The 57,671-nt window shown below is 39.5% G+C and carries 46 protein-coding genes and 1 riboswitch (1 of these 47 running past the window's edge); of the genes, 12 read left to right on the top strand and 34 right to left on the bottom strand.

Features of this window, described 5'->3' with window-relative positions; genetic code table 11:
* Window positions 1-212: 212 nt before the first annotated feature.
* On the bottom strand, window positions 213-1,502 hold the full coding sequence (locus ACXAG7_RS16470) for a sensor histidine kinase (RefSeq protein WP_476667491.1): 1,290 nt from the start codon (window positions 1,500-1,502) through the stop codon (window positions 213-215).
* Window positions 1,503-1,659: 157 nt separating this feature from the next.
* On the opposite strand from ACXAG7_RS16470, the gene ACXAG7_RS16475 reads away from it, so the two are divergent.
* From ACXAG7_RS16475 to ACXAG7_RS16515, 9 genes are all read left to right on the top strand, one after another.
* Window positions 1,660-3,126 (top strand): cobyric acid synthase, encoded by a 1,467-nt coding sequence (locus ACXAG7_RS16475; protein WP_408044648.1) that lies wholly within the window; start codon window positions 1,660-1,662, stop codon window positions 3,124-3,126.
* Between the two features lie 13 nt (window positions 3,127-3,139).
* Window positions 3,140-4,165 carry a pyridoxal phosphate-dependent aminotransferase gene (locus ACXAG7_RS16480; RefSeq protein WP_476667492.1) on the top strand — a complete coding sequence of 342 codons (1,026 nt, stop codon included), beginning with the start codon at window positions 3,140-3,142 and terminating at the stop codon, window positions 4,163-4,165.
* Window positions 4,153-5,088 carry an adenosylcobinamide-phosphate synthase CbiB gene (gene cbiB, locus ACXAG7_RS16485; protein WP_476667493.1) on the top strand — a complete coding sequence of 312 codons (936 nt, stop codon included), beginning with the start codon at window positions 4,153-4,155 and terminating at the stop codon, window positions 5,086-5,088. The genes ACXAG7_RS16480 and cbiB overlap by 13 nt, the downstream gene beginning before the upstream one ends.
* A complete protein-coding gene (locus tag ACXAG7_RS16490; protein ID WP_408044651.1) occupies window positions 5,085-5,618 on the top strand; it encodes an AAA family ATPase in 534 nt (177 codons plus the stop codon). The genes cbiB and ACXAG7_RS16490 overlap by 4 nt, the downstream gene beginning before the upstream one ends.
* Before the next feature lie 57 nt (window positions 5,619-5,675).
* Window positions 5,676-5,860: riboswitch (cobalamin riboswitch) on the top strand.
* 186 nt (window positions 5,861-6,046) lie between these two features.
* Window positions 6,047-6,886: a (2Fe-2S) ferredoxin domain-containing protein gene (locus tag ACXAG7_RS16495; protein WP_476667494.1), complete on the top strand. Its 840-nt coding sequence runs from the start codon at window positions 6,047-6,049 to the stop codon at window positions 6,884-6,886.
* Entirely contained in the window at window positions 6,867-7,685 is an 819-nt protein-coding gene (locus ACXAG7_RS16500; protein WP_476667495.1) for a Rossmann-fold NAD(P)-binding domain-containing protein, read from the top strand. Before ACXAG7_RS16495 ends, ACXAG7_RS16500 begins: the two co-directional genes overlap by 20 nt.
* Window positions 7,686-7,687: 2 nt before the next feature.
* A complete protein-coding gene (gene cobA / locus ACXAG7_RS16505) occupies window positions 7,688-8,425 on the top strand; it encodes a uroporphyrinogen-III C-methyltransferase (RefSeq protein ID WP_476667496.1) in 738 nt (245 codons plus the stop codon).
* Window positions 8,426-8,431: 6 nt separating this feature from the next.
* The gene (locus ACXAG7_RS16510; protein WP_408044655.1) at window positions 8,432-9,370 is read left to right on the top strand and encodes a sirohydrochlorin chelatase; all 939 of its coding nucleotides are present in this window, start codon (window positions 8,432-8,434) and stop codon (window positions 9,368-9,370) included.
* A complete protein-coding gene (locus ACXAG7_RS16515) occupies window positions 9,370-9,873 on the top strand; it encodes a hypothetical protein (RefSeq protein ID WP_476667497.1) in 504 nt (167 codons plus the stop codon). The genes ACXAG7_RS16510 and ACXAG7_RS16515 overlap by 1 nt, the downstream gene beginning before the upstream one ends.
* A 5-nt stretch (window positions 9,874-9,878) precedes the next feature.
* Here the strand turns inward: ACXAG7_RS16515 and cobN are convergent, their stop codons facing one another.
* From cobN to ACXAG7_RS16585, 14 genes are all read right to left on the bottom strand, one after another.
* A complete protein-coding gene (cobN, locus tag ACXAG7_RS16520; protein ID WP_476667498.1) occupies window positions 9,879-13,622 on the bottom strand; it encodes a cobaltochelatase subunit CobN in 3,744 nt (1,247 codons plus the stop codon).
* Window positions 13,623-13,628: 6 nt separating this feature from the next.
* Window positions 13,629-14,927, bottom strand: coding sequence for a cobyrinate a,c-diamide synthase (locus ACXAG7_RS16525; RefSeq protein ID WP_476667499.1), 1,299 nt, complete (start codon window positions 14,925-14,927; stop codon window positions 13,629-13,631).
* On the bottom strand, window positions 14,924-16,591 hold the full coding sequence (locus ACXAG7_RS16530) for a VWA domain-containing protein (protein WP_476667500.1): 1,668 nt from the start codon (window positions 16,589-16,591) through the stop codon (window positions 14,924-14,926). The genes ACXAG7_RS16525 and ACXAG7_RS16530 overlap by 4 nt, the downstream gene beginning before the upstream one ends.
* 1 nt (window position 16,592) lies before the next feature.
* On the bottom strand, window positions 16,593-17,306 hold the full coding sequence (locus ACXAG7_RS16535) for a hypothetical protein (RefSeq protein ID WP_476667501.1): 714 nt from the start codon (window positions 17,304-17,306) through the stop codon (window positions 16,593-16,595).
* A complete protein-coding gene (locus ACXAG7_RS16540) occupies window positions 17,303-18,403 on the bottom strand; it encodes a cobalt-precorrin-5B (C(1))-methyltransferase (RefSeq protein ID WP_476667502.1) in 1,101 nt (366 codons plus the stop codon). Before ACXAG7_RS16540 ends, ACXAG7_RS16535 begins: the two co-directional genes overlap by 4 nt.
* Complete coding sequence (locus tag ACXAG7_RS16545; protein ID WP_476667503.1) at window positions 18,404-19,144, bottom strand: precorrin-6A/cobalt-precorrin-6A reductase; 741 nt, start codon at window positions 19,142-19,144, stop codon at window positions 18,404-18,406.
* On the bottom strand, window positions 19,145-21,001 hold the full coding sequence (cobM, locus tag ACXAG7_RS16550; protein ID WP_476667504.1) for a precorrin-4 C(11)-methyltransferase: 1,857 nt from the start codon (window positions 20,999-21,001) through the stop codon (window positions 19,145-19,147). It lies immediately after the preceding gene.
* A gap of 6 nt (window positions 21,002-21,007) precedes the next feature.
* Window positions 21,008-22,186, bottom strand: coding sequence for a precorrin-6y C5,15-methyltransferase (decarboxylating) subunit CbiE (cbiE, locus tag ACXAG7_RS16555; RefSeq protein ID WP_476667505.1), 1,179 nt, complete (start codon window positions 22,184-22,186; stop codon window positions 21,008-21,010).
* Window positions 22,183-22,842 (bottom strand): 5,6-dimethylbenzimidazole synthase, encoded by a 660-nt coding sequence (gene bluB, locus ACXAG7_RS16560; protein WP_408044665.1) that lies wholly within the window; start codon window positions 22,840-22,842, stop codon window positions 22,183-22,185. Before bluB ends, cbiE begins: the two co-directional genes overlap by 4 nt.
* Entirely contained in the window at window positions 22,829-24,205 is a 1,377-nt protein-coding gene (gene cobJ, locus ACXAG7_RS16565; RefSeq protein ID WP_476667506.1) for a precorrin-3B C(17)-methyltransferase, read from the bottom strand. Before cobJ ends, bluB begins: the two co-directional genes overlap by 14 nt.
* A gap of 1 nt (window position 24,206) precedes the next feature.
* Entirely contained in the window at window positions 24,207-24,893 is a 687-nt protein-coding gene (gene cobI, locus ACXAG7_RS16570) for a precorrin-2 C(20)-methyltransferase (RefSeq protein ID WP_476667507.1), read from the bottom strand.
* A gap of 4 nt (window positions 24,894-24,897) precedes the next feature.
* Window positions 24,898-25,485, bottom strand: a complete 588-nt coding sequence (locus tag ACXAG7_RS16575) for a cob(I)yrinic acid a,c-diamide adenosyltransferase (protein WP_408044668.1) — start codon at window positions 25,483-25,485, stop codon at window positions 24,898-24,900.
* Between the two features lie 48 nt (window positions 25,486-25,533).
* The gene (cobW, locus tag ACXAG7_RS16580) at window positions 25,534-26,616 is read right to left on the bottom strand and encodes a cobalamin biosynthesis protein CobW (protein ID WP_476667508.1); all 1,083 of its coding nucleotides are present in this window, start codon (window positions 26,614-26,616) and stop codon (window positions 25,534-25,536) included.
* Between the two features lie 64 nt (window positions 26,617-26,680).
* Window positions 26,681-27,232, bottom strand: a complete 552-nt coding sequence (locus tag ACXAG7_RS16585) for a hypothetical protein (RefSeq protein WP_476667509.1) — start codon at window positions 27,230-27,232, stop codon at window positions 26,681-26,683.
* 1,038 nt (window positions 27,233-28,270) lie between these two features.
* Here ACXAG7_RS16585 and ACXAG7_RS16590 point away from each other — a divergent pair.
* Window positions 28,271-28,477 (top strand): hypothetical protein, encoded by a 207-nt coding sequence (locus tag ACXAG7_RS16590; protein WP_408044671.1) that lies wholly within the window; start codon window positions 28,271-28,273, stop codon window positions 28,475-28,477.
* Between the two features lie 1,342 nt (window positions 28,478-29,819).
* Here the strand turns inward: ACXAG7_RS16590 and ACXAG7_RS16595 are convergent.
* The 5 genes from ACXAG7_RS16595 to ACXAG7_RS16615 all read right to left on the bottom strand — a co-directional run bounded on the left by ACXAG7_RS16595 (window position 29,820) and on the right by ACXAG7_RS16615 (window position 35,195).
* Window positions 29,820-30,320, bottom strand: coding sequence for a hypothetical protein (locus ACXAG7_RS16595; RefSeq protein WP_476667510.1), 501 nt, complete (start codon window positions 30,318-30,320; stop codon window positions 29,820-29,822).
* Window positions 30,320-31,303, bottom strand: coding sequence for a hypothetical protein (locus tag ACXAG7_RS16600; RefSeq protein ID WP_476667511.1), 984 nt, complete (start codon window positions 31,301-31,303; stop codon window positions 30,320-30,322). Before ACXAG7_RS16600 ends, ACXAG7_RS16595 begins: the two co-directional genes overlap by 1 nt.
* A gap of 135 nt (window positions 31,304-31,438) precedes the next feature.
* Entirely contained in the window at window positions 31,439-32,794 is a 1,356-nt protein-coding gene (locus ACXAG7_RS16605) for a di-heme oxidoreductase family protein (protein WP_476667512.1), read from the bottom strand.
* Between the two features lie 28 nt (window positions 32,795-32,822).
* Window positions 32,823-33,869: an imelysin family protein gene (locus ACXAG7_RS16610; protein WP_476667513.1), complete on the bottom strand. Its 1,047-nt coding sequence runs from the start codon at window positions 33,867-33,869 to the stop codon at window positions 32,823-32,825.
* Between the two features lie 27 nt (window positions 33,870-33,896).
* A complete protein-coding gene (locus ACXAG7_RS16615) occupies window positions 33,897-35,195 on the bottom strand; it encodes an autotransporter outer membrane beta-barrel domain-containing protein (RefSeq protein WP_476667514.1) in 1,299 nt (432 codons plus the stop codon).
* Window positions 35,196-35,408: 213 nt separating this feature from the next.
* On the opposite strand from ACXAG7_RS16615, the gene ACXAG7_RS16620 reads away from it, so the two are divergent.
* Window positions 35,409-36,428, top strand: a complete 1,020-nt coding sequence (locus ACXAG7_RS16620; RefSeq protein ID WP_476667515.1) for a sensor histidine kinase — start codon at window positions 35,409-35,411, stop codon at window positions 36,426-36,428.
* Window positions 36,418-37,125, top strand: coding sequence for a LytR/AlgR family response regulator transcription factor (locus ACXAG7_RS16625; RefSeq protein WP_408044678.1), 708 nt, complete (start codon window positions 36,418-36,420; stop codon window positions 37,123-37,125). The genes ACXAG7_RS16620 and ACXAG7_RS16625 overlap by 11 nt, the downstream gene beginning before the upstream one ends.
* 177 nt (window positions 37,126-37,302) lie before the next feature.
* Here ACXAG7_RS16625 and ACXAG7_RS16630 read toward each other — a convergent pair whose 3' ends face one another.
* The 14 genes from ACXAG7_RS16630 to ACXAG7_RS16695 all read right to left on the bottom strand — a co-directional run.
* Complete coding sequence (locus ACXAG7_RS16630; RefSeq protein WP_408044679.1) at window positions 37,303-38,064, bottom strand: LytR/AlgR family response regulator transcription factor; 762 nt, start codon at window positions 38,062-38,064, stop codon at window positions 37,303-37,305.
* Between the two features lie 387 nt (window positions 38,065-38,451).
* Window positions 38,452-39,561 carry a cytochrome-c peroxidase gene (locus ACXAG7_RS16635; RefSeq protein ID WP_408044680.1) on the bottom strand — a complete coding sequence of 370 codons (1,110 nt, stop codon included), beginning with the start codon at window positions 39,559-39,561 and terminating at the stop codon, window positions 38,452-38,454.
* Window positions 39,562-39,579: 18 nt separating this feature from the next.
* Window positions 39,580-41,106, bottom strand: coding sequence for a DUF6850 family outer membrane beta-barrel protein (locus ACXAG7_RS16640; RefSeq protein ID WP_476667516.1), 1,527 nt, complete (start codon window positions 41,104-41,106; stop codon window positions 39,580-39,582).
* 49 nt (window positions 41,107-41,155) lie between these two features.
* Window positions 41,156-42,481: a DUF4876 domain-containing protein gene (locus ACXAG7_RS16645; protein ID WP_476667517.1), complete on the bottom strand. Its 1,326-nt coding sequence runs from the start codon at window positions 42,479-42,481 to the stop codon at window positions 41,156-41,158.
* 22 nt (window positions 42,482-42,503) lie between these two features.
* Window positions 42,504-45,212 (bottom strand): TonB-dependent receptor, encoded by a 2,709-nt coding sequence (locus tag ACXAG7_RS16650; RefSeq protein WP_476667518.1) that lies wholly within the window; start codon window positions 45,210-45,212, stop codon window positions 42,504-42,506.
* Between the two features lie 298 nt (window positions 45,213-45,510).
* Window positions 45,511-45,939, bottom strand: a complete 429-nt coding sequence (locus ACXAG7_RS16655; protein WP_476667519.1) for a heavy-metal-associated domain-containing protein — start codon at window positions 45,937-45,939, stop codon at window positions 45,511-45,513.
* 10 nt (window positions 45,940-45,949) lie between these two features.
* Window positions 45,950-47,656, bottom strand: a complete 1,707-nt coding sequence (locus tag ACXAG7_RS16660; protein ID WP_476667520.1) for an efflux RND transporter periplasmic adaptor subunit — start codon at window positions 47,654-47,656, stop codon at window positions 45,950-45,952.
* Complete coding sequence (locus tag ACXAG7_RS16665) at window positions 47,653-48,375, bottom strand: heavy-metal-associated domain-containing protein (RefSeq protein ID WP_476667521.1); 723 nt, start codon at window positions 48,373-48,375, stop codon at window positions 47,653-47,655. Before ACXAG7_RS16665 ends, ACXAG7_RS16660 begins: the two co-directional genes overlap by 4 nt.
* Window positions 48,376-48,377: 2 nt before the next feature.
* A complete protein-coding gene (locus ACXAG7_RS16670; protein WP_476667522.1) occupies window positions 48,378-49,607 on the bottom strand; it encodes a TolC family protein in 1,230 nt (409 codons plus the stop codon).
* Entirely contained in the window at window positions 49,591-53,331 is a 3,741-nt protein-coding gene (locus tag ACXAG7_RS16675; RefSeq protein WP_476667523.1) for an efflux RND transporter permease subunit, read from the bottom strand. The genes ACXAG7_RS16670 and ACXAG7_RS16675 overlap by 17 nt, the downstream gene beginning before the upstream one ends.
* Before the next feature lie 86 nt (window positions 53,332-53,417).
* Entirely contained in the window at window positions 53,418-53,840 is a 423-nt protein-coding gene (locus tag ACXAG7_RS16680) for an HYC_CC_PP family protein (protein ID WP_408044689.1), read from the bottom strand.
* A gap of 442 nt (window positions 53,841-54,282) precedes the next feature.
* A complete protein-coding gene (locus ACXAG7_RS16685) occupies window positions 54,283-55,623 on the bottom strand; it encodes a LytR/AlgR family response regulator transcription factor (RefSeq protein WP_476667524.1) in 1,341 nt (446 codons plus the stop codon).
* Window positions 55,624-55,801: 178 nt separating this feature from the next.
* The gene (locus tag ACXAG7_RS16690; RefSeq protein WP_408044691.1) at window positions 55,802-56,335 is read right to left on the bottom strand and encodes a hypothetical protein; all 534 of its coding nucleotides are present in this window, start codon (window positions 56,333-56,335) and stop codon (window positions 55,802-55,804) included.
* Window positions 56,336-56,354: 19 nt separating this feature from the next.
* A protein-coding gene (locus ACXAG7_RS16695) for a hypothetical protein (RefSeq protein WP_476667525.1) crosses the window boundary here: on the bottom strand, window positions 56,355-57,671 show its 3' portion. Its footprint extends 147 nt past the window's final position; the window shows 1,317 of its 1,464 coding nt (coding positions 148-1,464); the start codon falls outside the window, past its right edge; it ends in the stop codon at window positions 56,355-56,357.

A 57,671-nucleotide genomic window follows, 5' to 3' on the forward strand; every position in this document is an offset into this window, starting at 1 on the left:
ATATTTTAATGAACTTTGCTACTTTTTAAACTTGCGTTTTTCCGTTAGCGGGTGCAAATATAGAAGCTCTTTTTGAATTGACAATGGGTTTTTGCTAATAATTTTAGCTCAAAACCTCCGGTAATCGCTCAATTATTTAGCCAACAACCACTTACCTCAAAACTATTAGCACGTATTAAAAATATGAACTCGTAGCTTTCGGGAGTATGTGCTTATTTTTGGAGGATTGTAAAGTAGAATTTCGTTCCCCTCTCCAGATCACTAGAGACCCAAATTCGACCTCCATGACGCTCCACAATCTTTTTTACCAAGGCCAAACCTATCCCTATAGACTCGGAAGAAGCGTCTAATTCCAACTTTTGAAAAAGCTGAAAGATTTTATCGTGATACTTCTCTTCAATTCCCGGGCCGTTATCTGAAACAACAAAAACATGTTCTTCTCCTTCCTTGTAGTAATCTATAGCTACTTTAGCTACCGCCTTGTCATTATGCTTTATGGCATTATCTATCAAGTTTTGAAAAATCTGGGTAAACTGTGCTTGGTTATAGTAAATTTCAGGAAACTTATTTAAAAATTTAATGATCACAACGTCACTCCCCCATTTTTCAACGAGGTCCATTAACTCCTCTGTGACATTCAATAACTTAACCGCGTGCTCTTTGTTTGCTTGTAAAGAATAATTTAAAATCCCATTTATCAACAGATCCATAATATCAACTTGTTCTTTTAAAGTTTTCAAATTGTGCGCCATTTCTTCTTTGCTAACTTCTTCTTCATCTATATCTGGTAAGGTTACCCATTCTGCCAAGGTATGTATATTTCTCAAGTGTCTTTTTAAATCATGAGAAACTACATAAGCAAACTCTTCCAAATCTTTATTACGCAATTCTAATTCTCTCGCTCGGGTTTCTAAATCTCTCGTCCGCTGTTCAATATTTTTCTCTAGAGATCTATTTACTGCTTCTAAGCCTTTTCTGTACCTCATAATCCCATTGATAATAATGAAAGAATAAATAAAAATGGTGGCTATCGAAATCAGTATTGCTCCTTCCGTCAGGATATCCACTTCGGAATAGACCACTCTATAGGTCATATGTAATAACTGTATGGCACTAAAAATTATGACGAGCGTTCTATTTGTCAACATTAAGATTCCTCCGAACATTACAATATAACTTCCCAAGAGGTAATCTATTGAAAATTTATTCAGTGCGACTGTATAGGTCAAATAAAATTGGAATGTAAACAGCAAGGTAAATACAAATAACCCGTAATACTTATATATCCATTTCCTTTTAAACCTAGGCAAAAGCCCTACCGCTAAAAATACTATAGAAAACAGCTCCCTCATATAGGGAAGCTCAACAGCATTTACATTGAATTCAAAAATGAGTACTGAGTACAGGTACAATCCTGGAGAAATTAAACAGAGTACAATACTGCTGTTTCTAATTTCAAAGGACTCTAACTTCCCCAATCTTTTTAAGTATTGTTTTAACATCAGGATTCCTTATCAAAATAATTCGAACTTAAATATACAAAAACACACAGGTAATTTACTGAAAACATTCAATTTAGGACAATTCTTTAAAAAAGCCAATCTGCGAACTCTTGATATCACCAATATATAAGTATTTTTAGGCTCTAAATTTTTGACCATGAAACCACAAATACGACCGATTATGTTTGTAGGAACGGGATCGGATGTCGGAAAGAGTTTAATTGTCACTGGAATGTGCAGGTTACTTAAACTCAGAGGATATCACCCTGCCCCTTTTAAGGCTCAAAACATGTCGTTAAACAGCTTTGCTACTCCAGAGGGATTAGAGATCGGGCGTGCTCAGGCAGTTCAGGCAGAAGCTGCAGGCATCGCTTGCTCTACTGCGATGAATCCTATATTACTCAAACCGTCTAGTAAACACTCTTCGCAAGTAATTTTGCACGGAAAACCGATTGGTGACCAAAGTGCAAAAGCGTATTTTTTAGGCAACAATAAAATGGAGTTGTTCAAGGAAGCCACACAGGCATTTCAGACTCTTGCTAGTCAATACGCACCGGTAGTCATGGAAGGTGCCGGTAGTATTAGCGAGTTAAACTTGAAACACCGCGACATCGTTAATATGCGTATGGCAAAAGCGGCCAATGCCGATGTTTACTTAGTTGCTGATATTGATAGAGGCGGAGTATTTGCCAGCGTATACGGGAGTATTGCTCTTCTGGACGATGATGAACGCGCATTGGTTAAAGGAATTATTATCAATAAATTTAGAGGAGATATAAGTTTGTTTGAAGCGGGCAAAAAAATCATCGAAGATCTCACTAAGATTCCCGTTCTCGGAGTAGTGCCTTTTGCTCCTGATATTTATATAGAAGACGAGGATTCACTTGGACTCGAAACCAAAAACAAAACTACAGGTCAAAACACCGTAAATATTGCAGTTATCCTACTCCCCTACCTTTCTAATTTTACCGATTTCAATGCTTTAGAAATGGACGAGCGAGTTCATTTGTTTTATACACGGTCGAGTGATGATTTAGAAAAAGCGGATATCATTATCATTCCCGGAAGTAAAAACACCATGGCCGATTTACAGTTTTTAAGAACTACGGGACTTGCAAAAACGATCATGCAGGCATCCAAAAAAGGAAAACTACTCATCGGGATATGTGGTGGATATCAGATGTTAGGTAATTCTATTGAAGATCCTCACGGAATTGAAAACGAAATCAACACCTTACCTGGTTTGGGAATCATCCCCGCAAAAACAATTATGGCAAAGGAGAAGATCACGGTACAAACCAGTTTTACCTTCAATAAAATTTCTTCGGTATGCACGGGCTATGAAATTCATATGGGACACACTACATTTGAAGAGTCTTCTCCGATGAACAGTATTGACGGCAAGCCGGAGGGCTATCAAACTGCTACGGTTTGGGGTACCTATATTCATGGTTTGTTTGACAATGCAGAAATCGTAGATACTCTTTTGGCAGGTTTTACTACAGAACAAGGAGAAAAATTTGATTACGAAGCGTATAAAAATGAAAACTACGATCGTCTTGCAGAGCATTTGGCTACTCATTTAGACATTGAATTTATTATAAAAGAAATGCAACGACACTAAAAACGTAAATCTTATGGCTATTCAATACGGTCATGGTGACGATAAACACCTCTACAGTCATATTAATTTCAAGGCTAATTTCAGCTCTAATGTTTGGTTTACAGGAAGTGCACCAGATCTTAAAGAGCATTTACGCACACAAATTAATACGATTGATCAATACCCAGCTCCAAGTGGTGAATTTCTGAAAAAACAAATCGCAGCTAAACACGAAGTTTCTGAGCAAAACATCCTAGTTAGCAATGGCGCTACTGAAGCCTTCTATCTCATTGCCCAACACTTCAGTAAGAAACGAGTGAGTATTTGTTATCCCAGTTTTTCGGAATATGAATTGGCCTCTAGAGTTCACGGCCTACAAATAGAATACTTACACAGACACGACTGTACTACCCATCAATTTAATTCTGATATTGCTTTTATCTGTAATCCGAACAATCCGGATGGATTTGAAAATAGTAGCGAAGAAATAGCGCTGCTTTTAAAAAAATACCCCGATACTTATTTCGTTATTGATGAAGCTTATATTGAATTTACGAGTAGTGCTATTTCGGTAGTCCCATTATTAGCGGAACACAACAACCTCATCATCGTAAAATCACTGACCAAAGTCTTTGGCATTCCCGGCTTACGCCTTGGCTACCTTATGGGAGCTACTGCCATTATCGATGCTATTGCTGCACACAAAATGCCTTGGAATGTCAATGCTTTAGCGCTTAGTGCTGGACGGTATATTTTCCAAAACTATGCATCGTTATATCCTGACTTTTCCACATATTTGCAACGTTGTTACGAACTTCAAACTGCTATCTCAGAGATTCCTGGTTTTCATAGTATCCCTTCTCGAACTTCGTATTTCTTGGTAAAGATGCAAGACTACGTATCTCAACGCCTAAAAAACTACTTGGCTGAAGAACACCAGCTGTTGATTAGAGATGCTTCTAATTTCAAAGGTTTAAACCAGCGTTATTTTAGAATTTCGGGGCAAAGTGACTCTGAAAACAACCTACTCTTAAAAGCCTTAAAAGCATGGAAGCACTGATAAGCATCTCACCTTTATTACTTGGATATGTACTAGACCTTCTTATGGGTGATCCGCGAATGTTACCACACCCTATTCGACTCTTTGGAAATGCGATTTCCCTAGGTACTCGATTATTAAACCATGGAACTCATCGATTTTTAAAAGGACTTTTGCTAACTGCTCTCCTTTGCGTTGCTACTTTTCTCTTTTTTTGGTTTCTCATGCAATGGACTGCTCAATACCTCTATGTATCACTGAGCATCGGAAGTATTTTTTTGTTTTACGCACTGGCCAACAAAAGTCTGCTTGAAGAAGGCAATGCCGTATTTACTGCTCTCGAAAAAGGCATCGAAGAGGGACGCTCAAGACTGTCATGGATTGTAGGTCGAGATACCCGATCACTAGATACTCAACAAATTACCAAAGCGGTATTTGAAACTGTTTCTGAAAATCTCAGTGACGGTGTAATTGCCCCTTTGTTTTACTATGCTTTTTTGGGAATTCCCGGTGCGATGCTCTACAAAATGATTAACACCTTAGACTCCATGATTGGATACAAAAATGACCGTTATTATTATTTTGGGAAGTTTGCTGCCAAGCTAGATGATGTTTTTAATTTTATTCCTGCCCGATTAACGGCAGTGCTCATGTTACTCGTCAGTGGAAAGTTACATAAGCTCCCTACAGTCATGAGGCAAGCAAAAAATCACACAAGCCCGAATGCGGGATATCCGGAAGCAGCATTAGCTATTATTTTGGATTGTCAGTTTGGGGGCCCGAATGTTTACCATGGAAAACTGGTAAACAAACCCTATATAGGGACTAACTCACGTCAAGTACTCCCCACTGAATTCAAAGCCGTATCCAAGATCAACCAACGAAGTACTTTTTGTTTTGTAGTTCTTATCGCTATTTTACAATACCTTTATTACACACTATGAATCGAATTATCATAACAGGAGGTCCGGGTTCTGGAAAAACTAGCTTGTTGAAAGCTCTCAGAAACAAAGGTATGCAATGCTTTGATGAAATTGCTCGTGCGGTTATTGAGGAACAGCAAGCTAAGAAAGGTCAAAAAACCCCTTGGCAAGATGTTACCGGATTTACGGAGCTCGTCTATGAGAACACTTTAGCTAAATTTGATGAACCCATTTCAAATTTTGCTTTTGTAGACCGTGGATTACCAGATAACATCGCCTACTTAAAACATTATGGAGGCCTTATCAGTACCCAATGGAAAACTTTTAATTACTTCGATTTTTACTATCCGACTGTCTTTTTACTACCTGCATGGGAGGCGATCTACGAGCAAGATCCACAACGACTACAATCGTACACAGAAGCCCAGGCCCTGCATAAAGAGTTAGTAAAGACCTACAAAGACTTGGGGTTTGAAATTATTCAACTTCAAAAAACAACTGTAAGCAAACGCGTTACTGCCGTGATTCAATATACAAACCACCTTCATTAGGAATGATTCCTTCTGTTTCTCGACATCATCACATTGATTTAAAATAATATCATTTATATTCGCAGGTAACAAATTGGTTTTTTAGCACACTAAAAATTAAAAGGGAATTTGGTGCAAACCCAAAGCTGTTCCCGCAACTGTAAGCTCTCACCAATTTTTGTACGACAACCACTGTAATTCGTTATGGGAAGGTGTACAAAATAGAGCGAAGCCAGGAGACCTGCCTCTTTGTGTATATTTATTAACTCTCGGGTAAAGAGTTCGAAAATAGTTACATATTTTCTTCCCTTACCTGCTATTATCAACACAATTATGACAAATTCAATGATTTTAAGCAGGGTATGGTCTGGAATACTGTTCCAAAAGACCTACTCTTCGGCATTTCTGCTTTTTTCTTGTAACACTACAATCTATTCAAAACGCTAGGTATGGGAAAAGACTTATCAAAAGTAACCACCACCTTTCAGTTTTGTGATGGCGGATCGTGCAGGAAGGCACATAGTGAATTGAGTGTTAGAGAAGCTAGAGCCCATTTGAGAAATGCCGACTTATGGCACAGCACTCATACCATAAAAACTCGTTGTAACGGTCGTTGTGAAGATGCTCCTACGCTCATAGTTCAGCCTGGAAATTTTTGGTACAAACAACTAGACCAACAAAAAGTAATTGAAATAGTAGAGGCCCACACTACTGCGCAATCACCAGTAGAGGCCTATTTATTATTTAAAGAAGGCGGTGAAAGCGTTTTATCTAACCGAGAACGCAAGGTTACTCCTGTGGTATTTAAACCCAAAGTTCATGAGGAATACGGGACTGTACTCGTTGCCAGAGCCTCAGCCTCTGACCAGTTTTTATATCCCGTACTAAAAACCATGTTTGAAAAGTTTCCAAACTTCGAACTGCTCCACCCTATCCAAAACACGCGAATTACCACTGAGCATCAGGTAAAATACACAGATGCTTTTGACCTTATGATTAAGGGACCTGAAGCGGAACTCGCTATAGCCATCGGTCCAATTACCAAAGCTATGGAGAAAGAGGTAGCCCCAGAAATTCTAAGTCGAAAAGTAGGTGTTTCTGAGGTATACTGGTTCGATAATCATGAGCGCTATCAGGGGGCTATACATTTAAAAAACAGAAAAGGAAAACCGATTGTGAATTTTTTAATTCCAAAAGAAAATCAAGACCTTTGGACTTATCTAATGACAATATATTTAGAAATGACTATTAACTCACCTAGAATTGCCGATGAAGTTACCACAAATTAGTATAGTTGGTTCAGGTTGGCTCGGTGGTGCTTTAGCTACCGTACTAGCAGAAGACTATACTATTCATATTTCAACTACGAGCGTCTCTAAAGTGGAAATGCTAAAAGCTCAAGGATTTACTCCTTTTGTTTTTTCCTTAGGATCGACGACGAATACTCATGAGATTCCATCTTTTTTGGAGGGCAGTGATATTATCATTATCAACTTTCCACCGAAGCGACGTATCGATGCTATTGAAACCGTTTACCCACAGCAGGTATCGGCTTTACTCCCGTTTATAAAAGAACATCAAAAGGTTCTCTTTATCAGCTCAACCTCTGTGTATCAAAACACCAATGATTGGGTTACGGAGTCTTTACCCCTTCATCCTGAAAAAGCATCTGGCTTAGCGGTGCGAGTTGCAGAGCAAGCTCTTCAAGAGGCTTTACAAGAACGATTAACCATCCTTAGATTTTCGGGGTTGATTGGGTACGATCGTTTGCCAGGACGATTTTTGGCTAACAAAAAAGAGCTCAGAAATGGAAAATCACCCGTCAATGTCATACATCGCGATGACTGTATAGGACTCATTCAACGCATCATTGAAACAGAAAGTTGGGGTGAAATTTTCAATGGTTGTTCTGACGAGCATCCTACACGTGAGCACTTTTATACCCTAGCAGCAGCGCGCCTTGGATTAACGGCTCCAGAATTTGTACAGGAACAAACACCTACAAATTTCAAACTGATTTCAAATCGTAAGAGTAAAGAAAAACTAGCATACGTATATAAATTCCCCGATCCTTTAAAACTAATTTAAGCATGGCCAAAATTTCTATTATTGGAGCAGGACCCGGTGACCCAGAATTACTGACGGTAAAAGCATCGCGATTAGTTACGGAAGCCGATGTTATTTTACATGATAATTTAGTATCGGAAGCCATACTCAGCTTAAACGGGCATGCTGAGAAAATATACGTCGGCAGAAAATTTGGAGATAGCAGCAATCAAATGGATCGTCAGCTTCGTATTAATGAATTGCTACACGAACACTATTCACAAGGAAAAAACGTCGTTCGATTAAAATCTGGTGACCCCTATATCTACGGACGAGCCGCTGAGGAAGCTCGCTATCTAAGTGAACGCTCTGTAGACTTTGAGGTAATTCCGGGAATTTCAGCAGCTTTAGCCGCAGCAAACATCTATAATATTCCAATTACGGAGCGCAACAAATCAAACGCCGTACTTATCTGTACTGCACATACTGCTGACTATTCTTTTGAGCAACTCAACGGCATTGCACATATGCTGAAAGCTGGAAATACCATCAGCATCTATATGGGACTCAAAAGTCTACATCGCATTATTCCTAAATTGATGGAAGTTTGTAAAGACCCAAACATTCCCGTCAATGCCATCTCGAATGCCTCGCGAAGCAACCAACAAATTTTAAGTGGGACTCTAGGTACTATTGAAACACTGGTAGCCGAACGAGATTTACCCATGCCCGTCGTTTTTATTATTGGAGCGGAACCCATATTAACAACTAACAACAATTAATATTTGATGAAAGAAGGAATATTACTTTGCGGGCACGGCAGTAGACGCCCCAATGCAGTTACTTCATTTAAAAAACTCGTAAGCATATTACGAGCACGATACGAGAACAGTTATGAGGTAGATTACGGTTTCTTAGAATTTAACCATCCTACTTACGAAGCTGCTGTAGAGCGTATGTACCTTAATGGTGTTCGCAAAATTTACGCCTTACCGGTCATTCTTTTTGCGGGTTCTCACGCTAAGAATGATATCCCGTATGAACTTAACACCCTGCAGTCGTATCACGACGATTTGAGCATCCACATGGGAAAACACATTGGGGTCAGTTCCTTTTTACTCGATTTAGCAAAAAAGCGAATCGAAGAAACGGAAGCTAAGTTTGGAGCAATAGACAGAAAAGACACTTGTTTAGTAGTTGTAGGAAGAGGTACCACAGATTCCGATGCCAACAGTGACGTAGCAAAATTGACCAGCATGCTTTGGGATGGTATGGGATTTGGTTTTGCCACTACCGGATATAGCGGAACGGCATATCCAAAGGTAGACGAATGTCTTAGTATGGTTAATAAACTCGGATTTAAACGTACCATCGTCATTCCTTTCTTCTTTTTTACAGGAGTACTCTTAGAGCGTATCTACAGCAGTGTTACACAACAACAGGCTAAATCTGAAAATGAATTCATTTATACGGACCCTTTTGGCACTGACGAACTCATTTTACAGGCTTTTGATGAACGTTTGGAAGAAGCCAAAAATGGTACAGCTCATATGAACTGTCAGCTCTGCAAATACAGAAAACAAATCATTGGATTTGAACAAGATCAAGGACAAGAACAAATTGGACACCACTTAAATGTCAAAGGAATACTTTTTGAAGAAGACGAAAAGCCAGGAAAAGATGCCAATAGTATTAGCGCTAAACTCAAGAACATTTTAGGAATCTAATGCTAGTAAAAGAACAGGACAAGTCAACAAGTAAAATCAAACAGGTAGTGGGTGCCCCTATAAGCATTCAACATCGCAAGGGAAGTACAAACTTTTTTTTACGTTACTTCCATTACAAAATTAATGGTAGCCCTAAGGTTGAATGGCATAAAAACGGCAAGATAAATCTCCAAGTATTTGAAAAGGGCATCGCCCTGCATTACGCCAAAGAAACTACTCGGGAAACACTCTTTTTACCATACCACGATATAACAGATCTCTCTTTTACACCGGGTCCTGAAAACATCCGATTTTGTAAAATTTCCATTTTCAAACTCGCCGTAAAACTGGGAATTCCTATTCGGTATGCACGATATTTAGCTACTTTTCAGGAGTATCAAATTGCTCCATGCCGATTGAGTATCAATACTAAAGAATATCAGTTAACTATGGAAGCCAATGGTTACCAATACCATAGACACGCTGCTTTTTTCGAGGGCATTCGCGAGAAAAGCAGCGGTTAGATCGTTTACTCAACTCGCCCTTCACCTTCTAAAAACAACTGTTGTAACTTTTCTACGAGTTCATCAGAAGGGTTTTCCCACATTCCTCTCTGAACGGCCTCTAGTAGTCGTTCACTCATATCTTTCAACGCCCAAGGATTGTGTTCTTCGATAAAGTTCTTCGTTTCTTCATCCAAAAGATAGGCTTCAGTAATTCCTTCATACATAAAATCATCAACTGAATTGGTGGTCGCATCATAGGCAAATAGGTAGTCTAAGGTAGCCGCCATTTCAAATACGCCTTTATAACCATGTCGTTTTACACCAGCTATCCATTTCGGATTGACCACTCTAGAGCGATATACTTTTAACAGTTCTTCTTTCAAAGTTTTCACCTTCGGATTTTCAGGACGTGAATGATCGCCGAAATAAATTGAAGGTTGTTCTCCGCGTTCCGTTTGCACTGCATTGGCTAGTCCACCGTGGAATTGATAGTAATCATCACTGTCGAGTATATCGTGTTCTCTGTTGTCTTGATTCTGCATGACTACCTGCATGGATTGCAAACGATGTTTAAATGACTCGTGTGCTGACACTCCCTGTTTAGAAGTACCATATGCATAGCCACTCCAATTGATATACACCTTTGCGAGATCTTCAGGACTGTTCCAGTTTTTTTCATCGATTAGTCCTTGGAGGCCTGCTCCATAAGAACCGGGCTTTGAACCAAACACTCGAAACTGGGCTCTCTGTTCACTTTGCTGTCTTTCTAAGCCTTGCTCTAACCAATACTCCGTTTCTGCTAGCACGCGTTTTTTAATCGGGTTATCTTCCAGAGGTTCCTCTAACTGCGCTACCTTTTGAACCGCTGCATTGAACAAGTTGATCACATCGGGGAAAGCATCTCTAAAAAATCCAGAAATACGCAAGGTCACATCAATCCTTGGCCTCCCTAAGGTAACTAGAGGAATGATTTCAAAATCCGTTACTCTTCTGTTTAAATTTTTCCAAATTGGTCGTACCCCTAAAAGTGCCATGGCTTGCGCTATGTCATCACCACCGGTTCGCATCGTAGCGGTTCCCCAAACAGAAATCCCAATGGTTTCAGGGTACTCTCCGTGTTCTTGTAAGTAACGATCAATAATTAATTGAGCACTGCGCTCTCCTAAACGATAGGCCGTTTCTGTAGGTATGGTTCGAACATCTACTGAATAAAAGTTTCGTCCTGTAGGTAATAAATCGACTCGTCCACGAGTAGGGGCTCCCGAAGGTCCGGAAGGGACGTATTTCCCGTCTAGTCCTGCCAACAAAAACTCGATTTCATCGCTGGTATGTTCCACTGCAGGCAAGGTTACCGCTTCGAGGTAGCTAAGAACTTTGTTAAAATTGGGTAATTGCGTGTCCCGAACTTTTTTAACTTGATACGACTGAAGTAATTTTTTTCCATACTCTTCTAAAAATGCTACCCATTGCCCTACCGTCCTATAATTTTGATCTCCGTATTGATAATTTAATGGCGTATCATAATCGGTTTGATAAATTGGTAGTTCAACACCTAAGTCTTTACTAAGTGCCTGTGTAATTCCCTGTGCACTTTGACTAGAGGGACGGTGCAGTGCCATGAGCAAATCTGTCAACTGTTCTCCTGTAGGAGCTTGACCAAAAATATGCAATCCATCGCGGATTTGAGCTTCTTTTAACTCACACAAATATCCATCTAATTTTACCAAGAGTTCATCCACATCATCACTGGTGATATTCAAATCGACATTTAACTGCGACTGCTTTACCAATTTGGCGATTTCTTGTTCTAACACTTTTGAACGTTTGGTATCGAGTGAAGAAGCTTCGTAATATTCATCTACCAAATGCTCTAATTTCACCAAACTACCATACGTTTCTGCCCGTGTCATCGGTGGAATCAAATGATCAATAATCACCGCTTGGTTTCTTCTTTTTGCCTGCGTCCCCTCTCCTGGATCATTGATTATAAAAGGATAAAAATGGGGTAAGGTTCCAAATATGGCCGACGGAAAACAAGTTTCGTCGTTAAGAGACACACTTTTTCCCGGTAACCATTCAAGGTTTCCATGTTTCCCTAAATGAATGACTGCCGATGCGTCAAAATTATCGCGTAACCAAAAATAATAGGATAAATACTGATAGGTAGGCGGTAAATCGGGAGAGTGATAAATTGATTGCGGATCTTGATTATAACCTCTTGAAGGCTGGATGCTCAAGAAAACATTGCCCAGTAACATTCCAGGCACCACAAAACCACTTTCCGTAAAGTACGGATCTTCTTCCATGTTCCCCCACTGCTCTCTTACCTTAGCTTTTAACGCTGCTGATAATTTATCAAACCTCGACTTAAAATCGCTCAGCGAATACAGGATACTGTGAGGACGAGTTTCGGTAGTGTTTGGGTCATTCGTCGTTAATTGGGTCAACCAGTGAATCACCTCCGTCCCAGAAGACGGCAACTGCTTTCCTACCTCATACCCAGCCTCCTTTAGCGCTGCAAGTACTTGTACACAACTTTCAGGCGTATCTAACCCAACTCCGTTCGCTAAACGACTATCTTTATTTGGATAATTGGGTAGAATTAACGCTATTTTCTTCTCATTATTCGACAGATTTCGCAAAATACTCCATTGCTTCGCCATTGCAGCCATAAAATTACAGGCTGGCAGGTAGACTTCGTACTTCACAAGCGCACTGTCAGTTAACGGATCTTTCTCTTGTTCTTTTTTAAACGAGATCGCTTTCCCTATTATTCGACCATCTATTTCTGGTAAAGCAATATTCATCGCAATGTCTGTAGGTGGTAGTCCAAACAATCCTTCTTTCCACACTTCTTTGTTAGTGGTGGAGAAAATTGTTTGCAATACAGGAACCTTTAAATTCTCAAAAATAAAGCTATCGTGATCTGTAGATTTTACTGTAAATCCAGAAGTATTTAAAATTACTTGTAGGCTCCCTACTTCAAAACGCAATTCAGCCTCGAGTTCTTCTAGAATTTCCCGATCTCTAAAACTTTGGGCAAAAGCTACAACAGGCGTTAGTCCTTCCTTAGCCAAACTATCCGTTAAAGCTTTGATTGGCTCCAGGTTATTAGACAAATAATGAGCTCTATACGCTATAACAACTGCCACTTTCGTGTCTGCATCCCATGTCGATTCCAATTCCGATTTGCTTACAATTCCATCCTGGACAGTATACAAAAACAAGGGAGCAACCACTGTTACCTCTGGCAGTTGCATTTCTATAGAAAAGTACTGTTGGCACACGTATTTTAAAAGCGTGCTCGCATTGGCCTCTCCTCCTTGTTGTAGGTAATTTCTGCATTGATGTACCTCTTCCAAAGGTACCGATGACTGCTGCATCAATTCATAATCTGGTTCATGAGCTGGAATGAACAGCAACTTACACCCCGTTTGCTCTTGCATTTCTTTCAGCGCCTCAACGAGATAACGATAATAACTCATTCCACCGAGTAAACTACATACAATTACCTCTGCATGGGTCAATACTTCTTCTATATAAGTATCAATAGTTAATTCTTGCTTGAGATACACCAAATTGGTCATTCTCAAGCTAGGTAATTGAGTTCCTAGCTCTCCGTACAACTTTCTATACGCCTCGTTCATGGCGTGGATATCAGTATCTGAAGCACTTAAAAAAACCACATTTCCTGGTTTCTGATCGATATAAAATACTCCGTCATCGTCTGGATTCCAACCTCCAGGAATGGTTGCTATTAAATGCATATTATTTTAGTTCTTAATTGAATGTAACCAACCAAAGGTTCCTTCTCCCCAATAGAGGTGCATATAACTGGCCAGCACATTTTTATAGGTATAATATTTCGTTGTGACTTTTTTATTTCTAGCCGTGTATATTTCCCCCACGGTCTCGGTATGTTCATCGTTGTAAATAGAAGAATAATGGAACTCATGTCCCCAGAGTTCATCGTTTTCAAATACGACCCTACGGTATCCTAAATGCAGCTTTTTACCTTCCATACTGGTCCCAAAACCGAATACTCCAACCATAGGATGCCTAGTCCCCTCTTCGGTAACGATCTCCTTTCCTAAGTACATCATTCCACCACATTCCGCCAAGATGGCGACTCCTTTATCCGCTCTGGATTTTACCTGACTTAACATCTTGGTATTTTTTGACAGTTCCGCCACGTACAATTCAGGGTATCCCCCAGCAAAATACAGAAGGTCCGCTTCTGGGAGCACCGTATCGCGCAAAGGACTAAAATAAGTTATGTCACCAATTTGTTCGAGGTATGCGAGGTTTTGTCGATAGGTAAAATTGAAAGCTTCATCTTTCGCCACGGCAATTTTTAATTTCTTGCTATTTTTTGAAACATTAGTAGCTTTCGGAACTGTAACCTTGTATTGAGTTGCCGCCAAAAGCGCATCCATGTCCAAGTGCTCTCCTACATGCTTAGCGGCACTGTCCAGAAGTTCCTCGTAATCTTCGTGAACATGCAAACCTAGATGTCGTGAGGGAATTGCTATTTTCTCCTCGGGGGGTAAGTAACCGAAACAAGGTACACCGACATCTTCACAGGCTTCTTTTAAGAATGAAAAATGAGACGCTGTCTTTACAAAATTGAATATCACGCCCGCAATTTTCACCTCTGGATCAAAGTTTTTTAATCCGAATAACAAAGGTGCTGCGCTATAGGCCATCGCTTTGGCATTCAACACCAACACTACTGGCAATTTTAATTTCTTTGCAATCTCGGCCGAGCTCCCTTTGTCTTTAACAGCTCCATCAAACAACCCCATTACTCCTTCGACAATACTGATGGTTGCTTCTTGGCTAAAGTTGCTAAATACCGTTTTCATATGGGAGTCCGACATCATTACCGTGTCTAAATTGATGCTTTGGTTTTTTGCCGCATTGGAATGATGCAACGTATCGATATAATCAGGACCGCATTTAAAAGGTTGAATTTTCACACCTCGCTTGCTAAAGTATCGCAAGAGTCCTAAGGTAACTGTTGTTTTACCTGAATTACTCGCTGGAGCAGCAATTAAAAAAGCATTTTTCATGAGGATACTTTCAAATGTGTTAAAGGTAGATACGTGACCCGCAGGGCTTCTGCTAGTTTTTTAGCCAATCCTAGTTTTACAAACCCCGTTTCTGTATCGACCACGGTAGTATTTTTTAATTGCCCTAAGAACTTTTTATAGCTCGATATGGCCGCTTGAAAAGGGTGTTTCCCTCCAGTATTAGCACGACCATCGGTCAAAACAAACAACTGCACTGTTTTTAGATTTACAGCTTTAATCAGTTGAGCAACCGTAACAAAAGCTGCTTTCAAATTGGTTTTTCCTCCCGCCTTTAACGCTTTGCTCTTCTCTGACAACAGTGTCAAATTAGTGGTAAATGGCTGAGAGATTACCGCGGTCGTTTCTCGTAAAGAAACGATTGCATATTTTATTTTTCGCCTGGGATTCGCTGCTAGGGTTTTCAACAACAAGCCTTTCAGGTATCCCAATTGCTTATCCACTGCCATGGAGGCACTGGTATCAACCATAAAAACTACGTGTAAATCCGATTCTTCACGTTTAAATTTATACGAGAGATAGTCTGCTTCTCGAGCACAGTATTTTTTTACCGTTTGGAAAACATCAATCTTTCGTTCTTCTGTAGGTTGTTGCGCATGGGTAAATAATTTTTTATCTATCGTAGCACTCATTTCGCTTTTCAACGTGCTCTTAGGCTTGGTTTTTAAAGCCGCTTTCACATTCTCAGGCAACTGAAATTTCGTCGCTGTTCCTGAAGTATTTTGAGAACTAGGATCTGAAGTATCCGACTTCGATGTGTCTGGATTTGAATTGGACTGCGGTGACTCGTCTGAATTTTTAGAACGGTGATGGAGTACGAATGGTGCTACTTTATCAAGGGTCTCTTTTGTCAGTTCAGTAGCTCCAATAAATGCAGCATAAGCTCTGGCTGCCTTCAAAATTAAAATATCGGCTCTCATCCCTTCTACCTTGTGCTGCAAACAAAGTTCAGCACTGTATAGTAATAGTTCGTCAGGAATATCGTAAGCTTCTATCCTTGTTCGAGCTTCTATTAGCTTGCCTTTCAACAAGGCTTCTTCTTGAGCAAAACGCTGAATGAAAGCCTTGGGGTTACTATCAAATTGCAATCTCCTTTTTACAATTTCTTTCCTTAAAGTTACCTCTTCCGGCGTACGAATTTCAACGGACAACCCAAATCGATCAAGGAGTTGCGGGCGTAAACTTCCTTCTTCAGGATTCATTGTTCCTACCAGACAGAACCTGCTAGACATCCATTCTGAAAGTCCTTCTCGTTCCAAGTGATATCCTCCCGAAGCACTGGCATCTAATAGCACATCCATCAAATAGTCATTCAGCAGATTGACCTCATCAATGTACAGAAAACCACCATCTGCCTTGTTTAACAATCCTCGGTGAATTGATGTTTGGGATTCTTTTAGTAAGGTTTCTAATTGGATACTTCCCAATACACGATCTTCCGTGGCACCGATTGGAAGATTAACAAAAGGCGCTTCTTCCCCCAATAATTGACTCAAAGCTCTTACGGTGGTTGTTTTTCCGGTTCCTTTGTCACCTGTGGCAAGTATACCTCCTAGTAAGGGATCAATGGCATTTAAGAGTAGGCACAATTTAAAATCTTCTTGTCCAACAATAGCCGTGAACGGATATGTAAATTGTTCTTTCATATTAATGGGCTAAAGTTTTGTACAACCACAATACTCCTATGAGTATAGAAATTATTCCAATCATCGCATTTAACCATTTGAAAATAGCTATATTTCTCTCAATAAATCGGCTCATGGTAAAGATGAGCACATAACTGTACACTGCCATGGCTACAATCACACCTACTGATTCGATTACTAGAATCCAAATAGCTTCCGAAATAGTGCTCGCACTTAATATCAATGCAGAAGTCAAGGCTCCTCCCGTTCCCGCTAGTCCGTGTAACATTCCGATCCAAAATGATCGATTAATTGGATTCATCGCGATTTCTTCACCAGATTTACCGTGTAGGTGAATCAAGTTACCAGGGTCGTGCTCGTGTTCTTCAATTTTTTTATGGTCCGTCATAAGCGCTTTTAACTTATGATTTCGTTTAATTGCCACGAGTCCGAGCCATATCATAATCGGACCGACCATAATTTCAGCAAAATACGAGATGTTTTCTATGAACGATAACAGTACGCTGCGGAATAAAAGGGCGATTCCTCCAAAGAGCAACAAGGTCACTGAGTGACCAAAAGCCCATTGGGAAGCAGTGAATACTGTTTTTAGTGTTACCTTCTTCTTTTGGATGGCATTATCCGCGGCTAATACTGATACTGCAGAAATATGATCTGGTTCAAAGGAGTGCAGAATTCCAGCAATTAAGGGTCTTGTTAGGTTTAAAAAGTTCATCGTTTTTTATATAGTATTGTTTGATTGTTATTGTTAATTAGATAAAGTTCGAGCTCTGTATCAGGAGCTAGCATCACACAATTTTGAAAACACTTTTCCAAGAGCTTTTGATAGAAAGGTTCTTCCGGTTCAAATGTAAATAATTCCCGCAATCTACCCGCCATATTAAGGTCTAATACTTTGGTCGCTAGCTCAGTTGAATACCCCGCTTCCACCGCGAGTTGATAAATGAATTCCTTATCCCAACTAGCCTTCGCACTGTGCGTATCGAGCATCCCTTTGGCCAACTTTGCCGCTTTACCCAACATGATCCCCATGAGTACTTTACGCACTTGGGGGTTTTTATTTATTTTTTCGAACGTAGCTCCAATCCAATTACCGTAATGTATACATGCCGTTTCATGGATGGTTGGAAACAGTTGTTTGAGTGCCTTTTCACTTCGTCCTCCAGAATTGATCATTAATAGGTCTTGTCCATTTGCTACGGCCACGTCAATACCTTGATGGATACTCGCAATATATGAGGCTGCCGAAAATGGGGTTACGATTCCGGTAGTTCCAAGTATAGAAATTCCACCGATTATTCCCAGTCGACTATTTAACGTCCGTTTTGCTAGTTTTTCGCCATCTTTGACCGAAATCTTGACAGTAATTCCTCGTTTTTCGTACTGAAAATCGGATTGTATTTTTTGACAAACACCTCGAATCATTTTTCTTGGTACAGGGTTGATAGCAGGCTCTCCGACTGCTATTTCCAAGCCAGGTAAGGTTACCAATCCAACACCTTCACCACGTTCAAAAATGATATCCCCTTGACCATTCCAAGATACTTCAGCGCTAATTGCAGCCTTGTTCGTAACATCTGGGTCATCACCAGCATCTTTAATTACCGTGACTTTTACCGAAGTTGCCAAGCGCTCCACCTTGTGTAAAGTAAAGGAAGCCACCTGCCCTTTGGGCAATACTATGCTTACCTCTGTAAGGTTTTTACCAGTGGCCAGCATCCACAAGGCAGCTTTGGTCGCTGCTGTTGCACAAGCTCCGGTTGTGTATCCAGATCGCAAGGGTCTGTTTGGTATGTCTTGTAATTCGCTCATTTAGTATTCACGCTCGAGTACTTTATCCAACGTAGCTATATCAGTAATTCGGTGTAAGTTTTCGGGTAGCGATGGTTTTTTCAGAATATACATCGGGATTTCTGTCGCAATTGCAGCCTGGATTTTCTGGTCCAAACCGGCATTGATTCCACTCTCTTTGATCAGAATTACGGCCGGGTTAATTTTCCGATATAGTGCAACCTCAGACCTAAAACTCTCAAACCTTCCTAAAATCAGCCGTTCTTTTTGAAAACCAACCTTTACCGCACCATTTAAAGAAGCTGTTCTATTTAATATTCTGAACCAACAAGGAGTGTGTAACCAAAAAGGTTTCAATCTTTTAATGGATTGTACTCCTGTTAGTGCAAGCACACTCGTATATTGTTTTTCGTTAAACAATACTAATGCTTCTTCATAAGAATCAACATACCGTATCAACGGATGCGCTACCCTACTCGAAAACTGTCGTTCAAATCTGATTTTCGGAATTCCTAGCGGTAATTTTGCAAGCATCGTATGCAAGGTCATCGCAAAAGGATGTGCCGCATCAATAATGGTGGTTATCTGCTGTTTCTTACAGAAATCTACCAATTCGATAGCACTAAAAGCACCAGAGCGATAGTTGCCCCTCCCTTGAAAGTCGATCGCTGTTTTCGTACTGTACCAATAGTCCCAACCTCTTTCTTCAAGGTAAGCAGCTACTTGTTTACCTTCTGTCGTTCCTCCGAAAACCAGTATCACTTATTCCGATTTTACTACTTTTTGTTTTTTTCTAAATATATGGTGCCATTGATCGTCGTATAACCACGATCTGTTTTTTCGCGCACCAATAGCCTCTCCTACGACGATTAATACCGTTCTCGTTAACTTATTTTCTTTAATTATCGTTGTTAGCTCCGTTAAATTCCCTGTCCACACCTGTTCATCTTTCCAACTCACTCTGTACAAAACGGCCAAGGGAGTTTCAGGAGGATAGTGTTCTAACAATTCTGCCTGTACTTTTTTCGCTATTCCTGCACTCAAGAAAATACACATCGTCGCACGCAATTTTGCCATATCAACAATCTTTTCATGCTCTGGTGTCGGTGTGTTTCCTTCTCCTCTGGTGAGTACTATTGTTTGTGCCACTTCAGGAATGGTAAATTCGGATTTTAAATACGCCGCTGCCGCTTGGAATGAGGAAATCCCAGGTACTATGAAATAGTCATAGCCTTTAGCATCAAAAAGCGTCATCTGTTCCTGGATGGCTCCATAGATAGATGGATCTCCTGAATGCAAACGAACAATTTTCAACCCTTTTGAATAATAGCTATCCATGATTTCCATTTGTTCTTCCAAGGTCATCGAAGCAGAGTTTCGTACCAAGGCTCCTGGCTTTGCCATGTGGGTAAGTTCTTCGGGCACTAAACTACCGGCATACAATATGCAATCTGCCGCTTCGAGTAGCTTTTGTCCTTTCAGCGTAAGTAGTTCTGGATCTCCCGATCCTGCTCCAACAATGGCTATCGCAGGTTTGCGCATAAAAGCTTCCCCTATGGTCAATGCATAGGTAAATTTTTTACCAGAGGCTGTCAATACCTTTGTTTTTTCGACTAGCCAATCTTCTTGTCCTCCCATTAAGGCAGCTGATGCTTCTGATACGCCCGGAACACCAACTTTTGCCAATACTGTTTCCGATGGGTTGGCAACTGCTACTGTTGTGAGTTCATCTCCTGTATACGTAATAAATGGCAAGTCTCTTTTTTCTGCCCATTCTAAATACGCTTGTTCTTCTGCCTTAATCGCTGCACTTCCAATGGCAAAAATACTCGCTTCTGCTAGCCCTTCTTGCTTGAGTGCTTTGCTGAGTTCCAACTCTAATAACTCGGGTTCTAAATCTTTTGCACAGCCGCTACCTAAGGCCAAACACGGCGGGTAATAAGACCATACGGGAATGTCCGTAGTAATCAACTCATACCCCACGTAGAGCAACAATTCATACTCCGCTGTATTTACGGCATCTACCGTATAGAATACGTCGACAAATTCAGGTACTGATTGCTCCAAAAACGTCGTTCCCTTATCGGTTACCTTTAGTACTAAGGCTGTTTTTTTACGATTTACAAAAGTTGAAATCGCTTGATTTTTAGCTACCGAGCAATGCTCTTTCCATCCAAATTTCGACGCCAGCACATCCAGACTCCACACTCCTTGTAAATCACTCGAAGTTGAAATTACAGGTTGCGCTTGCAGTATACGACTCAATTGTAAGGTCAACTCATTCGCCCCACCAATATGACCACTCAATACCGATTGCACAAACTGCGATTGATCATCAATATTAATCACGGCAGGATCTACTTGTTTATTCTCAAGATACGGTGCAATGCTTCGAACACAAATTCCTAATGCACCGATAAAAATCCATGCATCGAATTTATGAAATTGCTGTGCTAACAGTTCATCCAGACTGTCTATGCGTTTACTATTCTTTGTTTCTTCAATGGCTCTCGTCGAAAACACTTTGCTTCGATACAGCTCTGACTGTAAGGTAAAAGCCAATTCACTTCCTTTGTCTGTAAAGTTTACAATGGCTATTTTACTATTTTTTTCTACCATGTCACATTATTTTTCTGCACTGAGAATACGTATAGTATTGTGAGCATCTACAGTGAGTTCGGTACTTCCTTTTTGAGTTAACCCCAGGAAATTACACGATTTTATAAATTGTTTTTTACTTTCTTCTTTTACTGCATTGATCACGAAGGTAGTTCCGCTGGGAACCAAACGTTCTAATGCAGTCATCAATTCGTTCAATCTTCCGCCGTGTCCTCCGATAAAAATGGTATCTGGAACAGGGAGTTCTGCTATATTGGCTAAAAAGAAATCTCCCATTATCATTTCGATGTCAGGCACGCCAAACTTCTTCATATTCTCCATCATAATTTCTTCGCACTCCATACGCTTTTCAAAAGCTATCACTTTTAGGTGTGGATTCTTTAATTTTGCCTCTATACTTACCGATCCTGTACAAAATCCGATATCCCATAAAACTGTTTTGTTGCATACGTCTAAAAAGTGCAGGCTAGTTAAGCGCACAGGCATTTTGCTAATCATATTCGGTCGACCAGGAAGGCCTTTAAATTCGGATTCTCGAATACCGAAAAACTGCTTTCTTTTAGTCAACTGCCTCAATAGTATACAATTCAGAGTACTCGCCTTGTAGTTACAGAGATCCTCTAGCGAAAATTCCGTTATTTTTTCCTGTTCACTTTCCAAGTCCTCGCCTAGGATTGCTCGGTAATTATCATAGCCATAGGCTAGCATTCGTTTGGCCAACATTGCTGGCGTATTTTTTTGATCGGTCAGTACTCCAAAGAGTTCTTTTTGTTGTAGTAAAGCTACATCAAGTTCTTTCCACGGTCTGCCATGAACGCTTACGACCTCCAAATTATTACAAGTCGTATTGGTTTTATGAGCCAGGACCTGAACAGCGCTGAAATGAGGGAATACCTCCATGACTGCATTGGGATATTTTTTTAGCAGGGTACTTGCCATTCCGTAGAACAGCGGATTTCCTGAGGCAAATACTACTATGGGCTCCTCACAATGTTCATAGGCCCGATACAGTGACTCCATAGGAGCTTGCACGGTAATCCAACGGTGTTTTTCAGGTAAGAATTGGCGGACCAAGCCCAGGTGGCGTTTTCCTCCACTAAAGATCGTATTGGCAGCAATGATACTTTTTATCCTATTGGAAAAAGTCGGTATATTATTGGGAATTCCAACGACTATAAACTTCATGAATACTGGTTGTAAATCACTACCTCTTCAAGTTCTTTTTTGGTATCCCATTTTTTGATTTCCAGTTCGGGCTTCGAATAAAATAGATCGGTATACCCCAAACACAGATACCCAATTAACTCATGATTTTCAGGAGCTTTAAGTACCTTTTTAACCTTGTTAGGATCGAGGATACTCACCCAACCTAAACCGACATTTAAAGAACGTGCCATCAGCCACATATTCTGAATTGCACAAACTACACTAAACCTTCCCATATCGGGCATACTCGTTTGTCCGAGTACTGGTTCGTTTTTAGGGGTATAGAAAACGGCAATATTCAATGGAGCTTCCTCAATACCTTCAAGTTTCAACTGCTGATACGCTTGTTGCTTTTGATCCTTGAACTCCGCAGCTCCTTTTTGGTTTTCTTCCTCAAAGGAAGCCTTAATTGCAGTTTTGACGTGAACATCTTGTATAACAACAAATTCCCAAGGTTGAGAAAATCCCACAGAAGGGGCTGATAATCCTGCTCGTATGATTCGATCAATTGTTTCTTTCTCCAAAGGTTTTGGTAAAAAGCGATTGCCTCGCACATCGCGTCTACTCGTCAAAATTTCTTCGAGTAGTGCTTGCTCTTGCTCAGAAAACAATCGGTCATTTTTAAACTCTTTCATAATTCTCTACCGCTTCAAATTCGTTAATAGTAAAGGCTGCATTTACCAATGCTGCAGCAAAATTGCTTCCTCCACGCTTCTCTTTAATCAACGCAAAAGGAGTATTTTTTAGCATTTTCAATCGCTCTTTTGATTCAATTACATTGATAAAACCAACGGGAGCACCTATAATTCCGACGGGATTGATGGTTCCTTCGTAAGTTTGGTCTACAATTTCAATCAGTGCTGTAGGTGCATTTCCGATTACAAACAATGCTCCTGGATATTGTTCGGCTGCTCGTTTAATTCCGGCTTGCGAACGCGTTAAATTTTCTTCTTTCGCCAAGGCTGTCGTTTCCTCATCATTGAGCAGACAGATCACCTGATTTTTATATTTTCCGGAATATGCCTTTGTGATTCCCGATTGTACCATAGTGACATCCGTAACTATCACGCCTCCATTTTTTAAATATTCGTGCCAAATATCAAAAGCGTCTTTTGAAGCCTCCAAGTACTTGATATACTCAAAGTCACCAGAGGTATGGATACAGCGGATGGCTGCCCAAAGTGTACTTGGCTGTAAATTGTGTGCTGGCAATTGTGATAGTATCTCCTCAAAGCTCGCTTTTTGAATTTCAGCGCCTGTATGTGGTTTTCTATTCAAATAACCACGTGGCGTAAACAAATGATTGCGGTATCTTTGGGTTTGACTATTTCCAATGAGTACTACACTAAACATATCCACCTCCTCTACATTTAATTCTCCCAAGGTTGTGAGTTTGATCGCTTCTTCCGATCGTCCTAGTTGCTTACAAATGGCCACAGGTGTATCGGCAGCGCGGTATTGCAGGTAAATTAACTTTAAGGTTTGCAATTGCCAATAGCGCTTTTTACTTTTAGGATTGTATAAGCCCGTTACAAAATCGCCCATGGCTGCTGCGTGAATTCGCTTTTCAATCACCGTCCAAGGCGTCATCAAATCGGATAGGGAAATACAACAGAAATCATGTCCTAATATGGCCCCCAATTTGCTTCCAGCGGTAATAAATGCAGAAATTCCAGGAACCGTTTCCAAGGGAATATCCAATTCCTGTTCTGCCACTTTTTGATAAACAATAGAAGCCATCGCATAGATACTAGCATCACCAGAACCAATGACCACTACTCGTTCACCGCGAAGTGCATACTCTATAGCAATATCTGCTCTTTTTTCTTCCTCGCTTAACTCTTTTCCGATAGTCAGGGCATCCGGACTTATCAAATGCTCGATAAACTGAAAATAATAATGGTACCCTATGATTACCGTTGCTTCCTCAATAGCTTTGGTTGCCATCGGGATTATATACTCCTTATGTCCAGGACCTAGTCCTACTACTTTTATCATGTTATTTCTTTAAAATTAACAGCGAAAAATACGGTATTTCTCTATCCATCAAATCTCGTATGTCCGTTGTTATAAACTCTTCTGCTGTTCCCAAGCGTTCGGCATAAAACAATTGCCACTGTTGGTGCACCAGCGCTTCATAAAATTCATTCCAATTGGTTTTGACCTTCATCAAAATTAAGGTGTCAAATTTTTCAAAATACTCCTTAATGACCTCTAATGACTTCACTCTCGGGAGCACTCCCACCGTATCGTTTAACAGACTCAAAGGAATTTGATGTTGCGAAGCTGCAAGACTGAATGAATTGACTCCCGGAATCAACTCAATTTCTGTATTTTCGGCCTGTAAATGTGCCAAAATGTAGGAAAACGATGCGTATAAACTCAGATCTCCTTCACAGACGATGACAATTTGCTTGCCTGCCTTTGCCTGAAGTACAATTTCTTGTGCTACCGTTTCGTACACTTTCTTTACCTGCGTACGATCGTCATCCATGTTTAAAAAAAAGCCTCGTAGTACTTCCTCTTTAATTCCGTGATATGTAAGTATCGGCAGCACATAACTTTTACGAACGCCTTTACTTATGGACCCAGGATAATACACTATATCGGCTTCTAGTAGGGCTTTCAGCCCTTTTAATGTCAATAATTCAGGATCACCTGGTCCCAAAGACACGCCTTTCACCATGAACCTATTCCGTTTTTTTCTTTTTTCTTTTGTACAAGAACAACTGCCATTTTTCTTCAGCGACTCCTTCCTTATCCATTTCAGCTCTCGACATGGTAAAAAATAAATCTGACAGGCGATTCACATAGGCCATAATATACTCTTCAACACATTCAGGATCTTCTTCCCAGAGGCTTACCAAATTGCGTTCCCCTCTTCGTATTTGTGTACGACATACATGACAGAGTGCTGAAATTTCATTTCCTCCTGGTAAGATAAAATAATCTGATGGAGAGCTAATTCCCGCCTCCAATTCATCTAACCACGCTTCGCAAAAGCTCGCTCCATCAATAGGTTTAGGATTTGGATTCACTTTTTTAGAATCAGACGGACGCGCCAGATGCGACATCATATCCATCATGTCTTTTTGAATGCGATGTAGATTCGCTTGCCACTCATGAGTTTCTCCGAGTTTTGCTCGGAGTAAGCCTATGGTTGAATTTACTTCATCTAAGGTACCTATACATTCAATTCTCGCCGAATTTTTAGCTGTTCTCTTCCCGCCAAAAACACCGGTTTTACCAGTATCTCCCTTTCTTGTATATATTTTCATCTCACTCTATATTATTTAAAAGACAGCTATTTACACAGCTGTCTTTATCTATACTTCAATACTTAATTTACTTTCTATAGCTTTACTGAGTTCTTCTTCGTGCAAATGCTGCCCGATAATAACTAACTGGGTAGCTTGCTTCTCACCGTCTTTCCACTTTCTATCGAAATAATTTTCGAATCGATGAGCAACGCCTTGTACGATCATTCGCATCGGCTTATTTGCAACCTTAATGATTCCTTTAACTCTATAGATTTGATACTCTTTTACCAAGTCTTCTAATACTGATATGATTTGTTTTGGTGTATGAGGCACCTTTACCTCAATCACTACAGAATTGATATCATCATCGTGGTCATGGTCGTGGTCGTGGTCGTGGTCATGATCATGGTGATGATGGTGGTGATGGTCCTCATGATGAGAGTGTTTCTCTTCGATAAAATCTTCAGCTTTGGCATCCAAACCTAACAACACATCTACCGGAATTGCACCTTTTACTGCTTCCACTACTTTTACAGAAGCTGCAACTTTTCCTGTAATAATTGCTTTCACTTCGTCAAAAGCCTCACGTTCAATCAAATCTGACTTGGTCATTAAAATAAGATCTGCACAAGACAACTGATCCTCGAATAATTCTTCGATTGACGATTCGTGATCCAAACTATCATCTTCAAGGCGTTGCGCTTGCACTTTTGCTCGATCGCAAATTTCACCAGTAGCTTGTCCTACACTGTCAACAACAGTAACCACAGCATCTACGGTAATTTGCGGCTTTAAATCTGGCCAATTAAATGCTCTTACCAAGGGTTTGGGCAGGGCTAATCCTGAAGTTTCAATAATAATGTGATCAATTTGATCTTTTCGTTCCATTAACTGGAGCATGGTAGGAAGAAATTCTTCTTGAACCGTGCAACACAAACATCCGTTGCTCAGTTCTAAAATATTCTCTTCTTCACAACCACAATCATTACCTTTCAAAATTTCTCCATCCATTCCGAGTTCACCAAACTCATTTACGATAATAGCCAATCGTCTTCCATTGGCATTTTTGGCAATTTGATGAATCAACGTGGTTTTTCCCGATCCTAAGAAACCTGTAATAATCGTTACAGGTATTTTTTTTGTTTGCATTTTATAATGTTGTATGTAGGTCTTCATTCCCTCTCGTAAAATGAAACCTGATTGTTATCTCAAATTATTTTTTCGCTTCCGTAAAGGTATCAAATAACAAAAACGCCTTCAATTTGTAATAGTCATGATCGAAATCACTCGGTTCAAAAACCGTTAACATTCTAGAAGCTACCCATTGCGGTGACAGATCCACTTGTTGGGTCATCTCCTTTCGTATGGCTTGTAATTTCTTTAAGGTACTCTTATCGTACAAGGCTTCGTCTTGATAAGCAACCTGCTCACATAGCTGTAAGCCTTTTAAATTTTTCTTTACTCCCATTTCTTTAACATAGGTCAAAAATGACTTTGATGGGTAGTTGATAAAATCTTCTCCTCGTCCTATAATTTTATAAAGCGCTAAGTAACTAGCCCCTTCTTTCGACAGTAATACATTTTCACGAATCAACTGATTTTCATAATCCTCAATTAACTGTTTCATTGCATTCCCTTTATCCTCAAAAGAGTTATAGGTACACTCCATTAATTTGTCTTCAAAAATTTCTTCTTTCTTCGCGTTACTTTTGCAGGCTCCGAAAGCGAGCAATGCGACTAGGGAATACTTAAAAACATTTTTCATGTGAATCATTTTTCTTGGTTAACTATTTATTTACAATTTCAAATATAACCACATATCTAATTCCAAAAAATAAATGCCGTCAAAAATTACCTATAGTACCTCAGTAATGCTTTTCAAATATACCTTACCCTACCTCAGAACACCTGAAGGGAAATTACACTTATTCCTTACCATAAATTAAAATTCACCTAACACCTCATCTTATATCCTACAGTACCTTTAAGCTAACAGTGTTACTGTTTCATTATTAAAAAGGACTTTCCTTTACCACGTGAAAACGTGGTTTTTTTATTCAGGGATTATAGGTAGTACTTCAGGGAAATCAAGTAGCCTCGACATAGGAAATCACGGTATTTGATTTCAAGAAATTCTAAATTACCTTGCTGTTGTTGTAATACTAAGCGTAATTCAAAATCATTTATTATGACAACTGAAAGGTCCTTGTAGGGGAGGACCTTTTTTTTATTCCATTCATCGATAAATACTTGCCTTATAACGATGTTCGGTGTCCGCCGGACTAAAACAATCGAATCCTCCGCACTAAAACTTTACCTTTACCATGCGTTAATGTTTGAAAACAAGCCTTTTGGCTTGTCGAAGAGAGGTGTTGGTAACTACACCTCTTTTCTTTTAAAAAAATTTCCCCTAAAAGGAGTATCAACTACAACTATTGAACTCTTACAAGTATACATCATTAAGAAAGTAGTATAAAATGTTTGGTTTAGCTAAAGAACTTATTCATCCGAATAAGTTCTTTCTTTTTTTCACTCATTACATTAAAACTACCGTTCATCCGTTGATTTCCACCACTCAGCTAATATTATTCGGTTCTTCTCCGAATGACTTCTATATTTGTACACGTATCAGAACAACTTGATACATTTTAAAGAAGTATTCATTTTTTGAAGGGTGTTTGAATACTTCTTTTTTTATTTCTACTCCACAATTCTCCTAAGTCACTATTGGTATAATTCCTTATTGTTTTGTTAACGAATCGTTATTATATTTGTTTACTATACTAAAGAACTCACCTGTCTTATGATTGCCTTTACTGTATTCGAAATACTACACCTCGAAACCATACAGCAGTTAATTCAAGACTTTCCTTATTACAGGAAAGAACTTTTCGAGTTTCATATCACCAAAATAGAATTGGACAGAGTTGAAAAAATCCGAGTTTCTCTTTCGGGTGAAGAGCGCGATGTACTCAATGTACTGAAAGCTATTGAACAAAAACTTGGCTAGTCATATGGCGGGCAGTAAGTATCCCTCCAACTACAATAGTAATTCGCTTATCGACAAAAACCTTCCTCTCAACCACATTTAACCCTAATAAACAAAGAGTTACCTTAATTTCGTAGTGTAATTCTTTACTAAGGAATCGGCTACCTAAGAAAGAATTTTTTGTGTAACTCAAAAATTAATTATCATGAAGGCAATTACTTTAAACCCCAAAAACTTAAATGTAGAACAGTGTCAATACGTAGCTTCTGAATACGCACATCTTTTGACTGAAGAAAATAACTGTGTATATATCTATATGTCGAAAAACGTTCAAAACTCCGTTTTATGTCCAGTTTTCAATTTTCTAAGCATTTCTCCTTCATTGATAAAACTGAGTAAATTTCATTCATTTACCCATATTTTAAAATTCAGTACCTCTTCAATTTTTGACAAAAAGTTACTGTTTATGAAACTAAACCATCTCATGTGCAGTTCCCCAAAGCAGGGTATCTTACTTTGTGACGAATTCCATTTTGTAGAGTGTTAATCCCAAAACCCCTAATAAACACACCCCTATTTTACCCTACCCAACTAATGGTTAACCCTGAGTTTTTTTTCAGGGTTTTTGCGTATTGGATAATTAGACAATTGCTTATACATTTGAAATGAGTTATTATTTGATTTCTTATTATTATAAATTAATTAAATTATTAACACCCTTCTAACAAGAAAAACCTCTGTTTACAGAGGTTTTTTTTATTTTTTTAATAAAATCACTAACAATATTTCAAAGCCACTCAACTTCAAAAACTGACGTTTCAACTAATACTACCTCCTTTTTCCCTGTAGTATCCGTACCTTGCTATCACAGAAAACTACTACTGACAACACTACTTACTCCCCCCTAGTTTTACCAATTAAATTTCAGCGGAGTGAACGTACAACCACAACATAGAAACATACTTCTCAAACATACCTCTAGAGAAGACCATAAAATTCGTTACAAATGGGTAAGTAAGGAAATTGCTTCACTTTTAGTTGCCTCAAGCAGACTAACAGGAGAGTTTTGTTATGCCCCACGATATATTTTTTATTGGTACAAACTACTACAGTTCATCAATAGAAACTAAAAAAAACACTTCCATTAGAGAAGTATTTGCTCGATTTTTTAAAACATTTTGTAAGTACTTTTACTACATTTCGTCTATAGATAATATACCATTCAACTATTTTTCGCGACATGTTTCGCAAATTGGTTGTATTTTTGGTATGATTTTAAAAAATAGAGTTTATCATTTTTTAGAAGTTTGGTTAGTTTTTGAAGAGTAGTTGGCAACAACTACTCTTCTCTTTTTGCCACAGATCACGGTTTTGTACGTATTGGAGAAACCCTCCTTGTAGGAATTTGTACGGTAAACGTCGGGACGCGTTCTGCTTGATGACAATTGTTACAATTGATTCTCATCATTTGGAAATTGGACATAAACAATTGCTTATCACCTTTTTTTACTGCTTTCTTAACCTCCGGAACCACATAGTTAAGAAAGTTATCGGCCGAAGTCCTGCGCTTTGGACGACGTTGCAATCCGAGTACTATGGCTTTCTTTATTTTAGACAGTTGATAATTTGCGTACTCCCAGTTTTCATCCTGGCCTGCCCAATACAATTCCTGGTAACGATATCCTACCTCTACCATTGTTTTATCAAACCCTCTAAATTGACTTTCTATTGTTTTTAACTTTTCCTTTGCCGACCCTTGGATCCACTTACCTTGCACTGGCTGATAGCTAACCTGTTGTTTGCAAGCAAGTAGTACACTCCCTAAAAAACAAACACACACTATCTTAATCATCCTTTTCATCATTACAAACTATTGATATAGGTTTTTACTATCTGAAGTCCTTCCTGATCTACTACTGTAGTTCCTATCCAGGGCATTTCACCACTACTGATTACATTGATTATTTTTGATTTCTTATCCAGGATTCTCGTAGTACCTATTGGTGTGGTATATCTGAAATCGTAACGTTTTCTTGCCGCTTTGGGAAAACCTGCTGGATTGTGGCAATGTGCACAATTCATTTCTAAATACGCTCTACCTCGTTCTTGTATGCTACGTTGCTGGTCGAGATAATTGGGTAAACTCGGAACGCTATGGTGATCGAAATTTGAAAGCAAGCCTTTATTTTGAAAATACAGGAGTTGATTAATGGTTTGACCATTGCGCTGAACTTCCTTATTCATATTAGTTAAGGTTGGTCCTAAGGGCATAACGGATGCCGCAGTTTGATGGCACGTGGTACAGTCTCGTTCAGAAGGCACTTTATAACTCACCGTTCGAGCTTGACCGTTGGCTGTGGTCCAACTAACGGACTTTGTTAGCCCATCTAATTTCAAATGAGCTTCCGTTTGTACATCATTCCACACATAAGTCGCTACATTCCATTGATCTGCAGCTTTTATCAACAAACGTGTTTCAATTAATTGTTTTCCTAGGTTGGGGTCTCGATCGTCTTTGAAGTAGTAAAATGTTTTGACCAAAATAGTTCCATTTGGAAAACTAGGAACCCCATTGTCCAGTTTCGTAATTTCTCCTCCCGGAGGAAGTTTTACCAGTCGCTGCTTTTGAGCGTAATTCACAAACAATGAAGAGGACAGTTCTATGCGTTCGAACCCACTGGTCGGGATCAGGTCTGTGGGATTTCCTCGATAAATATTATAGGCCGCTAGTACCGGTTCAAAATTCACTGTACTGGGTGCTTTTATATAGCCAGGGTCATTAGAACAGCTTATGCTAAACCCTATTAAAAGAGCACAATAGCTCCCTATTTTTCTGATTATTTTCATCTTGTCGTTTTTTGTTCGTACGAAGAACCTATAAACGACGAGCAAACTCAAAAAAAATCTGTCGGCAGCTCTAGATTTTCTGTAAAAAAAAGAGGAGATGTACACATCTCCTCTATCAAAACTAAATAAAAACGGTTATAGTGAATTTACAAATGCTAATAACTCGTCTCTTTCCGTCTTGGAAAGCTTTTTAAAATTTTCTTTTGCCAATCGTCCTTCTCCACCATGCCATAAGATCGCTTCCGTAATATTTCTCGCTCGTCCGTCATGTAAAAAATTCGTATGTCCATTCACTACTTTTGTCAAACCAATCCCCCACAAGGGACGCGTTTTCCATTCTTGACCATCGGCCAAAAAATCAGCTCTGCCATCAGCCAGCCCGGGCCCCATATCGTGAACCAATAAATCGGTATACGGCCAAATAGTTTGATTAGCCAAAGCGCTAATACTCGCTGTCTTGGTTTCTTGCTTTGGCGTGTGACAGGCAGCGCATTGTAATTGATTGAACAAGGTAGCTCCTCGCTGTACCTTCGGATCGGTAAGATTTCTGGCGGCAGGTACTCCTAAAGTCTGACTGTATAAGGTTACCTGTTTTAGAACGAGCGGAGAAATTTCTGGATCATCGGCAAATCCATCCAAAGGACTGTCTTTCGTAAACAATTCATTGGTTACTCCCATATCTTCATGATAGGCTGTTGCTGTTTGCACCCGTAAAGTACTGGTATTGGCCTTCCATCCAAACCTACCGAGCTCTAGGTTGCCAGACTCTGGATTTACCACGTAGTTAGCCTTTCCTGAGATACCATCACCATCACTATCTGACTCATCAACTCTACTCAGAATTGCGGCCTCTGGTATGGCTTCTAACAAGCCCAACCCGAAGACAGGAGGAGCTATTCTAGGTGAAATCTCGATCTGTTGAATGGGTGCGTATTCATTGCGATACGAGAATACAGGTTTTCTCAAAACGACCACAGTACCATCGGCAAAGCGCTCTTCTACAGGTGACCATTGCACCGTATATTCCATTTCTGGCTGAAAACCAATCACAGCTTGATTTTGAGCCTGTGTTCCATAGCCAGGAACAGGCAAAGGTCCTTGGCTTGTCGAATTACCGGCAGAAATACGGTATAAAAGTCCACTCGGCGCCTTTAAACTTGTCGGGAAGGCCGGTCTACCATCTCGAGGATGACAGGCCACACAATTACTATTGTTGAACAAAGGACCCAGTCCAGGGTTTGTAGGTGACCCTGCTGTTACAAAGGTATTCTCAAATTCAGCATCTCCTGCCAGGTGCATTTCTAGATTCACTCCTACCAAATTCGGAGCAGGTGTTTCAAAAGCAAACGACGTCACCGAAAATACGGTTGTTGCTCCTCCCGCCAGTTCGCGCTCACGAATATCCGTAAGTGGTGTATAACTAGTGTCATCAGTTTCGGATGAACAGCTCCAAAAAGTTCCTAAAAGAACTAGGTATATATATTTTTTCACTTCTTGTATTCTTGCGTTTTTAGTTTGCTTATAACTTGTTCACTACGGGCTTCAACTGATTTTCAATAGTATTGAACAAGGTATTTACCTTTGCCTGCGCTGCTTTTACAGATTCTCGATTCGATATAATTGCTTGAGTAAAGGTTCCTGGAATTCGATCTATACTTTGAATAGCCTCTTCTATTTGTTGTTTTATCAGACGATCTAGATTGGTATGGTCACTGCCAATGGCCTCAGAAATTCCTCCGAGGTAAATATTTTTAATACTGATAATGTTATTTACAAAATCGGCCTTAGAGTTATGAGCAAATCTCGATTCTTCCTGATCTGGAGCTGCCTGCCCATTAGCTCCATTCAGAGGTGTTTCAATCTTCGCATTCGCCACCTCATCTGCTATTACTGCAATACCATCAGTAATCTCTTGTAAAACGTTGCGCTGAGAAGCGTAATTAGCAGAAGGTAATTGTAAAAACTGATTGGCAAAATTACCGCTACCTGCTGTCCAGCCGTGGTACAATTTAGCTGTATTTGCTTGTAAATTCTTGGTCGCCGCGTTGAGATATTCAATTTCTCTGGTGGTGAGTTCGGAGGCTTTTTTTGTTCCATCAATCCCCCAAAGTAGGTATTCAATTGTATGGAACCCTTTGGCATTGTTGTTCTGTCCGGCCAAAAAGGTCGCTGTAATCGGCGTGTTTCCGGACAATACTGTATTTAGGAACGTCAAATCTAAGGGCCATGAATCTATTGCTGGATCAATCCCTTCTGTATCTACTGGGCCATACAAAAATCCTTCTGATTGCTCCCAAGGTGAGCGAGTTTCTCTCCAAGCTGTTCTTACGGCTTCTAATGCCGTTGTATTTCCAACCGTTAAAAGGGCTCCTTTTGCAATCAAATTTTGTGCTTTTGTATCCAATTCTTTATACTTTGAAATTATCACAGTATTCGTAATACTCTTAATTGACGTGGAATAATCCTTCTGATTCTCTAATGCTTTACTCGGTGTATCACTGGTACACGCCGTTCCTACAAAAAGACTAAGTAGCGCGACACCTGCGCTTTTTAAAAAAAATTTCATGCTAGTATTCATTTTATCATTCATTTATTAAAAGGTAAATCCTATTCCCATAGAAAATACCTTATCAGTTTGATTTCGATTCATATCCACACTGGTTACTGGATCAATATGTTTAGAGCCAAGAGTTTTGTGAGCGTAATGCGCTTTGAGAATAATGCCTTTATGCACAAACCAATTTACACCACCAGTAACTACGCTTCGCTGCCAACGAGGATTATCAACTACGCCATCACTAACACTGAACATGGTATCGTAAAAATCATAGCGTACAAAAGGATAGACGCTCATAAGTGTTTTTTTCTTCAAAAAATACGGCAGTATGTCATAGCCAACTTCTGCAGCAATTCCGACGGCGCTGCGCGCTACTGGAGTCCTTTTCACACCGAGTTTATTTGATAAACTCGCATTGAAATACGATACTGCATTGGCATTTCCTAAACCGCCCCAAAGAGCCGTTGTAGCTAAGCGCCAATTCCCTTCATTATAGGATAGGTGAACTTCCCATAGCTCCACAAAAGCATCTACATCCATATCATTTTTCGGGCGATTTCCTCTAGAATTCCCAAAATAGCTACTGAAACCGACGAAAGTATTCTTATGCGTACCGAAGAGGTAATCCCATCGTGTAGCGAAGGCAAAATTCTCAGCGTTTACCAACTCAAATCGGGTTTGATGCCCATCTCTGATAAAATGTTGACTGTTAAATCCGGTAGCATCCAAACCGTTCACAAAAGCGAGGTGATAACGAATGCGTTTGTTCCATAGGAATCCGTAAATATCTATCCCCGTTTCATACCATCCTAAGGGGAGTAATTGATTTTCCATCTCAGGTCGATAAGTAGTAAAATACTCATCAGGAGTATCCAAATTTTGAGCGAGCCCAAACTGTAACTTTAAGCGACCTAATTTGACATTGAAATATTCTTTTAAGGCAAAATTTATATATACTTGTTCGAGCTTTACCTCACCACCAGTAGCTATTTCCTGTTCAAACTCTCCTCCTTCTTCAAAAGTTTCCAATTCCAACGAAGCTCCGGTACCTCCATGCTCAAACTCGAACTCTGTTTTTAACGAGATCATCGGAGAAAATTGATAATCTAAATACAAATTCAGGCGCTCTGGATCTATAGTGTTTTTCTGATTCGGATTGGTATCGAAATCATTGTTATAATAGTGTATGGCCCCATATCCTCTCAGCTTAAAACTACTCCATCTAAGTAGGTTCGGCGCCAGCTCGGTAGGTAAGACGTTCGATTGTGATTGTTGGGCTCTCAAGGAACTAGCTAACAACACTAGCGCTACTCCCCAGATAAACTTTTGCTTCATTATTTTTATTTAGATTTGATTTGCTTTTTGTTTTCGAAGGCAAAAGACCGAGCATCTTTTCAAAAAGTAAAAAACAATCAATGAATCCCCTCCCTTTATCTGTGAAACTAGGCGGTAGTAGTTCATTGAAAAAATAAGCGTTTACACTGAAGAATTGGAGGTTTCAACTGAACTACAACGAAATACCTTACTAAATCTCGTATTTTTGTTAGCATGAAAATTTGGAAACAACAATTAGCTATATGGCTAGCCTACAGCATTTCTTTATATAGTTTTTTTGAATATCTCACAGATACGATTACTGCAATTGTCCATGTAGCCAGCTTTGTAGGTACTCAACTCATCGCCTACTACAGCAATACGCGTATAGTACTGCCTCATTTTTTTGAACAAAAACGGTTTGGGTTGTACGTACTACTCAATATGATACTACTCATTTTCGGTTCCATAGTCACCACCATTTCAGAACAATTTACTCCTGAAGCTCTAACTAATATCAACGGTGATTCTGCGCTTATTCATTATGAATCTCCGTTTGCTCTTGAACCCTTAATAGCGCATGCCATGCCCAGTTTTATCGCTATTTTTATCGCTTTTGTGATTTTTCAGCACCGCAAAAAAGCCATTAGAGACCAGCGCGACTTGGCCCTTATCAAAGCTGAGAAAAACTTTCTCGTACAACAATTAAATCCTCATTTTTTATTCAATACACTCAATAATATTTATTCCTTGACTTCTAGTAATAACCCAAAAGGAGCAGCTGCCGTCATGACCTTATCAAAATTGTTGGACTATTCCTTATACGGTACAAAAAAAGAATTCGTTCCAATAGCAAAAGAAATTCAGGCAATTGAAAATTTCATCAATCTCTTCAAACTAAAGGACGATAATATTCAACGGATTTACCTGGAAGTTACTAAAGTAGATCGCAATTTTTCTGTAGCACCACTATTAATGCTTCCCATCGTTGAAAATGCCCTAAAACACGGTGATTTGGAACAGACCTCTACTGGATACGTTGCTATTACAATTACTTCTGATGAAAAACACCTATACTTTACCTGTGAAAACAGTTATGCTCTTCCTAAAAAAGTAGATCAAACAGGGGGTATCGGTATCAAAAACATTCAGCGAAGACTCGCTATTATATACCCAGGCAAGCACGCATTTAAGATAACAAGTGCTTCCAATAAATTTTCAGTATCCCTAACTATAGATACCTATGGAGCTTAAATGCATTATCATTGACGACGAGCAACCGGCTCGTGAACTCTTAGAAAATTACTGTGCTCGACTGGAGCATATCAAGGTGTTGGGAAGTTATAAATCGGCCATAGAAGCCCATAGTGTTTTAAAAGCTACCGACATCGATTTATTACTTTTAGACATACAAATGCCTGACATCTCTGGAATTGATTTTTTACGGTTACTGCAACCTCAGCATACGAAGGTAATCTTTACCACTGCGTATCGTGATTACGCCTTGGACGGATACGAACTGGATGTCGTTGACTACTTGCTTAAACCCATAGAGTTCCATCGGTTTTTCAAAGCTATCGAAAAAGTAAAAATTTTACAGCGCCGTCAGGATGCACCTGAAATTGGAAGTGGGGACCCTAGGTATTTATCTATCAAATCGGGGAAGCGGATGTATCGAGTTCCTACTAAGGACATCAGCTATATAAAATCGGAAAACGAATATGTAAAGTACGTAACCAAGACTATGGGAAGTATTCTTGAACACGGAGCGTTAAAGGATCTCGAATGTCAATTATCACCTATTGAGGGCTTTATAAGGGTTCACAGGTCTTATATCATTAATACTGCCTTTATTGCCTATGTAGAGGGAAATCGGATTATGATTGAAGGCGAATTCATTCCGATAAGTGAGCGTTATAAATCAAGTTTTTTTAAATTATGGCAAGGTTAGTCTTCAAATATACATTTCAATAAAAAGAGGCCTCTAACCCTGTTAGAGACCTCTAAACCCCTAAAATAATAATTAGCCCAAAACCTAGACTGACTATGGGCGCAATGTATATCGAAATCTTCCAATCAAGAAAGACAACGTCAAAAGTGGTCTACGCTGTGTAACAAACGTATTGATTTAAAAGCGTAATCGTTTTTTGAGTTCATCTTTTCTACGTTTTGCCAAAGGCATTAGACTCCCGTTACTCATGAGGCAATAACTATCCTTTTTCTTATCAATTTTAATTAGAAAATTGAGATTAATAATATGAGAGTTGTGAATTCTAAAAAAGGTTTGACTGCCCAAGAGCTTCTCGTATTCTCCCAAATTTTTACACGAAACAATTTCTTCTCCATTTTTAAGACAAATAATAGTATACCTACCCAACGAAGAGCAACTTATGATATCCATCTCTTTTACAAGGGCGATTTCATTCTGAGATGAAATAGCTATGCTCTTTTTAAAATAATACCCATAGGCAATCATCTTTCTAAAATAATCGTGTAAATCATAAACAAACAACTCGTGTTTTTTGTAATACTGGTGAACCTTTTGCATGGTTTGTCCAACAACCTTAACATTAAAAGGCCTGAGAAGGTAGCCCAGGGTATCGAAATTCAAGGCTTCAAAGGCATGTGTCTTATCTTCCGCCATAAATACGATTTGAAAATCGTACTCCGTTAGCGAACTCAGAAAATCAAAAACCAAATGTTCCTTCCATACAACATCTATAAAAATGAGTTTGGGTCGCTCTTTGTTAATTCGGTTAGACGCTTCTTCTAAATTTGTAACCACTTCAATTACCTGTAGGAATGGGCAATATCGAAGCAACAAATTTTCTATCGACTTCTCGCTGTTTTCCGGACTTTCCACTACGATTGTTTTGACATACTCAGTCATGCTTAGCTATGTTTTGTTATTAATACTAAAAGTCATGTATAATTACTGTGCTCAGTCGGTATCTCATCGACAGAACTTCTGAAGAAAATAGTTAGCTAGTACAGAAAAATTTCAAAGCAATTTACACGTACCACAAAAGTAGACTCCTTTGAGGGCTAGTGCGTTTTAAATGTAATCTAAGTGTAATCTGATGTAATTTACGAAAAATAATCCTAACAACCTCTTGCTCTTACAACTCTTTACTGCTAGAACTTCAGAACCGTACCAACGGCTGTTCATCTCAACATAGACTGCCCCAAAGCACCGAATATCCAAAAAGAAAAACGGAATAGCCAATTGGCTACTCCGTTTTTCTTTTCTGTTATAAATAATTCAATTAAATTTTAGCTATTCGGGTAATTCTGGTTTTTGAATTCGGAATGCTGGAGCTGATATGCTTTCTAAAAAAGCGGTAATATTTTCAATATCCTCTTTTGTCAATTCCGTTTTTACCAACAAACGAGATGTAGTCGGAAAGAGTGAATCGTTCTTTTGATGCGCTCTTCGTCTCGGTCTTGGCATCCCGTTGCTATACATGGTCAAAATCCCTTCCATTTTATCAAACAGCCCATTGTGCATCCAAGGTCTGGTTCGCATCACATCGCGTAAACTCGGGGTTTTAAACCTTCCGATATCTTCCGCCTTTTTAGTCACATTATACCTTCCTAGGTCTTCGTATTTTCTTCCGTAGTAGGTAAGTCCTACATTGTGAAAAGATTCATCAGAAAATAACGGTCCGTTATGGCAATTCATGCACCTCGCCTTGGTTCTGAATAAATGCAGTCCTTTAAGTTCTTTTGCATTGAGCTTTTCTCTCCCTAGTAAAAAACGATCGAACTTCGATTTTCTGCTGATCAATGATCGTTCAAAAGTTGCAATGGCATAAGCGATATCATCGATGGAGATAGCATCTTTTTGCAAGAGCTCTCGAAACGATTTTTTATATCCTTCTATGCTGTTTACTCTGGCCACCACAGTATCTAGAGAGGTATTCATCTCTACAGGGTTTTGCATAGGACCGAGTACCTGCTCTTCGATAGAGTTGGCTCGTCCATCCCAAAAAAGCGATTTCTTATACGATAAGTTAAGTACTGTGGGTGCATTTCTTCTACCTTCTTTTAAAAATGCTCCCATAGAAACTCTTCGGTTATCCGTATAATTTTGATCTGGATGATGACACGAGGCACAGGCTATCTGTTTCGACTGTGACAATCGTGCATCAAAAAACAATTGTTTCCCCAATTGAATCAGTGCCTTGCTCGGGGTATTCCCATTGGGATACTTCGGACTCGGTAGTACTCCTAATTCGCGATGTGCTACCGTACTATCGAGAGTCGGTTTAGGCCACTGATCGGTTGGTTTTTGATAAGTGTTCAGTAGTAATTCGTATTCTGTTGGTTTTGCCTTACAGCTCATCAATACTAGCCCTATAAATAAGCTATAGATTATTTTTTTCACTTAATGGTTACTTGAATATTAATAAGTTATTGTTACGTATGCTTGTGTTAGTTGCTGAATTCTGCCTGTTTGTAATGGTAAGTTAAGAGCCGACAGAAACCCTTTCCCTTTTACTTTTACTCCAAAATCGACATAAGTGGCATGTTTAAATTGGTATTGATATCCCAGTTGAAGTTCTCCTTGCACTTGCTTCGCAGTTTCCAAGGCAACAAATGGTGCAATCTCCTGGTCTACTAGGGTATTCCTCAGGCTAAACAACTGTTGTTTTGACAGGTTAGTTCGTCCTCCTAAAGAGGCACGCCCGTATAATTTCGCTGATTTGTTAACCGCTATATCGCTACTGTAAAAAACAGTAAGTGCTGCATTGGTATACTTAAAGCTATTTAACACCTGGTAATCTTTTTTTTGCAACTGGTGCAAACCTAGCTGAACTCCGTAATTTGCCGAAACTGAACTTGCAGAACGCGTTACTTTTTGATATCCTGCTTTGGCCTCCCAAAACCTAGCATCGTAATTTTTACCTTGGGTACTTACCTTATAATTGTTTCCGGTAGAAAAAACTCCTGACAGGTCGAATTGCTGGCCATTGCCAAAGTCGTAATACTGAAACTTTGCTCTGGTAGTATTATAGGTATAAGTTCCTAGTAAATAACGATCATTGGCCGTAGTTAGCGAATTGTAAAACTTATTGGTTCCTCTTTTAAATTCCGCTTTTGCATGCCAACGAACCTCCTTGTCGGTTTTCATTACGGAAGCCCCAAAACCCGCTCTCGATTCGTAGCTCGTATGATCGAGGCCAATGGCCGTTTCTATACTTCCTAGCCCAAAGGCACTTCGCAAAAACAGGTCTACGTTTACGGGGATATTAAAGTAACTAGCTTCTCCGTCATAAATAATATCACTTTCTTCAGTGATAACACCATAGGTGCCGTGGACTCCCACAGTAAAGCTGGGTAACTTCCAAAAAAGCCCTAGTTCTCCTTCAATAAACATGCTTAAAATCCTCGGTTTGGGTTGGATGGTTTTGTAAAACTGACTTGTTTGATACTTTCCTCCTAGCTTTGCAAAGAATGTATCAGAACTAACAGGAAACACCAAGGCTCCATTGAGTTTAAACAATTGATTATTCCAGTCTCCTAAAGCATAGGCTAGCTTTTTAAACGGTGTGCTCTCCGCCTGGTTCCAAAAATTTGTACGATTGGTCAGGTTAAATCCATGCCCTTTTTCAAAGTTCTTAACATAACTCATATCTCCTACCAACAGAGCACTTTTCAACCTATAAATCCCGGTAGCTTCTAAGTTAAGATCTGTTACCTTTTCTGCATTCGCGGCGCTGCGGACAAAACGATGTTCTTTTGCTACCGTAAATCGTGCGAGGGTATATTCCGCAATTGGTGAATTGCGATATAACTCAGGATTTTCATGAAAATTCTGTTGTATGGTTTGATAAAAATAATGCGGATAATCTCTTTGAATTCGCAAACTATCTTGCGCTTGGACCACACTTACCACACCTAATAAAAGAAGTAAAATTCGTTGTTTCATACGGTTGTAAAAAACGCAGTCAATTCAAAAAATTGACTGCGTAGTAGTTTTATTTCCACCCTCCAGGAACTGGAACGTCGATTACTGAAAAATCGTTATCTGAATTATTTGTGTCTTGTAACACTTTTCTTCCACCAAAAGTTTGAGCAACCTTTCTGATCACTGCTTGTGATGAATAATGTCCTTTTGCTACAGAAGCCACTCCGGCATCCAATGAAGTATCTAATCTTCTAGGAGAACGTCGTGCTGGGTCAGGTCTATTCGTTTCAACAGCATCGATAATATCACTGTTTGGAATCTGTAAATATTTTCTAGTAGTTGCTGTAACCGTAGTTGTTTGTGGATTTGGTAACCTTTCTAAGCTCGCAAAGTCTTTTGTTCTAAAAATCACAAATGAATCTCTACCTAATGGATCTAAAATCATTTCTCTCGCATTTAAGTGATACGCTACTTCCACGTTAGGTACTGACGGATTATCGATATCTGTATCTAATGGCGTTTTTCCTATAGAGTTTAAGTGTGCAATCAAATTCACCTCAAACTGCGCTCCACTGAGGTCAACAGTCAATGCTGGATTGTTTACACTGTAGGTTTTTCCTCCAACTACTAAAGGTTGTTTGTGGTTGATTGCTGTAGCGGCAATGACAATGCTCTCACCTGCTTTAATAGGATGTTGCTTTCCAGTCCCAGGAATTTTATACACGTGATCTGCATACACATAGTCAGTATTTGACTTGGCTCCTTTGGTTTGTCCAATAGATTTAGTCCAGTCGTATTGTCCATTAGCTAAGGTATACGCCTTAACAGAAGTTGTTGTTCTACCGTACAACTGTCCAAAATACAATCCGTCAGCATAAATGGTTTCGTTTGAATTGTTGTAAATTTCTACAAACATATCTCTAAATCCAGCTCCCTCTCTTAAATCAGAACCTGCGTAATAAATTTGCTTGAATAACAAATCACCAATTCGAGAAGTCTTTAACTCCACACTGTGGTTTGGTGAATTTTTTTGAATACTAATATTGTCTTTTGCTCCACTAAAGTTTACTTTGTCTTGCGCAGCTGCCGTACCAAAAAATGTCAAATACTGGGCTTTGGTAAATTCAATTGTAGCAGAAATATTATACACTCCTGGGTTTACCGATCCGAACTTTACTTCACCAGCGGCATCTGTTTGTGCCATATAGGTACTACCATTGCTCACTCCTGATATCTTTACCGTTACTCCTTCAATTGCCTTGTTAGCAAAAGCCTCTCCGAAGTTGGCAGTAATAGTAGCACTAACGGGCTCGATAACTGGGGTGTCTTCACTACATGAAATAAACCCAATACTGGTTAGCAATACTAAGATTACTAATTTACTTACGTTTCTCATTGTTTATCTATTTTTGATTGATCTAAAATTTATACGACACACTCCCTCCAAAGGAAATCGGTCTGTTTAATTCGCTATAGGTTAACTCTCCATCACTGTTTATCCTTTCCAGTATCGGTCGGTGGTTTAAAAAGTTGATAGCGTAAAAAGAAAAGCGCAAACCGCTTTCAAATTCCTTAGCTACTCGTAGGTGATAGTTTCCGTAAAAGGTTTCTAAACGAGAACTGCTGGCACCTAGATTGTTGTTCGTACTGCGAATTGGAATGTACTTGTCCAAGCCTCTGTCTTGTTCAGGAATGTTGTGATACTGCATATTCCTGTCGTAGTAAGCATAGGCATAGCGATCTCTTTCCGGGATACTGGTATCAGCATTGAAAAACTGTTCGGCAGTCAAGGTTATTACCAAGCCAATCGAAGGTACGTGATGCGTGGCGGTGATAGTACTATTGAATGTTTTGTAGGTTTGAGGAACGGGACGTAACAAACCTATAAAGGGTTCCGAACTGCTATCTTTCGATTTAGTATACCCTGGTAAATCCGAAAATGTTCGGGTATATCTGTACGCTGCATTAATATTAAAACTCGTATTAATACTGCGAATCTTGCGAATTGCCAATAAGACTTCTAATCCGTAATTAGTGGCCTCCAAACTATTCGTTGCTCTGCGGTAATCCAACAAGGTTGGGGTAGTTCCTATCTGTACATAATCAGGAGCTCTGTCAGGGTGAAACGTATAACTAAACTCAGGCAGTTGCGCTATCTCAAAATAGCGCTGATTGGTGAAACCATCGTATTGCTTATTAAAATATCCCGTCAAGGAAGCCGAATAGCTTTTGGTAGTATAATCCAATCCCGTTTCAAATTTCAAGGTTTTTGACGGCTTGATATTAGGTGTTTCGTACTTTCTGACAAAGGTATGTCCCAAGGCAAATGAATAGTTATTGGTTCGGAAATCTGCGATCACAAAATCGTAGTATAAATTACCCGGGAATAAGGATTGTAAAGAAGGTGATTTAGCAAATAACCCAGCACCGAAACGCGCTTTGAGTTTTCTACTCAAACTCAATTTCGTATTTAAACGCGGGCTCAACATAGAAATCCCATTGTACAAATCGTAGCGCAGACCTAAATCGGTAACCCAAATTTTCCCAAATAATTTTGTACTAATCTTCGATGTTACATAACTGCTGAACTTGACATCGGCAGGTACCAAACTATTGAAATTTACATTCCGATACCCTACTCGATCAGGGGTTGACAACAACTTTAAATCGTTTTCACTGTAATTTCCCCTTCCGAAATTTTTATCTATCCCCAAGTTTGTCCCCAAGTTAAATGCATATCGCGCCGAAGCTGTTTTAAAAGATTTTGAGAGCTCTATACGATTGAAGAATGAAAATGGTTTGTTTTCGATAACTTCACTTGCGAAAAAACTCACAGGAGTATAACTCAACTCAAAGGTCCCTTCGTCAAGACTATTTATGATAGGGGTTCCCCCTGTATTTTTCTCCGATATAGATCGAGAAACATTTTTACCATAAGACAATAACGAACTTACTTCTAGCTTATCAACCCATGACACATTTGTAAACCAAGTACTAGCATTAGAAACACGAATCGACTTATTATCAAAACCTTTGGTTCTATTGGTAATCGCATTTTCTAGGGTATTATAGGAATTGATATTTTGCCCGTATTGGACAGTTAATCTATTTTCGAATTTCTTTTTTCGTCTATAGCTCCATGACAAGCTCGTATTGATACGCTCAAAAGCGCTCAATACAGATCTGGGGTCGCTGTTAGAATTTAAATAATCGACACCAAAATTTAAAAAGCCTTGGTTGTTTTTTAACTCGAACCCTTGTGTGAGGTTAATTCCGTACGAGCCGCCTCTCAAATTGGCATTTACGCGTAACGGCGTATAACCGTGCGCTTTTTTAATTTTTATCAGCCCTGTATTATGATCACCATAACGCGCAGAAGATATTCCTTGCACTACCTCAATCGATTCTATATTTTCTAAGGATAAGTTTTTTAAATCAACTCCTACTCCAACACTTGAATTCTCTTCCAAATTAGCAAACACCCCTGACTTTAAGGTAACTCCCCTTCCTCCGGTCATGTTTACATTATTATTCAAAGGCATGTCGTCAACTAAGTAACCTACCCCAAAAGAATTGTTCAATAAATACTCATTGTTATTATATCCTAGGCCTTGATTCTTATTAAACTTCGTAGTTTCGTTAAAAATAGCTGAACGCAACGTCAAGAGTTGTCGCTCGTGAAGATCTGATTCCGAAAGAGGTTTTCCCGGAATCAACTGCATGACATCGGCCACACTTTGTGCTTGAACGAGTTCAATGGCTTGCTTTTGGAGTACTAGGTTTGACCCTGTGCTCTGCTTTTTACGCTTTGCCACTACCTGTACCTCGTCAATACTCAGATTGTCATCTTTGAGAAGTATGCGCACCTGTTGTTGTGCTTTGGTGTAACTATGAGTTTGATCAACCTTACCAAGGAGGTGGTATTGTAACTTTACAGGGAATGATTTGACAGAAATTTCAAATACTCCATTTCGGTCTGACAGTGTCCACCTGCCCGTATTCAAATTTCTAACCAATACGTTCATTAAAGGTTGCTGACTTTCAGCATCCAATAATTTCCCTCCAATTTGTGCTTGGAGTGGTATGCTTAGTAGTAAGCATATAATAATAAGTAATCTAGCCTTCATGACAATATAAATTGCAGAGGCAAAATTATATAGATTTATTCCAAATAAAATACTTATTTAGAATAAATAAAAATAAAATATTTTGTACTCAATTTTTTTGCTAAAAAAATCGAATCCGAATTCTAAGGAGCTTAATTTTTTGAATTATTCGTAAAAAAACTCTTATTTTTTTAAGTTACAGAATGTATTATAGCGAGCGTTTACGGCAATTTTTCATTAACATACATCAATAAATTTATTCTTCGATGCAATTAAAAGGAAATAGAGCTACTTGGTTGCAGCTCTATTTTACTTTCTTTTAGTGGGTATTTTCGGTGGTCTCTCCTTCCTTTAAACTCATCTTCATAGTTCTGTCATACTGACAACATCCTGCTAGGTTACTATAGGCCTCTTCTCCTGCAACCATTTTATCCGTATCATAGCCAGATGCAGCCACTGCTTTGTGCAATGCTGCTAAGTCAGTTTTGGCTCCATCGAACGAGACCTGTAACTCTTTTTTCGCCTTATCCCAAGTGGCCTCTGCTACACCATCTATTGACTTGGCCGCGGTTTCAATAGTATTTTTACACATACCACAGTTTCCGCGGACACCAAAATTAGCTTTTGTCATACTTGAAGCTACTACCTCTTTTTTAACATCCTTACTGTCCTCTTTTTTTGCTTCTTGCTTACAAGAAGTCCATGCTAGTGCGGCCATTAAAGTTACCGCCATCATTGCTTTTCTCATGTTATATAATTTAATGATTACTAATTATTTCCTTTACTTCACCACATTTCAGCATTTGATCACCGAAATACGGGTTTCTAATTTCCTTTTGATCACTCAACCAATACGCGCCTTTATCTCTGGCTGCCATGGGACAATACTGTTTATACACCGTAGTGAGTATTCCAAACGACTTCACTAATGAGATCATTTGAAGTGACAAGGATTCAAAAGCTACACGTTGTTGATCGATTGCTTTTGCTTGCTGTACTTCTGCTATTGCGGCGTTCAATGCAACCGATGCGTTTTTCCAATGTTTCTTTGCCATCTTATCAAAGAGTAATGCTGCATCCACCTCTTCCAAACTCACTTGGAATTTACCTGCATTTTGGGTCGCTGCCTTTAGGTTTGTATTGACTAATGCATCTTTAATAGCGCTGTACGCCGAAAATACATGTTGTAATTCTCCTTTAAATTCTTTAGAGACCTCGAAAGTCATCGCCTGCATGACTTTTTTATTCATCATCGACTTTTTTCCTTTTAACTGGGCCGCTGCATCGACAGTAAATACTCCGTTTGTTACGAGTATTTCTCCTTCTTTTACTCCGGAAAGTACCTGGTAAAAGGCTCCTTGTTGTTGTCCTAGTAATACTTCTCGCAATTCGAAAATAGGCTCGGAAGGATTCGTTTTAACGTACACTACCGATCGTTTACCTGTCCATAGTACTGCAGAAACTGGAATGCTAAGTAGGGAGTCCTCTACTTTTTGCTGTCCGTCCATTTGTCCACGTAAAAACATTCCTGGTTTTAACTGGCCAGTAGGATTAGGAATTTCAACTCTAATTTTTGCCGTTCGTGTTTTTTGGTCAACGAGAGGATCGATAAAACTAACGGTTCCTTTTAAAACTTTAGCCGGGTATGCCTCCGTTTTAATCGCTACCTGTTGTCCTAGTTTTACCGAAGCAAGTTGGCGCTCATACAAGTCAAACACCCCCCAAACACTGCGCAAATCTGCAATGGTAAACAGTAATTGCCCTTGATTCACATAATCTCCTTGGAGTACTTTTTTTTCTACAACGGTACCTGAAACTGGAGCATGTATTGGAAAATTTTCGATAATCTTTTTTGAATTGAGTACGCGTTGGATGGTAGCCTCGGAGATTTTCCAGTACTTTAACTTGTTCTTTACCGCCTTTAGCAATTGCGGTTGCGTGGCTCTCAACTCATAAGCCGTGAGTAATTCTTGCTGAGCCTTCACAAGTTCTGGAGCGTAGATATACGCCAGTAATTGACCTTTCTTTACCTGCTCTCCCTCCGTGTTTATCAATAAGCGTTCTATGCGCCCTTTAAAATAACTCGCTATAGTTTTGTTGGTTTTATCATTTTCAACCAGCATTCCATTCAAGGCCATGGCAAAACCGCCATTTGCATTAGCTTGCACCTTCGATACCGCAATATTAGCTAGTGCCATCGCGTTTTTAGAAAGTTTAAATTCTCCTGCTGCCAAGCCCTCATGTCCTGCTGCCGCAGGAATTAAATCCATCCCGCAAATAGGACAATCTCCCGGTTCATTTTTCATGATTTGCGGATGCATTGAACAGGTCCACTTTTGATTTTTATGCTGCGAATGAGCGGCAACGGTCTGCTTTTCAGATCGTTCGTTTGTTGAAGGTTTTAGCAGGTAACCTACTGATATCCCTACAACTAATAAGGCTATATAAATTCCGTACTTTTTCATAATTTCTCAATTAATACTGCAATGGCCATCAAGATCATGATTGCATTTTCAATAAATGTAGCTTCGGTCATCGGTAATTTCAATACGGTACCTAGACAGGCACAGCGTATTGATTTTTTATCACGCAACACTTTGATTACTCCTAGGGTAGTGATTCCTAAAATCAATAAGGTCACGAGCAATACCGGAACAATCGCTATTCTCAGTATCAACAACACGCCCAGTAAGGTTTCCAAAAAAGGGTATATCTTTCCATATACTTTTATTCGCTTCGCCAAAGGATCATACATGGCAAAAGAATCCGGAAAGCCTTTTAAATCGAGCATTTTAAAGAAGGCAAACACAAGATAGAAAAGTCCCATAAAATCGAGCATAAACTCATCCCAGGTTCCTCGTTGTAATTGTATCAATGCGCTTCCTCCCAAGAGGTAGCCAAAAATTAAAAACAACGGTTGTAATTGTTTCCACTTAGAAATTTCTGTTTCTTCTACTTCATTTATTTTCTGGATCTCTACGATTTCTGAGAGTTTATATTTTGAAGGTAAGGCCGCATTCAAATCTTTTAAAACTAACCGTTCTTCACTTTGTATGCTCACGAGTGCTTGCTCGAGGTCCACCTCAATGGCTTGAACGCCTGTAATGGCAGATAGTGCCTTGTGCACTTTGGAACGACAACTTTGACAGGTCATCCCAGAAATATGATAGGTGTTATTTTTCATGTTTATTGTATTAAATAATTAATCAAGGCACATTGTTCGTAAAAACGACGGGTTGCCTGAATTTTTACCAATTGAAACTTGAGTTCCAACTCTTGTATTTCCAACAACTTGTCAAAATCCAAGGTTCCTGTCTCAAAGGATTTTATCAAGATTTTGGTAGCATTCGCAGTCTGACGAATATTTTTATTTTGAGTTTCGTATTGAATACGCGCAGCATTTCTATCAGATTTCGCTCGATATAAACTGCTTTCGAGTTCTTTAAACCGCTGTTGCTTCCCCAAGGAAAGCGCTTCCTTTTCCAATACAAATTGCTTGGTTTTGGAACGGTATTTTTTTGTAAAAATCGGTATGGACATAGAGAGCATGGGCATCAAAATATCCTTTCCGTTATCACCAAAATTCATCTGTGGGCGTTCCGCAACACTGATATAATCAATTCCGAATCCGAATAAGGGTTTTCGTTGTTTTTGATTGAGTTTTTCGGCATCTGAAATTGAATGGTACAATTTATCGTACTTCACCAATTCGGGGTGTACTTCCAATTTATCAACTGCTTTTAAAGCTTGTCTTTCGGGGATCAACAGTTCTGAAACCACTTCAATTTTCACGGTCACATCTCTGTTTAACAAGGCGTTCAGCTCTGCTGACAACCCTTCGTACTGTTCGCGCAACACTTGATTTTTCTCGTTGAGTTCGTTCTGTCTAATTTGCAAATTCAACACATCTACCACCGACGACTTTCCTACTTCTACAGCTGTTAACGCCCATTCTTCATAGGTTTTTAGTAAGGACAAATTACTTTGTACCACTTGTTGACTGGCCTTGTTTTGAAAAAGTTGGTAATACAAATACGACACTCCAAGTATCAATTTTCGCTTTTTAACTACGAGCTCTTGATACTTTACGTCCGCCAAAGCTGTTGCGTAGTTTTTTCGTGCTTTAACGGTTCCAAAAAACGGTAGCATTTGTTTGAGAGACACTTTAAATTGCTGGGCTCCCGTTCTCGTTTCTGGCCTGCTAGTAAACACGCCAACAGCCACTTGTGTATCGGGTAAATAATCTACTTCGTTTTCCTTTTCTAGGGCTCGCTTGTGATTTACAGCCAGCTGTTGCACCTCTAGATTGTTTGTTAGCGCAAGGTCAATCAAGCTTTTTAAATCCTGTCCATGTGCAGGAATACTGAGTATTCCCATCACCCATAAAACCATGTTCAACTTAAATACGTTCTTCATCTCTTCTTTGTTTATGGTTACTTTTTACACGGAGTTCTTCTCTCCAACAATACAATACAGGTACTATAAAATACGATGTGACATCGATGATCATTCCTCCAAAGGCTGGTATGGCCATTGGAATCATTATATCGCTCCCCCTTCCGGTCGAGGTTAAAATTGGCAATAAGGCCAAAATGGTCGTTGCCGTTGTCATTAAACAGGCTCGAATTCGCTTTTTTCCTCCGTGCAGGGCCGCCGCTCGAACGGCAGTAATAGTACTGGGTTTCTCGCGTTCAAAAGTTTGTGTTAGATAGGTTGCCATAACCACCCCGTCATCAGTAGCTATCCCGAACAGGGCAATAAAACCTACCCAAACTGCAACACTTAAATTAATGGGGTGCATTTGAAATAATTCGCGCAGGTTTTTACCGAAGAAACTAAAGTTCATAAACCACTCTTGTCCGTAAAGCCACATCATAATAAAACCTCCTGCAAAGGCCACTGCAATGCCAGTAAATACCATCATTGAAGTACTCACCGATCGAAATTGAAAATACAGAATCAAAAATATGATTATCAAGGCCAGTGGGACTACCACGGCCAAAGTTTGCTCCGCGCGTACTTGATTTTCGTAGGTCCCAGTAAACTGATAGGATATTCCTTTCGGAACCACTAGTGTCCCCTGGGCAATCGCTTCCTCTATTTTCCTTTGAGCCGCTTCTACCACAGCTACTTCTGCAAACTCATCTCGCTTGTCAAATAACACATAGCCGACTAAAAAGGTATCCTCGCTCTTAATCACCTGTGGTCCTTGCTGATATCGTATCGTAGCGAGTTCACTGAGTGGAATTTGTGTACCGTTGCGCAGCGCAATCATAATTTGACTGAGATCTTGTGGTGACGTTCGTAATTCTCTCGGATATCGCACCCGTACACCATAACGCTCTCGACCTTCCACCGTTTGTGTAATCGGCATTCCTCCTACAGCAACGGTCAACTCTTTTTGAACGGTTTTCAAGGACACTCCGTAACGAGCTAATTGTTCTCTATCAATATCAATTAGCATATAAGGTTTCCCCACAATCCTGTCTGCAAAGACCGCCTCTGTTTTTACGCCTTCTACTTTTTTAAGTAGGCTTTCTAAACGAATACCAAAAGCTTCTATGGATTTTAAATCCTGCCCTTTCACTTTAATCCCCATCGGAGCGCGCATTCCTGTTTGTAGCATAACCAAACGCGTTTCTATAGGTTGAAGCTTTGGAGCGGAGGTTACGCCAGGAAGTTTTGTTACCCGCGTAATTTCTTTCCATATATCGTCAGGTGATTGAATCATCGGCCTCCAATTACGGTAATAACTTCCGTCGGTATCCGGAATCAAATCACTCGCCGTAACTTCCCAAAATTGCATTTTCGTAGTTCGGTCAGTGGTATTCGGATTGGCGACGAGTTTTCCGCTTTTAAGAACAAATAGCCCTTCGTCATTTACTTTGTATCGAACCTGTACTCCTTCTTTATTCCGCATGTATTCTGGCTTGTATACGATGACATTCTCATACATAGACAGGGGTGCTGGATCGAGCGCTGACATCACTCTTCCGGCCTTTCCTACGACAGTGGCTACCTCTGGAATCGTGGCCACGGCCATGTCGAGCTGTTGTAGCACGCGTTTGTTTTCCGCTACTCCGGCATGCGGCATCGAAGTAGGCATCAATAAAAAAGCTCCTTCATTTAATGACGGCATAAACTCCTTACCTGTATTTTTAAAAATGGCAAACCCCGCTAGTAACACACTCGCTGGTATGGTCAAAAACAACAGTTTGTTAGCCAAAGCCCATTGTAATAACGCGCCGTAGTAGCGTTGAAAAACCGCGAATATCCCCAACAATCCCAAACAGATACAACCGACAAAAACTAGGTTCAGGAAAACCGATTGTTCAAGTCCTAAGGGACGCCAATAATAGCTAAGTAATAGCACAACGGTACCCGCACTAATAGCAATTCTCAACAAGTTTCCCTGCTTATCAGAAAGCTTTTTCTTTAGACGTAAAAAGTTAATGAGCTCGAAGGCTATTAATAATCCTCCAATATACTGGCCCATGGCGACCGCTACCAAACCGACTCCCAACAAGACCGCTTTCTTAGCCATGGCGAGTATCCTACTCGTTTTGCGTTCTTTAAAAACTACCGCCGCAAAAGGTGGTAACAAAAACAACGCTACTAAAATTGCTGCTATCAGGGCAAAGGATTTTGTAAAAGCCAAAGGTTTAAATAGCTTCCCTTCGGCTCCAACCATAGTAAATACAGGAATAAAGCTGATTACCGTTGTCAAAACAGCGGTTATGATAGCTCCAGCAACTTCAATGGTGGCCTCATACACTATTTGTTCGATAGTTTTTCCCGAATGGTTTAACTCGCGATGCCTTAAAATATTCTCCGAGAGTATAACTCCCACGTCTACCATTGTTCCGATAGCAATGGCGATACCCGATAAGGCAACTATGTTGGCGTCAATCCCAAAGGTCTTCATGGCGATGAACACCATCAATACCGAAACCGGTAGCAAGCCCGATATCAACATCGAAGCTTTTAAATTGAATACCATGACGATAATCACCAATATCGTAATCAATATTTCGAGGGTCAAGGCTTCGTTTAAGGTATGAAGCGTTTCTTTAATTAACTCCGTCCTATCATAAAAAGGCACTATGGTCAGTTGTGATGTGGTACCGTTTTCCAGTACTTTGGTAGGTAACCCACCAGCCAACTCGTCGATTTTTTGTTTGACCTTCGTAATTACTTCCAGAGGATTTGCTCCGTAGCGCGCCACCACAACTCCTCCTACAACTTCAGCTCCTTCCTTGTCTAACACCCCTCTCCGTGACTTGGCTCCCAAACTGACTTTAGCGATATCTTTAATTCTCAAAGCTGTATAATCGCTACTCGTCACGACGGCATTTTCTATATCTTCAATAGATTTAATATAGCCTAAACCACGCACTAAATATTCTACTTGATTAATTTCAACCGTTTGAGCACCGATATCTTCGTTACTTTCTTTAACGGCCTGTACTACTTTGGCCAGCGGAATATTGTACTGACGTAGTAGGTCGGGATTTACATCGATTTGATATTCCTGAACATAACCTCCAATCGAAGCGACCTCTGAGACGCCATTGGCTGCTGCTAGCCCGTATTTAACATAGTAATCCTGAATGCTTCTCAACTCGTGAAGGTCCCAACCTCCAGTGGTATTTCCCAATGAATCTCTTCCTTCTAAGGTATACCAAAATATTTGCCCTAACCCGGTAGCATCGGGGCCTAAGCTCGGATTCACTCCTGTTGGAAGTAGGTTTGCTGGCAGTGAATTCAACTTTTCTAAAATTCGCGAACGACTCCAATAGAAATCTACTTTTTCATCAAAAATAATATAGATACTCGAAAAGCCGAACATCGATGAACTGCGAATGGTTTTCACCCCAGAAATCCCCAACAAAGAAGTTGTTAAAGGATAGGTAATTTGATCTTCAATATCCTGCGGAGATCTCCCTTCCCAAGCGGTAAAGACAATTTGCTGATTTTCTCCAATATCTGGAATGGCATCAACGGCCACTGGATTTCTGGGTACCCAGCCGGTATCCCATTGAAACGGAGCATTGGTTATTCCCCATCCCAAAAACAGCAGTAATAAGAGTACTGCTACTAACTTATTATGTATTAAGAAATGTATGCATTTTTTTAGCATAACGATGATTTTTACAATGAAACACTAGGCGATATATCGCCCTAACTATTGAAAATCGCTGTGCGATTTCCTATGTCATCATAAAATCATATTAAAAACACTTCATCCAGTAGTTGTAGGTCTCTGACGACCAGTGGGGATGTATAGTGTTGAAAAGGAATTACGCTATCGTGTAAATTCACGAAGCGATTGAGATAGGTAACGGCAAAAGCAGTTAAAAATACTTGTTGATCAAAGGTCAGTGAGTCTACGTTGTTTTTCAACTCTTGCTGTCCATCGACGACAAATTGTTTTTTACTACAGCAACCTTTGTCTGAAACTTTACAATCCGCAGTATTGTCAGTATTGACTTTCGCCAATTCCATACCACAAGTATCCGCTTGTTTAAACAGTGCGGTGTCAACTAAGGTAGTTCCACAAAAATGCATATCTACGGTTACGGACAAGGTAGAAAAAACCACTACCAAGGCCATGACTATTGCTGCTATTTTGTGAATTATTGCTCTCATTACTTGTCTACAAAGGTACAAAAATTAAAAAACTAAACCACACTTATGCTGTTAAGGTATGCTTAAACTCATCAAGCGTACCCTTTTAACTGTATTTTTATGAAAAGGTTTGGAGGAACGCGTTATGGCTTCCAAATAAATTTCCCTTTTCTTTGGACCTGATGTACTCAGGAATTGACAAAACTAAGATTATCAATATACGTTCCTCTCCAACCTTATATTTTTCATTGTTTTTTGACTTAACAAAAATCAACTATTAGTTAACAAAAATTCAACAACCTCCTTCTGGAAAATTGTTTCTAAGTATTGGTGAACACTCAAACGTTATCAATATTTCAACTCCTAGCCATGCAGTTTACAAACACTTTAGGCTTTAAATGTAACAATTGTTTTCCAAACTTTACTATCTTTTAATCAATATCTTACACAAAACACAGAATCCTTAAAATTCATCCTTATACATTCTGGAAATCGGAATGTAAATTTCACCATCCAACTTTACCTCCTTGTGACTGCGCTGTTCGATATAGTTTTTGTTTACGATGTACGACCGATGACAACGAACAAAATTTGGTGGTAATTCAAGTAAAATATCTTTTAGTTTACCACGTTCAAACTCTCGCTTGGATGCCGTATAAAACCACAAATAATGATCTTCAACTTTGATATACCTCAAATCTTCCAGGTGAATAAACGCTTTATTTTTAAGTACAATTCGGTCACGATCCACCAAACTTCTGATCGTTTTTATTTCCTCTTTAACACGCTCATTTTCGGATTCCAATACTTGTTTTCTCTGGTGGGTTCGTTTCCATTTTCGATAGACAATGATCATCCCTATGGCTAAGATAGCAGCTCCCGCAAGTAACAGATACTGCTGAGAGGTCAATTGTTTGTTTACCTCTCCCACCTGCTTCAATTGCTGCTCGTAATCATAGATGAAAATATTTTCGGTTACTCGCAAATTTCCCAATGTTGTATTCACTTGGTTTCTTTTTTTTAGATATACATGTGCACTATCGTGCTGTCTTAGGGCTCCATAACAATCAGATAGATTTTGATATACCACCTCTTTCACATAGCCACTACGATCAAAATGCGCATTTTGAATCCCGCGCATGAACTGCTTAATAGCTCCCTGATAATCACCTTCCAATTTGAGGGCAATGCCTTCGTTTACCTGAGCTCTGAGTAGTTTTACTTCCGAATAGAACCATCCTATCGCTGCCAATTCTCGCTGAGCTTTAATAAAATACTCGGCGCCCATAGCCGGTTCTTTAGCTATTAAATCGCAATAAATTCCTCGCATTTGATAGCCTGCAGCCCTGCTGTATTTAGATACTTCAAGGCGCTCCAAACTATCAAAAGTTTCTCGGTAATAATTCAAATCAGGCTGAAAGACCTCAGCGGAGGTCGTTTTTAAGTAATCACTATTCAACCGAAAAGATAATTTGTAATAACTGGTCCAAAAATAATCTTCCTCGCCTTGTTGCTGTCCTTGGTATCGGGCTAAGTATTGTTTGTACAAGCTCAACTTTTTGGGCTTGCGCAACAGCAATCCTAACAACCTTTGAAGAGCTGCATTTTCCGTTGCTACTTCTCTATGATATTCTCCTATTTCCAGTGCTATTCTGTAGTACCTGTAGGCCAAAGAATCGTTAAAAAAGTACTGGTTTTGTATATCTCCATACAGCAAATAATGAAGTGCAGCAGCGCTTTTTACAGGCTCCTTTCTGTTGAGTGACAATTTGAAAACACCTGATTGATAAGTACCCGTTTTCATTAGTTGCTCATAGACCTCTAGATACTGCCTGGTTACCGAATCCAGTTCGTTGCTTTTCGAAAGAGTAGCAAGAATGCCATAATTTCTGGCCAGAACACTGTTCGCTAATGCACGATTGGAAGAAGGAGCTGAACAACAGACCAACAGTCCAAAGCAGCTCCCAAAAACTATCAGGAATCTAACTTCCTTTAACCGTTTTACCCTGGCACAAATGTCCACCAATATTAAACGGCTCAAAATTTTTGTTTCCTTCTCCATCATAGATTAATTTAAACACGTGAAAATCGACTAATTCTCCAACGTTTTTAATAGGAACCACCTCGTTATGCAACAGCGGCACTGGTACACTTTCGGTACCCATGGCCTCTTCTACAATGACTCTAAAATTGAGGTAGCCTTGTCTGTAATAAGGCTCTCCGGGTTTCATCGTTGCAACTTGATACAGTTTGAACTTCGGGTTATTTTCATTCGAATTCACTAATTGAAAACTAAATGTACTGACCTCTGTAGAAGTTCCTTGTGGCTTCCCTTCAGCAAATTTGATCAAAATGATAAAACTGTCCTCTCCATCAAATTGAACATGTCCTACTTGATAATCGGCTTTGTTACTGACTACTAAGTTAGAAAAAATAGTTCGGTTAACTTCTCTCATATCACGAGGATACGTCGTTTCGCTGGCAACTGTTTTCAATTCCTTGTTTTGCTCATTCATAATTTAAAATATTTGGTTATTATTCTACTTTCTCTTCAAAATCGAATCCGCTAAATGCGTATTTCAGCACGAGTCCAAAAGACACCCCGTTTCTCAACGGATCATCGGTATTCATGCGCAGTACATCATTCAATTGCACATAGGCTCCGCCCAATACTTTATCCGCTTTGCTATTAAACAAATTCAATCCTATTCCGACATTGGTTTGACTGGAAAGCTGGCTATTTCCTTTGAACACCGCGTGGCGTAAATACGGGTTAAGTATGAGATAACTGTAGTTTTTCGGATCCTTATTTAAACGCTTAAGATACATATAATCAGCGTTAATAGCATATTTCATAAAAGTTTCATAACTCCCTTGATAGGCCTTTACTGCTTGAGAGTTACCATTAGTATCTATAAAAGAAATTTCTTGCTCGTTTAACGCGTTAAAATTGTTACTGCGTTCAGCTCTTAGTCCGACTCCAATAAAGTGGTTGTAATTAATTTGTAGGTTGTACAGCAGTTCAACAACCATCGATGTAAAACGAATGTGTTGGATACGCTCTTCAATTGTTTGTCCTTGAGCATTGACGTCTAGGTCAAAATCTCGTTGATTTACTCCCAGTTTTATTAACCATTTTTCCGAACTTACATAAGTATGACTCTTGCGCTTTAGCGCTAAGAGCGCTTTTTCAACGTTCCCAATATCCTGAATAAATTGTTCACATTTTGTGCGCTGCAGTACAAGGTCCTCTGGCAGCGATACTCCTTCTATCTCTTCTAATTTCTCCAGACTGGTCACAAAATTATCCCACCCTTTTGAACGAGTAAAAATTTCTCTTTGTGCTAGTAGACTTTCTAGTTGCTCGGCGACCAAAAAAAACTGTGCTTGCGCTTCATCTACTCCAGTAACAGTGTTTAGTTTTCCCTTTAGCGCTGTTTCCAAAACTGATGTTTCTGTGGTGCTTGCATTTATTTTTAATAGTTTTTTTCGGGCACTCTTTTTTACATACGTGTTTACAAAGTCATTCCATAAACTGTTTTTTACAGACGCTATACTTCCCTTGAGTTTTCTAAAATACATGTACAGATTCTTCCAGTTTTGTGTATTGCGATTATCCAAGATAGCTTTTTCAGATTCGCGAGAAGACACTCCGAGCGGGTCTGCTCGCAATCGATGGGTTTTGAATCCAAAAACTACTTCTGCATTGGCACCGGCATTTAAGTTTCCTTTTGAGATCAATTCACCAATCCCTTCGTTTGCATTGGCAGCGATACTTGCTCCGTAAAAATAGGCGTTCCACACCTCCTTTTTAGGGTCTCGTTTCCACTGTGTTTCATCAAAATAATCTAA

The sequence above is a fragment of the Tenacibaculum sp. AWR4_210 genome (assembly GCF_056160945.1).

Coding starts and splice junctions, on each gene's coding strand:
- cobW (WP_476667508.1), bottom strand. CDS start 26,616: ATGCAAACAAAAAAAATACCTGTAACGATTATTACAGGTTTCTTAGGA.
- ACXAG7_RS16610 (WP_476667513.1), bottom strand. CDS start 33,869: ATGAAATTTTTTTTAAAAAGCGCAGGTGTCGCGCTACTTAGTCTTTTT.
- ACXAG7_RS16495 (WP_476667494.1), top strand. CDS start 6,047: ATGGGAAAAGACTTATCAAAAGTAACCACCACCTTTCAGTTTTGTGAT.
- ACXAG7_RS16640 (WP_476667516.1), bottom strand. CDS start 41,106: ATGAAACAACGAATTTTACTTCTTTTATTAGGTGTGGTAAGTGTGGTC.
- ACXAG7_RS16475 (WP_408044648.1), top strand. CDS start 1,660: ATGAAACCACAAATACGACCGATTATGTTTGTAGGAACGGGATCGGAT.
- ACXAG7_RS16630 (WP_408044679.1), bottom strand. CDS start 38,064: ATGACTGAGTATGTCAAAACAATCGTAGTGGAAAGTCCGGAAAACAGC.
- ACXAG7_RS16510 (WP_408044655.1), top strand. CDS start 8,432: ATGAAAGAAGGAATATTACTTTGCGGGCACGGCAGTAGACGCCCCAAT.
- cobI (WP_476667507.1), bottom strand. CDS start 24,893: ATGGTGAAAGGCGTGTCTTTGGGACCAGGTGATCCTGAATTATTGACA.
- ACXAG7_RS16680 (WP_408044689.1), bottom strand. CDS start 53,840: ATGAGAGCAATAATTCACAAAATAGCAGCAATAGTCATGGCCTTGGTA.
- cbiB (WP_476667493.1), top strand. CDS start 4,153: ATGGAAGCACTGATAAGCATCTCACCTTTATTACTTGGATATGTACTA.
- ACXAG7_RS16480 (WP_476667492.1), top strand. CDS start 3,140: ATGGCTATTCAATACGGTCATGGTGACGATAAACACCTCTACAGTCAT.
- ACXAG7_RS16665 (WP_476667521.1), bottom strand. CDS start 48,375: ATGAAAAATAACACCTATCATATTTCTGGGATGACCTGTCAAAGTTGT.
- ACXAG7_RS16675 (WP_476667523.1), bottom strand. CDS start 53,331: ATGCTAAAAAAATGCATACATTTCTTAATACATAATAAGTTAGTAGCA.
- ACXAG7_RS16655 (WP_476667519.1), bottom strand. CDS start 45,939: ATGAGAAAAGCAATGATGGCGGTAACTTTAATGGCCGCACTAGCATGG.
- ACXAG7_RS16525 (WP_476667499.1), bottom strand. CDS start 14,927: ATGAAAAATGCTTTTTTAATTGCTGCTCCAGCGAGTAATTCAGGTAAA.
- cbiE (WP_476667505.1), bottom strand. CDS start 22,186: ATGAAGTTTATAGTCGTTGGAATTCCCAATAATATACCGACTTTTTCC.
- cobJ (WP_476667506.1), bottom strand. CDS start 24,205: ATGATAAAAGTAGTAGGACTAGGTCCTGGACATAAGGAGTATATAATC.
- ACXAG7_RS16645 (WP_476667517.1), bottom strand. CDS start 42,481: ATGAGAAACGTAAGTAAATTAGTAATCTTAGTATTGCTAACCAGTATT.
- ACXAG7_RS16670 (WP_476667522.1), bottom strand. CDS start 49,607: ATGAAGAACGTATTTAAGTTGAACATGGTTTTATGGGTGATGGGAATA.
- ACXAG7_RS16530 (WP_476667500.1), bottom strand. CDS start 16,591: ATGAAAGAACAATTTACATATCCGTTCACGGCTATTGTTGGACAAGAA.
- cobN (WP_476667498.1), bottom strand. CDS start 13,622: ATGCATTTAATAGCAACCATTCCTGGAGGTTGGAATCCAGACGATGAC.
- ACXAG7_RS16515 (WP_476667497.1), top strand. CDS start 9,370: ATGCTAGTAAAAGAACAGGACAAGTCAACAAGTAAAATCAAACAGGTA.
- ACXAG7_RS16535 (WP_476667501.1), bottom strand. CDS start 17,306: ATGAACTTTTTAAACCTAACAAGACCCTTAATTGCTGGAATTCTGCAC.
- ACXAG7_RS16600 (WP_476667511.1), bottom strand. CDS start 31,303: ATGAAAATAATCAGAAAAATAGGGAGCTATTGTGCTCTTTTAATAGGG.
- ACXAG7_RS16595 (WP_476667510.1), bottom strand. CDS start 30,320: ATGATGAAAAGGATGATTAAGATAGTGTGTGTTTGTTTTTTAGGGAGT.
- ACXAG7_RS16490 (WP_408044651.1), top strand. CDS start 5,085: ATGAATCGAATTATCATAACAGGAGGTCCGGGTTCTGGAAAAACTAGC.
- ACXAG7_RS16470 (WP_476667491.1), bottom strand. CDS start 1,502: ATGTTAAAACAATACTTAAAAAGATTGGGGAAGTTAGAGTCCTTTGAA.
- ACXAG7_RS16660 (WP_476667520.1), bottom strand. CDS start 47,656: ATGAAAAAGTACGGAATTTATATAGCCTTATTAGTTGTAGGGATATCA.
- ACXAG7_RS16590 (WP_408044671.1), top strand. CDS start 28,271: ATGATTGCCTTTACTGTATTCGAAATACTACACCTCGAAACCATACAG.
- ACXAG7_RS16650 (WP_476667518.1), bottom strand. CDS start 45,212: ATGAAGGCTAGATTACTTATTATTATATGCTTACTACTAAGCATACCA.
- ACXAG7_RS16615 (WP_476667514.1), bottom strand. CDS start 35,195: ATGAAGCAAAAGTTTATCTGGGGAGTAGCGCTAGTGTTGTTAGCTAGT.
- ACXAG7_RS16500 (WP_476667495.1), top strand. CDS start 6,867: ATGAAGTTACCACAAATTAGTATAGTTGGTTCAGGTTGGCTCGGTGGT.
- ACXAG7_RS16690 (WP_408044691.1), bottom strand. CDS start 56,335: ATGAATGAGCAAAACAAGGAATTGAAAACAGTTGCCAGCGAAACGACG.
- ACXAG7_RS16540 (WP_476667502.1), bottom strand. CDS start 18,403: ATGAGCGAATTACAAGACATACCAAACAGACCCTTGCGATCTGGATAC.
- bluB (WP_408044665.1), bottom strand. CDS start 22,842: ATGAAAGAGTTTAAAAATGACCGATTGTTTTCTGAGCAAGAGCAAGCA.
- cobM (WP_476667504.1), bottom strand. CDS start 21,001: ATGGTAGAAAAAAATAGTAAAATAGCCATTGTAAACTTTACAGACAAA.
- ACXAG7_RS16625 (WP_408044678.1), top strand. CDS start 36,418: ATGGAGCTTAAATGCATTATCATTGACGACGAGCAACCGGCTCGTGAA.
- cobA (WP_476667496.1), top strand. CDS start 7,688: ATGGCCAAAATTTCTATTATTGGAGCAGGACCCGGTGACCCAGAATTA.
- ACXAG7_RS16575 (WP_408044668.1), bottom strand. CDS start 25,485: ATGAAAATATATACAAGAAAGGGAGATACTGGTAAAACCGGTGTTTTT.
- ACXAG7_RS16685 (WP_476667524.1), bottom strand. CDS start 55,623: ATGAAAACGGGTACTTATCAATCAGGTGTTTTCAAATTGTCACTCAAC.
- ACXAG7_RS16585 (WP_476667509.1), bottom strand. CDS start 27,232: ATGAAAAATGTTTTTAAGTATTCCCTAGTCGCATTGCTCGCTTTCGGA.
- ACXAG7_RS16620 (WP_476667515.1), top strand. CDS start 35,409: ATGAAAATTTGGAAACAACAATTAGCTATATGGCTAGCCTACAGCATT.